Source organism: Streptomyces sp. NPDC002926 (assembly GCF_053591755.1).
In genome coordinates, this window is record NZ_JBSFUK010000039.1 from 1 (window position 1) to 43,062 (window position 43,062).

38 protein-coding genes and 1 pseudogene are annotated in these 43,062 nt (G+C 69.5%); 5 read left to right on the forward strand and 34 right to left on the reverse strand.

Annotated elements, in window-relative coordinates; translation table 11 throughout:
• Positions 1–315: 315 nt before the first annotated feature.
• The 12 genes from aroQ to rpsD form a co-directional block, all read right to left on the reverse strand.
• Positions 316–756: a type II 3-dehydroquinate dehydratase gene (gene aroQ / locus ACWDZ6_RS30620; RefSeq protein ID WP_451505426.1), complete on the reverse strand. Its 441-nt coding sequence runs from the start codon at positions 754–756 to the stop codon at positions 316–318.
• Positions 753–1,847, reverse strand: a complete 1,095-nt coding sequence (gene aroB / locus ACWDZ6_RS30625; protein WP_351456668.1) for a 3-dehydroquinate synthase — start codon at positions 1,845–1,847, stop codon at positions 753–755. The genes aroQ and aroB overlap by 4 nt, the downstream gene beginning before the upstream one ends.
• Entirely contained in the window at positions 1,844–2,326 is a 483-nt protein-coding gene (locus tag ACWDZ6_RS30630) for a shikimate kinase (protein WP_406733935.1), read from the reverse strand. Before ACWDZ6_RS30630 ends, aroB begins: the two co-directional genes overlap by 4 nt.
• Before the next feature lie 29 nt (positions 2,327–2,355).
• On the reverse strand, positions 2,356–3,540 hold the full coding sequence (aroC, locus tag ACWDZ6_RS30635) for a chorismate synthase (protein WP_451505427.1): 1,185 nt from the start codon (positions 3,538–3,540) through the stop codon (positions 2,356–2,358).
• Between the two features lie 112 nt (positions 3,541–3,652).
• Positions 3,653–3,796, reverse strand: coding sequence for a hypothetical protein (locus ACWDZ6_RS30640; RefSeq protein WP_451505428.1), 144 nt, complete (start codon positions 3,794–3,796; stop codon positions 3,653–3,655).
• On the reverse strand, positions 3,793–4,629 hold the full coding sequence (locus ACWDZ6_RS30645; RefSeq protein WP_451505429.1) for a shikimate dehydrogenase: 837 nt from the start codon (positions 4,627–4,629) through the stop codon (positions 3,793–3,795). The genes ACWDZ6_RS30640 and ACWDZ6_RS30645 overlap by 4 nt, the downstream gene beginning before the upstream one ends.
• Complete coding sequence (gene mltG, locus ACWDZ6_RS30650) at positions 4,626–6,344, reverse strand: endolytic transglycosylase MltG (RefSeq protein WP_451505430.1); 1,719 nt, start codon at positions 6,342–6,344, stop codon at positions 4,626–4,628. The genes ACWDZ6_RS30645 and mltG overlap by 4 nt, the downstream gene beginning before the upstream one ends.
• A gap of 104 nt (positions 6,345–6,448) precedes the next feature.
• On the reverse strand, positions 6,449–6,913 hold the full coding sequence (gene ruvX, locus ACWDZ6_RS30655; RefSeq protein ID WP_326648593.1) for a Holliday junction resolvase RuvX: 465 nt from the start codon (positions 6,911–6,913) through the stop codon (positions 6,449–6,451).
• 5 nt (positions 6,914–6,918) lie between these two features.
• A complete protein-coding gene (alaS, locus tag ACWDZ6_RS30660) occupies positions 6,919–9,588 on the reverse strand; it encodes an alanine--tRNA ligase (protein WP_451505431.1) in 2,670 nt (889 codons plus the stop codon).
• Positions 9,588–9,917: a DUF6167 family protein gene (locus ACWDZ6_RS30665; protein WP_451505432.1), complete on the reverse strand. Its 330-nt coding sequence runs from the start codon at positions 9,915–9,917 to the stop codon at positions 9,588–9,590. Before ACWDZ6_RS30665 ends, alaS begins: the two co-directional genes overlap by 1 nt.
• Positions 9,918–9,923: 6 nt before the next feature.
• Positions 9,924–10,358 carry a DUF948 domain-containing protein gene (locus ACWDZ6_RS30670; RefSeq protein ID WP_366732510.1) on the reverse strand — a complete coding sequence of 145 codons (435 nt, stop codon included), beginning with the start codon at positions 10,356–10,358 and terminating at the stop codon, positions 9,924–9,926.
• A gap of 348 nt (positions 10,359–10,706) precedes the next feature.
• The gene (gene rpsD, locus ACWDZ6_RS30675; protein WP_326648597.1) at positions 10,707–11,321 is read right to left on the reverse strand and encodes a 30S ribosomal protein S4; all 615 of its coding nucleotides are present in this window, start codon (positions 11,319–11,321) and stop codon (positions 10,707–10,709) included.
• A 188-nt stretch (positions 11,322–11,509) separates the two neighbouring features.
• On the opposite strand from rpsD, the gene ACWDZ6_RS30680 reads away from it, so the two are divergent.
• Positions 11,510–12,205 (forward strand): DUF2470 domain-containing protein, encoded by a 696-nt coding sequence (locus ACWDZ6_RS30680; protein ID WP_451505433.1) that lies wholly within the window; start codon positions 11,510–11,512, stop codon positions 12,203–12,205.
• Positions 12,206–12,226: 21 nt separating this feature from the next.
• On the opposite strand, the gene ACWDZ6_RS30685 is transcribed toward ACWDZ6_RS30680, so the two are convergent.
• The 4 genes from ACWDZ6_RS30685 to ACWDZ6_RS30700 all read right to left on the reverse strand — a co-directional run bounded on the left by ACWDZ6_RS30685 (position 12,227) and on the right by ACWDZ6_RS30700 (position 16,836).
• Complete coding sequence (locus ACWDZ6_RS30685; RefSeq protein ID WP_406732701.1) at positions 12,227–13,594, reverse strand: replication-associated recombination protein A; 1,368 nt, start codon at positions 13,592–13,594, stop codon at positions 12,227–12,229.
• 45 nt (positions 13,595–13,639) lie between these two features.
• A complete protein-coding gene (locus ACWDZ6_RS30690) occupies positions 13,640–14,275 on the reverse strand; it encodes a vitamin K epoxide reductase family protein (RefSeq protein WP_451505434.1) in 636 nt (211 codons plus the stop codon).
• Positions 14,276–14,854: 579 nt separating this feature from the next.
• The gene (gene hisS, locus ACWDZ6_RS30695; protein ID WP_451505435.1) at positions 14,855–16,117 is read right to left on the reverse strand and encodes a histidine--tRNA ligase; all 1,263 of its coding nucleotides are present in this window, start codon (positions 16,115–16,117) and stop codon (positions 14,855–14,857) included.
• 11 nt (positions 16,118–16,128) lie between these two features.
• A complete protein-coding gene (locus ACWDZ6_RS30700; RefSeq protein WP_326648603.1) occupies positions 16,129–16,836 on the reverse strand; it encodes an MBL fold metallo-hydrolase in 708 nt (235 codons plus the stop codon).
• 154 nt (positions 16,837–16,990) lie between these two features.
• Here ACWDZ6_RS30700 and ACWDZ6_RS30705 point away from each other — a divergent pair, with 154 nt between their 5' ends.
• Both ACWDZ6_RS30705 and ACWDZ6_RS30710 read left to right on the forward strand, forming a co-directional pair.
• Positions 16,991–17,779, forward strand: coding sequence for a peptidylprolyl isomerase (locus ACWDZ6_RS30705; RefSeq protein ID WP_451505436.1), 789 nt, complete (start codon positions 16,991–16,993; stop codon positions 17,777–17,779).
• A 153-nt stretch (positions 17,780–17,932) separates the two neighbouring features.
• Entirely contained in the window at positions 17,933–19,162 is a 1,230-nt protein-coding gene (locus ACWDZ6_RS30710) for a DUF349 domain-containing protein (protein WP_451505437.1), read from the forward strand.
• A 180-nt stretch (positions 19,163–19,342) separates the two neighbouring features.
• Here the strand turns inward: ACWDZ6_RS30710 and ACWDZ6_RS30715 are convergent, their stop codons facing one another.
• The 15 genes from ACWDZ6_RS30715 to pgsA form a co-directional block, all read right to left on the reverse strand.
• Positions 19,343–21,910: a RelA/SpoT family protein gene (locus ACWDZ6_RS30715; protein ID WP_451505438.1), complete on the reverse strand. Its 2,568-nt coding sequence runs from the start codon at positions 21,908–21,910 to the stop codon at positions 19,343–19,345.
• Between the two features lie 254 nt (positions 21,911–22,164).
• Complete coding sequence (locus tag ACWDZ6_RS30720; RefSeq protein WP_366732503.1) at positions 22,165–22,707, reverse strand: adenine phosphoribosyltransferase; 543 nt, start codon at positions 22,705–22,707, stop codon at positions 22,165–22,167.
• Positions 22,704–23,813, reverse strand: a complete 1,110-nt coding sequence (gene secF, locus ACWDZ6_RS30725; protein WP_451505439.1) for a protein translocase subunit SecF — start codon at positions 23,811–23,813, stop codon at positions 22,704–22,706. The genes ACWDZ6_RS30720 and secF overlap by 4 nt, the downstream gene beginning before the upstream one ends.
• Position 23,814: 1 nt before the next feature.
• Positions 23,815–25,584: a protein translocase subunit SecD gene (secD, locus tag ACWDZ6_RS30730; RefSeq protein WP_451505440.1), complete on the reverse strand. Its 1,770-nt coding sequence runs from the start codon at positions 25,582–25,584 to the stop codon at positions 23,815–23,817.
• 145 nt (positions 25,585–25,729) lie between these two features.
• Positions 25,730–26,251 carry a preprotein translocase subunit YajC gene (gene yajC / locus ACWDZ6_RS30735; RefSeq protein ID WP_451505441.1) on the reverse strand — a complete coding sequence of 174 codons (522 nt, stop codon included), beginning with the start codon at positions 26,249–26,251 and terminating at the stop codon, positions 25,730–25,732.
• A gap of 167 nt (positions 26,252–26,418) precedes the next feature.
• Complete coding sequence (gene ruvB / locus ACWDZ6_RS30740; protein ID WP_451505442.1) at positions 26,419–27,498, reverse strand: Holliday junction branch migration DNA helicase RuvB; 1,080 nt, start codon at positions 27,496–27,498, stop codon at positions 26,419–26,421.
• Between the two features lie 19 nt (positions 27,499–27,517).
• The gene (ruvA, locus tag ACWDZ6_RS30745) at positions 27,518–28,147 is read right to left on the reverse strand and encodes a Holliday junction branch migration protein RuvA (protein ID WP_451505443.1); all 630 of its coding nucleotides are present in this window, start codon (positions 28,145–28,147) and stop codon (positions 27,518–27,520) included.
• Entirely contained in the window at positions 28,144–28,674 is a 531-nt protein-coding gene (ruvC, locus tag ACWDZ6_RS30750; protein WP_451505444.1) for a crossover junction endodeoxyribonuclease RuvC, read from the reverse strand. The genes ruvA and ruvC overlap by 4 nt, the downstream gene beginning before the upstream one ends.
• A gap of 143 nt (positions 28,675–28,817) precedes the next feature.
• Positions 28,818–29,570, reverse strand: coding sequence for a YebC/PmpR family DNA-binding transcriptional regulator (locus ACWDZ6_RS30755; RefSeq protein ID WP_326648614.1), 753 nt, complete (start codon positions 29,568–29,570; stop codon positions 28,818–28,820).
• A gap of 108 nt (positions 29,571–29,678) precedes the next feature.
• Complete coding sequence (gene pdxT, locus ACWDZ6_RS30760; protein WP_326648615.1) at positions 29,679–30,272, reverse strand: pyridoxal 5'-phosphate synthase glutaminase subunit PdxT; 594 nt, start codon at positions 30,270–30,272, stop codon at positions 29,679–29,681.
• Positions 30,272–31,120, reverse strand: a complete 849-nt coding sequence (gene pdxS, locus ACWDZ6_RS30765; protein WP_246340122.1) for a pyridoxal 5'-phosphate synthase lyase subunit PdxS — start codon at positions 31,118–31,120, stop codon at positions 30,272–30,274. The genes pdxT and pdxS overlap by 1 nt, the downstream gene beginning before the upstream one ends.
• A gap of 203 nt (positions 31,121–31,323) precedes the next feature.
• Positions 31,324–31,869 carry a hypothetical protein gene (locus ACWDZ6_RS30770; protein ID WP_351456608.1) on the reverse strand — a complete coding sequence of 182 codons (546 nt, stop codon included), beginning with the start codon at positions 31,867–31,869 and terminating at the stop codon, positions 31,324–31,326.
• 755 nt (positions 31,870–32,624) lie between these two features.
• On the reverse strand, positions 32,625–33,788 hold the full coding sequence (locus ACWDZ6_RS30775; RefSeq protein WP_326648617.1) for a glycosyltransferase family 4 protein: 1,164 nt from the start codon (positions 33,786–33,788) through the stop codon (positions 32,625–32,627).
• Entirely contained in the window at positions 33,785–34,681 is an 897-nt protein-coding gene (locus ACWDZ6_RS30780; protein ID WP_451505445.1) for a phosphatidylinositol mannoside acyltransferase, read from the reverse strand. The genes ACWDZ6_RS30775 and ACWDZ6_RS30780 overlap by 4 nt, the downstream gene beginning before the upstream one ends.
• Positions 34,681–35,343 carry a phosphatidylinositol phosphate synthase gene (pgsA, locus tag ACWDZ6_RS30785; RefSeq protein ID WP_451505446.1) on the reverse strand — a complete coding sequence of 221 codons (663 nt, stop codon included), beginning with the start codon at positions 35,341–35,343 and terminating at the stop codon, positions 34,681–34,683. The genes ACWDZ6_RS30780 and pgsA overlap by 1 nt, the downstream gene beginning before the upstream one ends.
• A gap of 265 nt (positions 35,344–35,608) precedes the next feature.
• Here pgsA and ACWDZ6_RS30790 point away from each other — a divergent pair, with 265 nt between their 5' ends.
• Both ACWDZ6_RS30790 and ACWDZ6_RS30795 read left to right on the forward strand, forming a co-directional pair.
• On the forward strand, positions 35,609–37,816 hold the full coding sequence (locus tag ACWDZ6_RS30790; RefSeq protein WP_451505447.1) for an elongation factor G-like protein EF-G2: 2,208 nt from the start codon (positions 35,609–35,611) through the stop codon (positions 37,814–37,816).
• A gap of 166 nt (positions 37,817–37,982) precedes the next feature.
• A complete protein-coding gene (locus ACWDZ6_RS30795; RefSeq protein WP_366732571.1) occupies positions 37,983–39,638 on the forward strand; it encodes a hypothetical protein in 1,656 nt (551 codons plus the stop codon).
• Between the two features lie 51 nt (positions 39,639–39,689).
• Here ACWDZ6_RS30795 and ACWDZ6_RS30800 read toward each other — a convergent pair whose 3' ends face one another.
• The 3 genes and pseudogenes from ACWDZ6_RS30800 to ACWDZ6_RS30810 all read right to left on the reverse strand — a co-directional run.
• Positions 39,690–40,247 carry an HIT family protein gene (locus ACWDZ6_RS30800; protein WP_326648621.1) on the reverse strand — a complete coding sequence of 186 codons (558 nt, stop codon included), beginning with the start codon at positions 40,245–40,247 and terminating at the stop codon, positions 39,690–39,692.
• Positions 40,248–40,350: 103 nt separating this feature from the next.
• On the reverse strand, positions 40,351–42,327 hold the full coding sequence (gene thrS, locus ACWDZ6_RS30805) for a threonine--tRNA ligase (RefSeq protein WP_451505448.1): 1,977 nt from the start codon (positions 42,325–42,327) through the stop codon (positions 40,351–40,353).
• A 134-nt stretch (positions 42,328–42,461) separates the two neighbouring features.
• Positions 42,462–43,062 (reverse strand): annotated as a pseudogene (locus ACWDZ6_RS30810) (hypothetical protein); the annotation flags it as partial.

Here is a 43,062-nt window from a genome sequence, read left to right on the forward strand (position 1 = left end):
GGGACAGCCGCCGTGGGGCGGGCCCTGCGGCGGCGGAGGGCCCTGCGGCGGAGGGCCGGCGGGCGCGCCCCGCGGCGGTCCGGCGGGAGCCCCCTGCGCATGCCCCGGGTGCTGGGCACCGTGTGTCCATCCGGCAGGTCCGTGCCCCGGTCCGTGGGGCGGCGGCAGCGGAGCCCCCACTGCTTGCTGCATCCGGTGCCACTCCGTCTCGTACGACTGACGCTGGTCAGGCGGCAGCTGGGCCGCCTTGCTACCGAACGGTACCTCCCCCGGCCGCCACGATGGGAACGGCCGGGGCAGGCCCAAAGTGCCCTGTCAGCCGGTCAATTCTTCGGCCAGCGCGCGCAGCGCGAGGCGGTACGAGCCGATGCCGAAGCCGGCGATCGTGCCGCTGGCCACGGCCGCGACCACCGAGGTGTGCCGAAATACCTCGCGCGTATACGGGTTGGAGATGTGCACCTCGATGAGCGGGGCGGTCCGCTGAGCGGCCGCGTCGCGCATCCCGTACGAATAGTGGGTGAAGGCACCGGGGTTGAGAACGACCGGAATTGAGCCGTCCGCGGCCTCGTGCAGCCAGCGGATCAACTCGCCCTCGTCGTTCGTCTCGCGTACGTCGACGTCGAAGCCGAGCTCCTTGCCGAGCTCCTGGCAGGTCTCCACCAGACCCGCGTAGGAGGTCGCGCCGTAGACGTCGGGCTCGCGGGAGCCGAGCCGCCCGAGGTTGGGGCCGTTGAGTACCAGCACCTGACGGGTCACGCGGACACCTCTCCGTAGGCTGCGAGCAGTACCGCCGGATCCGGGCCTTCCAGCACGGTGGGCTTGGCGAGACCGTCGAGGACGATGAAGCGCAGCAGGTTGCCGCGGGACTTCTTGTCGACCTTCATGGTCTCCAGGAGTTTGGGCCACTGGTCGCCGCGGTACGTCAGCGGCAGTCCGACGGACTCCAGGACGGAGCGGTGCCGGTCGGCGGTCGCATCGTCAAGACGCCCGGCCAGCCGCCCCAGTTCGGCAGCGAAGACCATGCCGACCGAGACGGCAGCGCCGTGACGCCACTTGTAGCGCTCGTTCTTCTCGATCGCGTGCGCGAGAGTGTGGCCGTAATTGAGGATCTCGCGCAGTCCGGATTCCTTGAGGTCGTTGGAGACCACCTCGGCCTTGACCCGGATGGAACGCTCGATCAGCTCGGCGGTGTGCGGCCCCGCGGGCGTACGCGCGCCCTGCGGATCGGCCTCGACCAGGTCGAGGATGGCAGGGTCGGCGATGAAACCGGCCTTGATGATCTCCGCCATGCCGCTGACGTAGTCGTTGACCGGCAGCGAGTCCAGGGCAGCCAGATCGCACAGCACTCCGGCCGGCGGGTGGAAGGCCCCGACGAGATTCTTGCCCTCGGCGGTATTAATGCCGGTCTTTCCGCCGACCGCCGCGTCGACCATGCCGAGCACGGTCGTCGGGACGGCGATCCAGCGCACCCCGCGCAGCCAGGTCGCCGCGACAAAGCCGGCGACGTCGGTGGTGGCACCGCCGCCGACGCCGATGATGATGTCGCTGCGGGTGAAGCCGGTCCGGCCGAGCGCCTTCCAGCAGTACGCCGCGACTTCGACGGTCTTGGCCTCCTCGGCGTTCGGCAGCTGGATGGCGATGACTTCATAGCCCTGGGAAGCCAGATCCTCACGGATCGCGTCACCCGTGCCGGCGAGCGCCTCGGGGTGCAGCACGGCCACCCGCTGGGCGCGCGGGCCGATCAGCCCGGGCAGCTCGCCCAGCAGTTGCCGGCCGATCAGCACCTCGTACGGATCGGAGCCGTCCGTACCGCCGACCTGGATTCGGGTCACTGCCTGATCGGTCATACGTCTTTCAGCTCCAGTGCGTCGAGGACCGCCTGGGCGACCTCTTCGGGCGTGCGGTCGTCGGTGGCCACGACGACGCGTGCCACTTCGGTGTAGAGATGGCGGCGGGCATCCATCAGCTCCCGCCACTGACGGCGCGGATTGACGGCGAGCAGCGGGCGCGCCTGGTTGAGACCGACCCGCCGGACCGCCTCCTCCACGTCCATCGAGAGATAGGCGACGGGCAGGCCCGCCAGCAGCTCACGGGTCGAGTCGTCCAGGATCGCGCCGCCGCCGAGTGCGAGCACTCCGGAGTGCTCGGTCACGGCGGCCCGTACGGCCTCGCGCTCGAGATCACGGAAGTACGGCTCGCCCTCGTCGACGAAGATGTCCGCGATCTCCCGGCCCTGGGCAGCGACGATATCGGCGTCGGTGTCCCGGTAGGCCACGCCGAGCCGCTCGGCGAGCAGCTCACCCACGGTGGACTTGCCCGAGCCCATGGGCCCGACCAGGACGATCAGCGGGGCGTTCACCGGATGTGCAGGTTGTCGAGGTAGGACTGCACATTGCGGCGGGTCTCGGAGACGTTGTCGCCGCCGAACTTCTCGGCGACCGCGTCAGCGAGGACGAGCGCCACCATCGCCTCGGCCACGATCCCGGCGGCCGGTACGGCACAGACGTCGGAACGCTGGTGGTGGGCGGCCGCGACCTCGCCGGTCGCGACGTCGACGGTGGCCAGCGCACGCGGCACGGTCGCGATCGGCTTCATCGCGGCCCGTACACGCAGCAGTTCACCGGTGGACATGCCGCCTTCCGTACCGCCGGAGCGGCCGGACGTGCGGCGGAGGCCGTCCTCGGTCGGCACGATCTCGTCGTGGGCCTTCGACCCGGGTACGCGCGCCAGCTCGAAGCCGTCGCCGACCTCGACACCCTTGATGGCCTGGATGCCCATCAGCCCGGCCGCGAGACGGGCGTCGAGGCGCCGGTCCCAGTGCACATGCGAGCCGAGACCGACCGGCACGCCGTAGGCCAGCACCTCGACAACGCCGCCGAGGGTGTCGCCGTCCTTGTGGGCCTGGTCGATCTCCGCGACCATCGCCTTCGACGCATCGGCGTCCAGGCAGCGCACCGGGTCCGCGTCGAGCTTCGCCTCGTCGGCGGGGACGGGCACCACGCCGTACGGAGCCCTGGCGGCGGCCAGTTCGACGACGTGGGAGACGATCTCGATGCCCGCCGTCTCCTTGAGGTAGGAGCGGGCGACCGCGCCGAGCGCGACACGCGCCGCGGTCTCGCGGGCGCTGGCCCGCTCCAGGATCGGCCGGGCCTCCTCAAGCGCGTACTTCTGCATGCCGGCCAGGTCGGCATGGCCGGGACGCGGCCGGGTCAGAGGCGCGTTGCGGGCCAGCTTGGCGAGCTCATCGGGGTCGACCGGGTCGGCCGACATAACCTGCTCCCACTTCGGCCACTCGGTGTTGCCCACCATGACCGCCACCGGCGAGCCCATGGTCAGTCCGTGGCGCACGCCACCGAGGAAGGTGACCTCGTCGCGCTCGAACTTCATCCGCGCACCGCGTCCATAGCCGAGGCGCCGACGGGCAAGGTGGTCCGCCACCATCTCGGTGGTAATGGGCACGCCGGCGGGAAGACCCTCCAGCGTCGCCACCAGTGCGGGTCCGTGCGACTCCCCCGCCGTCAGCCAACGCAACCTGCTCAACGGTGCTCCTCCTGCTCGCGCCTGGAACTGCGACGGCGCGACCGGGTGCGCGGCCCTGGCCCGCCTCCTTCGATCCTCCCACGTCCCGGGCCGCGACCCGGTCTCCGGTCCATCAACCGGACGCGCGGGCCCGCCTCAGCTTCACCAGCAGCACGATCAGGGCGATACCGGCGGCCAGTCCTGCGTACACCTGGAGGGGCACCATGCGCAGGAGGATCCACATGATGGCCTCCGGGACGCGCCCCGCGAGATTCACGCGGTTCCGCCGCTGGTCAGCGCCTTCTCGCCGGCTGCACGCATGGCCCTGAGCGGCGCGGGGGTCCGCCCCGTCATCTGCTCGACCTGGAGCACCGCTTGGTGGACCAGGAGGTCCAGGCCGCCGACGACGTCCCCGCCCTGCCGCGACCAGGCGGCGGCGAGTGCGGTCGGCCAGGGGTCGTACAGCACGTCGAAGAGCGTTCCGGGGCGGTCCGGTACGGCATACGCCAGCTCGTCCGTGGCACCGGCCGGCGTGGTGGCGATGACCAGCGGCGCACGCAGCGCCGCGGCGGCCTCGGCCCAGTCGGCGATACGCACCTCGACGCCGAGCCGCCCGCCCCAGCCGCGCATCTCGTGCGCCCGGGCCGCACTTCGTACATACGCGGTGACCGGTCCCGTACAGATCCGCGAGAGCGCGGCGAGCGCGGACGACGCGGTCGCGCCGGCGCCCAGCACCGCGGCCGATCCGACCTTGTCGACGCCCCGCTCGCGCAGCGCGGCGATCATGCCGGGGATATCGGTGTTGTCGCCGAGACGGCGGCCGTCCTCGGTGAAGACCACCGTGTTCACGGCTTCCACGGAGGCCGCGGTGTCGCTGATGCCGTGGAGCAGCGGAATGATCGCGCGCTTGAGCGGCATGGTCAGCGACAGCCCGGCCCAGGAGGCATCGAGTCCCTCCACGAATTCCGGCAGCCCCGCCTCGTCCACCTCGAACCGGTCGTACGACCAGTCGGCAAGGCCGAGTTCCGCGTAGGCCGCCCGGTGCAGCACCGGGGAGAGTGAGTGGGCGATCGGTGATCCGAGGACCGCCGCGCGCTTCGGAGTGCTCACTGGCCGTTCTTCTTCTGCTGCTCTGCGTACTTCTTGCGGTTCCGCTCGTGTTCGGCGTTGGTGACCGCGAAGAGCGTCTCGTCCTCGGTGATCGACACGAAGTAGTACCAGGGGCCGGGCGTCGGCTTGAGCGCCGAACCGAAGGCATCCAGACCCGGGTTGCCGATCGGCCCCGGCGGCAGACCCTTGATGTCATACGTGTTGTACGGGTCCTTTATCTTCCGCAGGTCATCGACGGCACCGAGGTCGAGTTTGCTCCCGCTCTTTATGTAGTTGATCGTCGAGTCGAACTCGAGCCGCCCGACCGTCTCGGCGTTGTTCGGTTCGAGACGGTTGTAGACGACCCGCGAGACCTTGTCGAAGTCGTGTTTGTACTTGCCTTCGGCCTGGACGAGGCTCGCGACAGTGAGCACCTGGAGCGGCGATTTCAGGCCCAGCCTCGCGGCCTCGGCCTTGAGGTCCTTCTTGCCGAATGCCTCGTTCGCCTGGGCGACCATCTTCTGAAGGACGGCTTCCGGCTTCATGCCCTTGGCGACCGGGTACGTCGCGGGGTACAGGAAGCCCTCCAGCGGGTCCTTGATGTCCTTGTTGTCATCGGCCCACTCGGGCAGGCCCAGCGTCTTCGCCTTAGCCTTCGCGACGGCCTCGGTGGCTCCCGCCTTGATGCCGAGGCGCTTGTCGATCTGCTCGTAGACCCAGGAATTGCGCTTGCCCGGGGTGACGATCAGGTTGTTGCGGCTGGCAGGGTTGAGCATGGCTTCCACGGCGCTCTTGCCGGACATGCCCTTCGCAAGCGTGTAGACGCCGGCTTCGATGCTCTTTCCGTCTGCGGCGGAGACGAAGGCGCCCGCGCTCTTCACGACACCGGCCTTCTTGAGGATGGTGCCGATCTCCCCGAGGCCCGCGCCCTTGGGGATGTCGACCTCGGCCGAGCCGCTTCCGGCGCCGGTGTAGTCCTCGGCCGGACCGAAATGGCTCTGCCAGAATTGGTAGCCGAAGTAGCCGGCACCGCCGAGACCGCCCACGAGGATCAGCGACGCGACCAGGCAGGCGCAGCCGTTGCGGCTCTTCTTCTTGGTCTTGCCGCGGCGCTCACGGCCGCCGCCCCGGCGCGACTCGCCCGGGTCGTCGTCGTACTCGTCGTCGGCGTCCCGGCCGTCGTCGCCGGTGAAGAAGGGGTGGGTCTCCTCCTGCTGCGCCTCGGCATCCCAGTCGGAGGCGGGCTCCGGCTCGGCCTGGCGCCGGCCGGGTGGCTGCGGCGGCGGGTACGCCTCAGGAGTGGCGTAGTAGTCGGCCTCCTGCTGGCTGCCGTAGCCGGGCTGCGGGCCCCGGTAGGTGTCGCCGGGGCTCGCTCCGTAGGGCATGGCCGGGTGCTGGCCGGTGTCCCAGCCGCCGTTGTACTGCTGCTGTTCGTTGTACTGCTGCTGTTGCTGCTGGTTGTACTGCTGTTGCTGGTTGTACTGCTGTTGCTGCTGTTGCTGCTGCTGGTCGTACTGCTGCCGTTGCTGGTCGTACTCGTGCTGGTCGTACTGCGGCTGGTACGGGTCCTGCTGGTTGCCGTACTGCTGCGGCTGCTGCGGGTACTGCTGCTGCGGCTGGCCGCCGTACGGAGGCTGGCCGGCTGCAGCCTGCTGTCCTCCCCATCCCTGGTCCCCGTACAACGGGTCCTCGGGATGCCACGGTTCGGAGCCGGAGCTCCGGCCATACTCAGTCATCGATCCCCTAGGGCCGCGAGGCGGGCGTTGAGCCATCCCGACTCTTTACTGTGCGGCACCTGTTCGAACACCACCGCATCGCGCGGAACGTTACCGTATCGCGATCAGACAACCACTTCGACGCCCTCCCCAGGTGCCTCACCGGACGCCCTTTCGGACTCCAGAGCGTTCTGGAGGATCACCACAGCGGCAGCCTGGTCGATGACGGACCGGCCTTTTTTGGACTTCACGCCCGAAGCGCGCAGTCCCTGACTGGCCGTCACTGTGGTCATCCTCTCGTCGACCAGTCGGACCGGAATGGGCGCGATACCGCGCGCGAGCTCCTGTGCGAAGCCGCGGATCTTGACCGCGGCCGGGCCCTCGCCGCCGCTGAGCGAGCGGGGCAGGCCCACGATGACCTCGATCGGTTCGTACTCCTCGACGAGCTGCCGCAGCCGCCGGTGGGCGGCCGGGACATCGCGTCCCGGCACGGTCTCCACCGGCGTGGCGAGGACCCCGTCGGGGTCGCACGAGGCGACCCCGATCCGGGCGTCCCCGACGTCGAACGCGAGACGGCGTCCTCTGCGCATCAGCGTCAGGCCGTCTCGGCGACGAGGCGCTCGACGGCCGCCACGGCGTCGCCGATGGCAGCCGGGTTCTGGCCGCCGCCCTGGGCGACGTCCGGCTTGCCGCCACCGCCGCCGCCGAGGGTCTTGGCGGCGGCACGGACGAGGTCACCGGCCTTGAGGCCACGCTCGCGGCCGGCCTCGTTGGTGGCGATGACCGTGACCGGGCGGCCGTTGGCGACGGAGAACAGGGCCACGACCGCGGGGCGGTCGCCCGGGATGCGGCCGCGGACGTCGAGGACCAGCTTGCGCAGATCGTCGGCGCCGGTGCCGTCCGGCACCTGACCGGTGACCAGAGCCAGGCCCCGTACGTCCTTGGCACCCGAAGCGAGACCGGCGGCGGCCTGCAGCACCTTCTCGGCGCGGAACCTCTCGATCTCCTTCTCGGCGTCCTTGAGCTTGGCGAGCATGCCGGAGATCTTCTCGGGGAGCTCCTCGGAACGACCCTTGACCAGCTCCTGGAGCTGGGCAACGACCGTGTGCTCCTTGGCGAGGAAGTTGTAGGCGTCGACGCCCACGAGAGCCTCGATACGGCGCACTCCGGAGCCGATCGACGACTCGCCGAGCAGCTTCACCAGTCCCAGCTGGGAGGTGTTGTGCACATGCGTACCGCCGCAGAGCTCCTTGGAGAAGTCGCCGATGGTGACGACGCGCACGCGCTCGCCGTACTTCTCGCCGAACTCGGCGATGGCGCCCTGCTTCTTGGCCTCGTCGATGCTCATGACCTCGGCCTGGACGTCGAGTTCACGGGCGAGGACTTCGTTGATCTTCTGCTCGACATCGGTGAGGACCGTGCCGGGTACGGCGGCGGGCGAGCCGAAGTCGAAGCGGAAGCGGCCCGGCGAATTCTCCGAACCGGCCTGGGCGGCCGTCGGGCCGAGGGCGTCGCGCAGCGCCTGGTGCGTGAGGTGCGTGGCGCTGTGGGCGCGGGCGATGGCACGGCGGCGGTTGGTATCGATGGCGGCGTAGGCGGTGGAGCCGACCGTCACCTCGCCGACCTGCACCGAACCCTTGTGCACGCTGACACCCGGGACGGGCTGCTGCACATCGCGGATCTCGATGACGGCGCCCGTGTCGAGCTTGATACGGCCCTGGTCGGCGAGCTGGCCGCCGCCCTCGGCGTAGAAAGGCGTGCGGTCGAGCACGACCTCGACCTCGTCGCCCTCGGTGGCGGCGGGCGACGGGACACCGTCGACCAGCAGGCCGACGATCGTCGACTCGCCCTCGGTGGCGGAGTAGCCGGTGAACTCGGTGGAGCCGGAGCTGTCGGCGACCGAGCGGTAGGCGGACAGGTCGGCGTGACCGGTCTTCTTGGCCTTGGCGTCGGCCTTGGCCTTGTCCCGCTGCTCCTTCATCAGGCGCCGGAAGCCGTCCTCGTCCACGGACAGCCCCTGCTCGGCGGCCATCTCCAGGGTGAGGTCGATCGGGAAGCCCCAGGTGTCGTGGAGCAGGAACGCCTTTTCGCCGGCGAGGACCGTGCCGCCGCCGGCCTTGGTGTCGGTGATCGCGGTGTCGAGGATGTTGGTGCCGCCCTTGAGGGCCTTGAGGAAGGCGGCCTCCTCGGCGACGGCGACGGTCTCGATCCGCTTGCGGTCGGTGATCAGCTCCGGGTACTGCTCGCCCATGGTCGTGATGACCGTGCCGGCGAGTTCGGCGACGACCGGTCCGGTGGCGCCCAACAGCCGCATATTGCGGATGGCGCGGCGCATGATGCGGCGCAGCACATAGCCGCGGCCCTCGTTGCCGGGGGTGACGCCGTCGCCGATGAGCATCGCGGACGTGCGGATGTGGTCGGCGACCACGCGCAGCGAGACGTCCGAGCCGTGGTCGGCGCCGTAGCGGACGCCGGTCAGCTCGGTGGCCTTGTCCATGACGACGCGCAGGGTGTCGGTCTCGTACATGTTCTGTACGCCCTGCAGGATCATCGCGAGGCGTTCGAGGCCGAGGCCGGTGTCGATGTTCTTCGACGGCAGGTCACCGAGGATCGGGAAGTCTTCCTTGCTCTCGCCGGCGCCGCGCTCGTACTGCATGAAGACCAGGTTCCAGATCTCCACATAGCGCTCGTCGTTGACGGCCGGGCCGCCCTCTTCGCCGAACTCCGGGCCACGGTCGTAGTTGATCTCGGAGCAGGGGCCACAGGGTCCGGGGACGCCCATGGACCAGAAGTTGTCCTTCTTGCCGAGGCGCTGGATGCGCTCGGGCGGCACGCCGATCTTGTCCCGCCAGATCTGCTCGGCCTCGTCGTCGTCGAGGTAGACCGTGATCCAGAGCCGCTCGGGGTCCAGGCCGAAGCCACCGTCGGCCACAGAGCTGGTCAGCAGCTCCCAGGCGTAGGTGATGGCGCCTTCCTTGAAGTAGTCCCCGAAGGAGAAGTTGCCGCACATCTGGAAGAACGTGCCGTGGCGAGTGGTCTTGCCGACCTCTTCGATGTCCGGCGTGCGGACGCACTTCTGCACGCTGGTAGCGCGCGGGGCGGGCGGCTTGGCCTCACCGAGGAAGTACGGCTTGAACGGCACCATGCCCGCGGGGACCAGCAGCAGAGTCGGGTCGTCCGCGATGAGCGACGCCGAAGGCACGACGGTGTGCCCGCGCTCCTCGAAGAAGCTCAGCCAGCGGCGGCGGATTTCAGCCGACTCCATCAGTGGTCCTCATTCCGGTTGTGCGAGGGGTACGAGTTGTACGGGTGCTTCGGTCGGTCGATGGCAGCGAAGCGTCGCTGCGCGGGGAGTTCGGGCTCGGCGGAAGTCTCCAGGCCCAGCGCCTCGCCCAGTTCGGCCTCGCGCTGGACCATGCCGGCCCTGACGTCGAGGGCGAAGTCCTTGAGCTTGTGGCCCGCGTCGATCGCCTTGTTCGCGGCCTGCGCGGCGAGGCTCTCGGGGGTCAGCTGCCTGAGCTTGCGGTTGACCTTGGTGGTGGCCCAGACGCCGGCTGCGGCGCCCGCGGTGAACCAGAAGGTACGGCGGAACATCGAGCGTCAGCCTTTCCGCTTCTTGCGCCGGGCGGCCGGCACGGTGCGGCCGGCGATCACCGCACGACGGGACGGCGCCGCGGCCGGCGTGTCATCGCTCTTGCGGCTCATGGCCCGGCGTACGCCGTAGCCGAAGGCGGCGACCTTGACCAGCGGGCCGCCGAAGGTCGAGGCGACGGTCGTCGAGAGCGCCGAGGCGTTGGAGGTGACTTCCTGGACGTCCGTCGCGATGGCGTCGACCCGGTCGAGCTGGGTCTGCGCGTTGCGCACCGTCGCGGAGGCGTCGGCCAGCAGCGGCACCGCCTGCTCGGTCACTTCCGCCACGAGTTCGGTGGTCGCCCTGAGCGTCTGGGCCAGCCTCACCAGCACCACGGCGAGGAAGGAGACCAGAATCGCCCAGAAGACGGCCACCAGGATCCCGGCAACCTCTCCACCGGTCACTCTGCACCGCTCTCTGCTCGTCGATGGGTCCTCGAAAATCGTCCTCCGACCCTATCGCGCCCACGGTCGAGCCCCCTACCGGATTCCGGGTGGGCAGAAGGGAGGAGGGGGAGTTGCGCAAACCGATTGTACGGAGTGCTTGTACGTCGGTACGCCGCGTGTTCCGAGCGAGGCGGCCATCGCTCCTTTGTGGCCCTGCGTACGGGAAGGCCGCGCCCGCACAGACGGGCCGGCGGCGTGCGGCCCGTCCGCCGGCCCGGCCCTTGGAAACGCGAGAGCCCGCCGGCTCCTCCACCGGTAGGGGCGGGGAAGCGGCGGGCTGTAGCGCTGTGAGCTACTGCGCCTTGATCAGCGGGCGTAGTACTCGACGACCAGCTGCTCGTCGCAGATGACCGGAACTTCCTTGCGCTGCGGGTCACGGTCCAGGCGGAACGCCAGGGCCTTCAGGTTGACCTGCAGGTAGCGGGGGGTCTCGCCGTCGGGGGCGAAGCCACCCTCACGCGCGACCTGGAAGAGCGACTTCTCGCGGCTGCGCTCGCGGACCATCACCACGTCGTCGGGACGGACGCGGAACGACGGCTTGTCGACCTTGCCACCGTTGACCTCGATGTGGCCGTGCACGACCATCTGACGGGCCTGGTAGATGGTGCGGGCGATGCCCGAACGCAGGACCAGGGCGTCGAGGCGGCGCTCGAGCTCGATGACCAGCGCGTCGCCGGTCTTGCCCTCGGCCTTCTTGGCGCGGTCGTAGGCACGCGCCATCTGCCGCTCGCTGATGTCGTACTGGGCGCGCAGACGCTGCTTCTCGAGCAGACGCACCTTGTAGTCAGAGTTCTGCTTGCGGCCACGGCCGTGCTCGCCCGGCGGGTAGGGGCGGGCTTCGAAGTACTTGACAGCCTTCGGCGTCAGCGCGATACCGAGCGCGCGTGACTTCTTGACCTTGGGACGCGACTGGTTAGGCACGTTCTCCAGACCTCCATTGTAGGTTAGGTTAGGCTCACCTTACTCAAGGAGATCGCATGTCTCGCCCTGGGAACACCAAGCGCATCACGGACAGCACAAAGAACGTCGACGATTCACAGAGCGTCGAAGCGACGGAGGTCCGATCAGCTCATGGTCAGCCGCGTCCCAGCGGGCTTGAAATCACTCGGATGCCGTCAGCAGCCGAGCGCACACGAACTCTCGTACAGAGTACATGCTCCGCGGTAGTGCTCATCCCCGGGCTGGACGGAGCACGTCCTGACCAGCTCACACCTCGGGCGCGGGTCGTGGGGCAGGACGGCGAGGTGTTCCTGCTGTTTCCCGCGGACTCACCGGCTGTGCGGGCCGCCACGCACGCCCAGGACGATGAACTGTCCGCCGTGCTGGAGATCACCGACGTCGCCCCGGTGTCCGTGCCCCATCGTATCCGCGGCCGCGCCTGGGTCTCCGGCTGGCTCACCTGCGTACCCGGCCTGGCCGAGCCCGGCTCCATGATGCTGCGGCTCGAGGTGGGCGAGGCCTGCGTCGACGATCTGTGGGGCGCGGAGAGCGTCGAGCCGGAGGAGTTCGCGCAGGCGTCCGTCGATCCTCTCGTGACGCACGAGGCCGACCTGCTGCAGCATCTGCACTCCGCGCACGGCGAGCAGGTGCAGGAGCTGTGCGGGCTGCTCGGCGACCGGGCGGACAGGGCGGGCGGCGCGAACCGGCAGCGTGCGGTGCCCCTGGCACTGGACCGGTTCGGACTGCGGGTGCGGTTCGTGGGCGAGCCGTGCTTCGACGCGCGCTTCGAATTTCCCGATCCGGTACGCGATGTCACCGAGCTGCGCCGGGCGATGCACACGCTCTTCGGGGCCGCTTCGCACTGACCGGCGCAGGTGCGCCGGATGTCACCGCCCCTCGGCCTGGCCTTCCGGGCGCAGCCGCTCGCGCACCTTCTCGACCACATCGGCATAGCGCGCCTCCGCGCCGTACCGCGTGGGCTCGTAGTAGCGCTTGCCGTGCACCGCGTCCGGGGCGTACTGCTGGGCGGCGATCGCACCCGGCACATCGTGCGGATAGACATAGCCCTGGGCATGGCCGAGCTTGGCCGCCCCCTTGTAGTGGCCGTCGCGAAGATGCGGCGGGACCGCTCCGGCCAGTCCGTTCCGTACGTCCGCGAGCGCGGCGCCGATCGCGGTGGTGGCAGCGTTCGACTTGGGGGCCAGCGCCAGCGCGATGGTGGCGTGGCTGAGGGTGAGGGCCGCCTCGGGGAAACCGATCATGGCCACCGCCTGGGCGGCGGCGACCGCGGTCGGCAGAGCCGTCGGGTCCGCGAGGCCAATGTCTTCGCTCGCCGAGATCATCAGCCGGCGGGCGATGAACCGCGGGTCCTCCCCCGCCTCGATCATGCGCGCCAGATAGTGCAGCGCGGCGTCCACATCGGAGCCGCGGATGGATTTGATGAGAGCGCTCGCCACGTCGTAGTGCTGATCGCCGTCGCGGTCGTACTTCACCGCGGCGCGGTCGACGGTCTCCTCCAGCGTCTGGAGGCTGATCGCCTTCTCGCTCTTGTCCATGGCCGCGCCGGCCGCGGCCTCGAGCGCGGTCAGCGCCCGGCGGGCGTCGCCGCCCGCAATCCGCAGCAGATGCGCCTCGGAGTCCTCCGGGAGTGCGACCACGCCGCCCAGGCCGCGTTCGTCGGTGAGCGCCCGTCGCAGCAGTCCGGTCAGATCCTCGTCCGTGAGCGATTCCAGCGTGAGCAGCAGGGAGCGGGACAGCAGCGGGGAGATGATCGAGAAGTACGGATTCTCGGTGGTGGCGGCGATCAGCGTGACCCAGCGGTTCTCCACGGCGGGCAGCAGGGAGTCCTGCTGCGCCTTGGAGAAACGGTGGATCTCGTCGAGGAAGAGGACGGTCTCCTTGCCGAAGCCGCCGGCGGCGCGGCGGGCTCCCTCGATGACCGCCCGGACCTCCTTGACGCCCGCGGTGATCGCGGAGAGCTCCACAAAGCGCTTGTTGGTGGCCTTGGAGACGACATACGCGAGGGTCGTCTTGCCGATGCCGGGCGGGCCCCAGAGGATCACGGACGAGGGACCGGCGGGGCCGCCGCCGCCTTCGCCGACGAGCCGGCGCAGCGGCGATCCCGGCTTCAGCAGATGCTGCTGGCCGACGACTTCGTCGAGGGTGCGCGGACGCATCCGAACGGCCAGTGGGCTGCTGGACGGATCCTTCTCCTGGCGTTCTTCGGCTGCGGCGGTAAAGAGGTCGGGCTCCACGCTGTGAAGCCTATGTCAGGGCACTGACAGCGCCGTCCGGCCGGGTCAGCCGGTCCAGAAGTCCCACCAGCGGGTCAGGATCAGCATCCCGATGATCCCGATCCACAGCACCGGCGGCATCCAGTGGAACTCCAGCAGGCCCTTTCGCAGCCCCTCCGGGACCTTGATGACGTAATGCCGGATGTTGTGCAGGGTGACATAGCAGAACATCACGATCGTGGCGACCCAGGCCAGCGAGCACCACAGGCACAGCGAGTTGATGTTGTACAGCGACTGGTACTGCAGCCAGGTGCAGAACCCGACGCCGAAGAGACAGCCGGCGTTGAGACCGAGCCAGTACCAGCGGCGGTAGCGGGCCCCGGCCAGCAGTGCGACCCCGATGGCGATCACCATCGAGTACGCCACCAGACCCATCATCGGATTCGGGAACCCGAACGCCGCGGCCTGCTCGCTCTTCATGATGTTGCCGCAGGAAACGACCGGATTCAGACTGCAGCCGGGCGTGAACGACGGATCCTCCGCCAGCTTGATCTTGTCGATCGTGATCACCCATGAGGCCAGCAGCCCGGCCGCACCCGTGATCACCAGCAGCCATGCGAAGGCACGACTGCCACCGATCGTGCCCTTGGAGCCGTCGGCCTGCCGGCCGGAGGACACGTCGTCAACAGGTGCAGTCTTCATATCGCCGATCCATCGCTCAGTAGCCTGCTGGGGCAGGGTCATTCTGCCGCACCCGCCCCTGTGTCCACCGTTCGATGGACATAAGGATGTACGGACTGCCGACCCGGACTGCTCACCTCCGGGAGCAAGCTCGTCACCCTGACAGAACTCGCGGTGAACGTGCACGGACTTCGCGAGCGGTACGGCGAACCGTCCGCCGTGGACGGCCTGGACCAGGGCATCCGGGCAGGGTGAGGCCTTCGGCGTCCGCCGCCCGGACGGGGCGGGCAGGAGCGCGATGGTGGAGATCCTCGAGGGGCCTCGCGCGCGGTATGCGGGCGAGGTGACCGTCCGCGGGGCGCGGATCCCGCGACCGGGAACCGCCTCCGGCGCTCCCGTATCGGCCTCCTTTGGCAGGACGAATCCGCACCCGCGGAGTTGACGGCCCATGAGACGGTGTCGCATTTAGCCCGTTACGACCCGAAATCGCATAATCCCGAAGAGATCATCACGATGGTGGCCCTTGAGCAGAAGGCGTCGCGCTGCCCCGGACCCCCGTACGCCCTCCGGGGGGTCCGGGGCAGCGCCCCGGCAAAAACGTCAGACCAGGCGTTCGCGGATGACGGTCACCGCGTCCGCCAGAGCCACCGGCGACTGCTCGCCGCTCTCCATGTCCTTGAGCTGGACCACGCCCTCCGCGAGATCGCGCTCACCGGCCACGAGCGTGTAGCGCGCCCCCGAGCGGTTCGCGCTCTTCATGGCGCCCTTGAGGCCCTTCCCGCCGTACGAGAAGTCCGCCGCGACACCGGCCTTGCGCAGCTCCGTGACGAGAGCGAACAGCACGCGGCGCGCCTCCTCGCCGAGCGGGACCGCGAACACGCTCGTGGTGGACGGGAGTTCGAGCTCGATGCCCTCCGCCTCCAGCGCCAGGACCGTACGGTCCACGCCGAGCGCCCAGCCGACCGACGGCAGCGCCGGGCCGCCGATCATCTCGGAGAGGCCGTCGTAGCGGCCGCCGCCGCCCACCGCGGACTGCGAGCCGAGACCGTCGTGGACGAACTCGAAAGTCGTGCGCGTGTAGTAGTCGAGCCCGCGCACCAGCTTCTCGTCGTCCTCGTACGTGACGCCCGCCGCGGTCAGCAGCTCACGCACCTCCTCGTGGTACGCCTTGCACGCGTCGCACAGGTAGTCACGCAGCAGCGGCGCGCCCACCAGCTGCTTCTGGACCTCCGCGCGCTTGTCGTCCAGGACCCGCAGCGGGTTGATCTCGATCCGGCGCCGGGTGTCCTCGTCCAGCTCGAGCGCGCGCAGAAAGCCCTGAAGCGCGTCCCGGTAGACGGGGCGGCACTCCTTGTCGCCCAGCGAGTTCAGCAGGATGCGGAAATCACGCAGGCCGAGCGAGCGGTACGCCTGGTCGGCCAGGATGATCAGCTCGGCGTCCAACGCCGGGTCTTCCACGCCGATCGCTTCCGCGCCGACCTGCGAGAAGTGCCTGTAGCGGCCCTTCTGCGGGCGCTCGTAGCGGTAGTACGAGCCCGAGTACCAGAGCTTCACCGGCAGGTTGCCGGCCTTGTGGAGGTTGGCCTCCAGCGCCGCGCGCAGCACGGACGCGGTGCCTTCGGGACGCAGCGCCAGCTTGTCGCCGCCCTTGGTCTCGAAGGCGTACATCTCCTTGGAGACGATGTCGGTGGATTCGCCGACACCGCGCGAGAACAGCTCGACGTTCTCGAATCCGGGCGTCTCGATGTAGCCGTAGCCGGAGTTCTTCAGCGGTGCGGAGATCGCCTCACGCACCGCGAGGGTCACCGCGGACGTCGGCGGAATCAGGTCGTACGTGCCCTTGGGGGCCTGAAAGGTGCTCACGGAAACTCTCGTCACATTCCTCGTCGGGGAGCTGCTGCGCTCCCGAGGCCGGCGGCCACATCCCGCACATACGGATTGGTGGCACGCTCGCGGCCGATGGTCGTCTGGGGGCCGTGGCCGGACAGCACCACGGTCGAGTCGTCGAGCGGCAGGCACACACGCGCCAGCGACTCGAGCATCTCGGCGTGGTCGCCGCCGGGCAGGTCCGTGCGTCCGATGGAGCCGGCGAAGAGCAGATCGCCCGAGAAGAAGACCGACGGAATGTCATCGGTCTCGGGCATCCGGAACGTCACCGACCCCTTGGTATGGCCGGGCGCGTGCGCGACGGAGAAGTCGAGGCCGGCGAGGCGCAGCTCGACGCCGTCGGCCAGCTCCTTGACATCGTCCGGCTCTCCCACGGTCAGCTCGCCCATCAGCGGCATCCCGATCGACCGGCCCAGCGCCTTCTCCGGGTCGCTCATCATGTACCGGTCCGCGGGGTGGATCCACGCCGGTACGTCATGGGCGCCGCATACCGGGACGACAGAGGCGACATGGTCGATGTGGCCATGCGTGAGCACGACGGCGACAGGCTTGAGCCGATGCTTCGCAAGCGCTTCTTCGACTCCCTCGGCCGCCTGGTGGCCCGGGTCGATGATCACGCACTCCTCGCCTGCGGCCGGGGCGACCAGGTAACAGTTGGTCCCCCAGGCTCCTGCGGGGAACCCGGCAATAAGCACGATCGTCCTCGGTGTGGTCGTCGAGAGGGATAAAGCTGTATTGAATTGCAGCAGTTCAGAGCCTACCGGCGCCGCTCGTCCCACAGCCAACCCGTATACGGTACGGGGCACACTCGGCCGGTCGGCATCACGCGAGACACAAGGAGAAGACCCGGTGGTCAGCAGCGATCAGCGGCGGCGTCAGCTCGCCAGGGAGAAGTTCGAGCGCCAGCAGCAGCGTCGGCAGAAGTCCCGGAAGGCGAAGCAGCGGAACGCGATCATCGCGGCTGCGGTCGTCCTCGTCCTCGCCGGGGGCGCCGCCTACGCCTCTGTGGGGCTCTCCGACGGGGACACCGAGGCCAGTGACTCGGTGGAGGACAGCCAGTCCCCCAGCGCCACCCCGTCCAAGAGCGAGAGCACCACCCCCGAGCCCGCCATGGCGATCGACAAGGCGGCGAAGTACTCGATGTCGCTCAAGACGAACGAGGGCGACATCGAGATCGCGATGGACGCGGCGAAGACCCCGCACACCGTGAACTCCTTCAAGTCCCTCGCGGACAAGGGATACTTCAACAGTACGAAGTGTCATCGGCTGACCACACAGGGCATTTTCGTGCTGCAGTGCGGTGACCCGAAGGGCGACGGCATGGGCGGGCCCGGCTACACGATCCCCGACGAGAATCTGACCGCGCTGGGCAAGGCGGGCGCCGACGGCACGGTGACCTATCCGGCCGGAACGGTGGCGATGGCCAATACCGGCCAGCCGCACAGCGGAGGCAGTCAGTTCTTCCTCGTCTACAAGGAGACGAAACTGCCGCCCAGCTACACGCCGTTCGGAAAGATGGATGACGAGGGCCTGAAGGTCGTCCAGGAACTGGCGAAGGCCGGAGTCGCCGGCGGGGCACAGGACGGCGCCCCGAAGAAGGCCGTCACCATTGAGAAGGCGGCCGTCACGAAGGTGTGAGCCGGGGAATTTCGGCCGCGCTGAGTGCGGACAGCCGGGCGGCCGGTCGCCTAGATTGGCGTTGTGCAGGGCGGGCGGGCAGCCCGCCCCAGGAAACTGTGGACGATGCCCGGGGGCAAAACCCCTTTGCGGGCATCAGGTGGAGGAGGCGCTGTGAGCAGCGACCCGTGGGGCCGTGTCGATGAGACGGGCACCGTGTACGTGCGTACTGCCGATGGCGAGCAGGTCGTCGGATCGTGGCAGGCGGGCACTCCCGAGGAGGCGCTGGCCTATTTCGAGCGCAAGTACGAGGGCTTGGTGGTCGAGATCGGCCTCCTCGAGCGGCGGGTGAAGACCACCGATCTCTCGGCCAAGGACGCCCAGACCGCCATCGATCATCTGCGTCAGCAGGTGGACGAGCATCACGCCGTGGGTGACCTCGGCGCGCTGCGTGTCCGCCTCGACGCTCTCGTCGCGACGGTGGACAAGCGCCGCGAGGAGCGCAAGGTCCAGAAGGCGAAGCAGAACGACGAGGCACGGCACGCCAAGGAGGCGCTCGTCACCGAGGCCGAGGAGCTGGCGCAGAGCGAGCAGTGGCGCGCAGCGGGCGAGCGGCTGCGCGCGCTGGTGGACACCTGGAAGGGCCTTCCCCGGCTCGACCGGAAGTCCGACGACGAGCTGTGGCACCGTTTCTCGCACGCGCGCTCCGCGTTCTCCAAGCGCCGCAAGGCGCACTTCGCCTCGCTGGACGCGCAGCGCGAGGAGGCCCGTAAGGCCAAGGAGAAGCTGGTCACCGAGGCCGAGTCGCTCTCCGGTTCCACCGACTGGGCTGTGACGGCCGCCCGCTACCGCGAGCTGATGGCGGAGTGGAAGGCGGCAGGCCGCGCCCAGCGCGACGCCGAGGACGACCTGTGGAACCGTTTCCGCGGCGCCCAGGACGTCTTCTTCGCCGCGCGCAGCGGGGTCTTCGCCGAGCGGGACGCCGAGCAGGGCGAGAACCTCAAGCTCAAGGAGGAGCTCGCCGCCGAGGCCGAGAAGCTGGTGCCGGTGACGGACCTCAAGGCCGCGCGAGCCGCCTTCCGGTCCATCAACGAGCGCTGGGAAGCCATCGGCCATGTACCGCGTGACGCCCGGCCCAAGGTCGAGGGCCGGATGCACGCGGTGGAGCGGGCCCTGCAGGAGACCGAGGAGAACGAGTGGCGCCGGACGAACCCTGAGGCGCGTGCGCGTGCCGCGGGTCTGACGGGCCAGCTCCAGGCGGCCGTGGACAAGCTGCGCGGGCAGATCGACGCGGCGCGCGCGGCGGGCAACAACGCCAAGGCGGACAAGCTCGCCAAGGAGCTCGAGGGCCGGCAGGCGCTGCTCGACCAGGCGCTGAAGGGCCTGGAGGAGTTCGGCGGCTGAAGAGGGCCCCCGGCGGCCGAACCTCCCTGGGCCCCAGCGGGGCCGGAGGTGCCATCGGCCGCTCCCGCGGATGTGGTGGTCCGCCGCCGGGATTCCTCGGTCGACGACTGATGCGCCAGAAAGGCGGCCCCGGTACGCATCGCGTACCGGGGCCGCCTCATGCAGGGCTACGGCCCGCGCTCAGGCCCCGCTGCGGGCCGAGGTCACGCGGTACACGTCGTAGACGCCCTCCACGCCCCGCACCGCCTTCAGCACATGCCCGAGATGCTTCGGGTCGCCCATCTCGAAGGTGAAGCGCGAGGTGGCCACCCGGTCGCGGGAGGTCTGGACGGCCGCCGACAGGATGTTGACGTGCTGGTCGGACAGGACGCGGGTGACGTCCGAGAGGAGCCTGGACCGGTCGAGCGCCTCGACCTGGATGGCGACCAGGAAGACGGACGACTGGGTCGGGGCCCATTCGACCTCGAGGATGCGCTCCGGCTGCTGCGAGAGCGAGTCGACGTTGACGCAGTCCGCCCGGTGAACCGATACGCCGGATCCGCGGGTGACGAAGCCGATGATGGGGTCGCCGGGGACGGGCGTACAACAGCGGGCGAGCTTGACCCAGACGTCCTCGACGCCCTTGACGACCACGCCGGGATCAGCGTTGGCGCGGCGCTTGCTGCGGCCGCCGTGCGTGGGCGGTGTGCTCTCGGCGATGTCCTCGCTGGCGGCCTCCTCGCCGCCGAGGGCCTGCACCAGCTTCTGCACGACACCCTGCGCGGCCACATGGCCCTCGCCGATCGCCGCGTAGAGGGACGAGATGTCCGGGTAGCGCATCTCGTGCGCCAGTGTGACGAGCGAGTCGCCGGTGAGGATGCGCTGGATCGGCAGGTTCTGCTTGCGCATGGCCCGCGCGATGGCGTCCTTGCCGTGCTCGATGGCCTCCTCGCGGCGCTCCTTGGAGAACCACGCGCGGATCTTGTTGCGGGCCCGGGGCGACTTGACGAAGCCCAGCCAGTCGCGTGAAGGCCCGGCTCCTTCGGCCTTGGAGGTGAAGACCTCCACCAGGTCGCCGTTGTCGAGGGTCGATTCGAGCGGGACGAGCCGCCCGTTGACCCGCGCCCCTATGGTCCGGTGGCCGACCTCGGTGTGCACGGCGTACGCGAAGTCGACGGGAGTGGCGCCCGCCGGCAGCGCTATCACGTCGCCCTTCGGCGTGAAGACGAAGACCTCGTTGCGGGAGAGGTCGAAGCGCAGCGACTCCAGGAACTCGCTGGGGTCCTCCGTCTCCTTCTGCCAGTCGAGCAGTTGGCGCAGCCACGCCATGTCATTGATGTGGTCGTCCTTGCCGGCCCTCTTCGGTACGTCGGTACGCACCTTGGAGACACCGGCGGAGGGCTCCTGCTTGTACTTCCAGTGCGCCGCGATGCCGTACTCGGCACGGCGGTGCATGTCGAAGGTACGAATCTGCAGCTCGACGGGCTTGCCGTTGGGACCGATCACCGTGGTGTGCAGCGACTGGTACATGTTGAACTTGGGCATCGCGATGTAGTCCTTGAACCGGCCGGGGACCGGGTTCCATCGCGCGTGCACGGTGCCGAGCGCCGCGTAGCAGTCGCGGACACTGTCCACGAGAACGCGGATGCCGACCAGGTCGTAGATCTCCGCGAAGTCACGGCCGCGGACGATCATCTTCTGGTAGACGCTGTAGTAGTGCTTCGGCCTGCCGGTGACGGTGGCCTTGATGCGGGCGGCCCGCAGATCGGACTGGACCTCGTCGGTCACTATGGCGAGGTACTCGTCACGCTTGGGCGCGCGCTCGGCGACGAGCCGCACGATCTCGTCGTACATCTTGGGGTAGAGGATCGCGAAGGCGAGGTCCTCCAGCTCCCACTTGATGGTGTTCATGCCCAGGCGGTGGGCCAGGGGCGCGTAGATCTCGAGGGTCTCGCGGGCCTTCTTCTCCTGCTTCTCCCGCTTGAGATAGCGCATGGTGCGCATGTTGTGCAGCCGGTCGGCGAGTTTGATGACCAGGACGCGCGGGTCCTTGGCCATGGCGACGACCATCTTGCGCACGGTCTCGGCCTGCGCGGCCTCGCCGAACTTGACCCTGTCGAGCTTGGTGACGCCGTCGACGAGGAGGGCGACCTGGTCGCCGAAGTCGCGGCGCAGGGTGTCCAGGCCGTACTCGGTGTCCTCGACGGTGTCGTGCAGCAGCCCGGCCATCAGCGTCGCCGGGTCCATGCCCAGCTCGGCGAGGATGGTGGTGACGGCGAGCGGGTGGGTGATGTACGGGTCGCCGCTCTTGCGCTTCTGGCCGCGGTGCCAGCGCTCGGCCACCTGGTAGGCGCGCTCGATCTGGCGGAGCGTGGAAGTCTCGATCTTGGGGTCATTGCTGCGCACTATCCGCAGCAGCGGTTCCAGGACGGGGTTGTACGGCGAGGAGCGCTGCACGCCGAGGCGGGCGAGGCGGGCGCGTACGCGGTTCGAGGAGCCGCCGGTCCGGGACACGGGCGCGGGCTTGCCGGGGGGCGCGGGTGCGGGCGTGGACTTGGCGGGGGGCGCGGGTGCGGGCCTGGCCGCCGACGTGGACTTGGCGGCAGGCGTCGACTTCGCGGCGGAGACCGGGGCCGCACCGTTCGCACGCTCGGGCAGTGTCGGCTTCGGCTTCTCCGCCGGCTTCCTCTCGGGCGTGACAGGGCCTGCCGCGGCCTTTTCGGCCTGCTGGTCGGGCTGCGCGGCGGCGGGCTGGGCCTCGTCTGGCAAGAGCGCTCCTCATGCGGTTCCGGGTCCCCCGGTCAGGCCCGGAGAAGCCATGGTATCGACCCACGAGTCCCAGTGCTCACGAGGCCGCGGGTCCGCACTGGACAGAGAGGGCATCCGGATCCCAGCGTGTGCCCTCTCGTCACTTCCTGTCCCCGCGCGGTTGCAGTGAGGAGCGGCGCACGCCGGCCGGCGGACAGAACAGTGGGCGCCCCGGGAAGATCCCGGGGCGCCCACTGCCGAAGTGAAGCGCGGCGTCAGATCGTGATCAGGGTCTCCAGCGGAGCCCCGCGCAGTGCCGGCTGAAGACGGGCCCGGCCGCCGAGGAACCCGAGCTCCATCAGGACCGCGACGCCGGCGATGTCGGCGCCGGCCCGGCGTATCAGCTCCAGCGAGGCCTCAGCCGTGCCGCCGGTGGCCAGGACATCGTCGATGACCATGATCCGGTCGCCCGGCTGGAGGTCCTCGGCGTGCACCTCGATCTCGGCGGTGCCGTACTCCAGCTCGTACGCCTGGGAGAGCGTCGCCCCGGGGAGCTTGCCCGCCTTGCGGACGGGAATGAACCCGAGCCCGGCGCGGACCGCGACCGGCGCGGCCAGGATGAAACCGCGCGCCTCCAGACCGACGATCTTCGTCGCCCCGTGGCCCGCGCAGAAACCGGCGAGCGCGTCGGTCATGGCGGTGAAGGCCTCGGGATCCGCGAGCAGGGGCGTGATGTCCTTGAACATCACCCCCGGCTTCGGATAGTCGGGGACATCGCGGATACGGCTGAGCAGGAACTCCTGCGTACCGACGGTCATCGGCGCTTGCCCGAAGGACGGCCACGGCCCCGGTTGCGCGGACCCACCACGGCACCGGCCGCGGCGGCGCCGCCGAACACCTCGTCGTGGGGCTCGCCCGACTCGTCGGCGGAGTCCTCCGCCGACTCGCCTCTGGCCGCAGCGGACGCGCGCTTGGCGAGCACCCGCTGCTTCAGCGCCTTCATCTGCGGCTCGCGCTCCTTGAGGTCGGCGACGAGCGGCGTGGCGATGAAGATCGAGGAGTACGCACCGGCCGCGAGGCCGACGAACAGCGACAGCGAGATGTCGTTGAGCATGCCCGCGCCGAGGACGCCGCCGCCGATGAACAGCAGGCCGGCGACCGGCAGCAGCGCGACGATGGTGGTGTTGATGGAACGCACCAGCGTGCCGTTGAGGCTGCGGTTGGCGATCTCGCTGTAGGTGTACCGGGTCTGCTTGGTGATGTCCTTCGAGCCCTCCTTGAGACCGTCGAAGACGACGACGGTGTCGTAGAGGGAGTAACCGAGGATGGTCAGCAGACCGATCACGGTGCCGGGTGTGACCTCGAAGCCGACGAGCGCGTACACACCGATGGTGATCGTGAGGTCGTGGATCAGCGCGATCAGGGCGGCGATGGCCATCCGCCACTCGAAGGCGATCGCGAGATAGATCACCACCAGGAGCATGAAGACCGCGAGACCGGTCCATGCCTTGTTGGCGATCTGCTCACCCCAGCTGGGGCCGACGATCTCGGCGTTGATCTTGTCCTTCGGGATGTGCAGCTTGTCGGAGAGCGTCTCGTTGACCTTGTTTGCCTGGGTCTGGTCGAGCTCGCTGACCTGGATCCGCAGCCCGCCGTTGCCGAGCTTCTGGACGATCGCCTCATGACCCGAGGCGTCTATGGCGTACGACCGTGCCTGGCTGACGGAGACGCTGGTCTTCGGGGTGGTGAATACGGCGCCGCCCTTGAACTCGATACCGAGGTTCAGACCCCGCACCGCCAGGCCGACGATCGCCGTGATGGTGATCAGGATCGAGATCCCGTACCAGATCTTCCGTTTGGCGACGAAGTCATAGCCGACCTCGCCGCGGTAGAGCCGGGCGCCCAGGCTGCCGAGTCGCGACATCTCACGCCTCCTTCGGGTCGGTGGGGACGGAGCCGCGGCGGGAGCGGCGCAGCGGAGGCTTGGCGCCGAGCCGCTTCGGGTCCAGTCCGGACCACGGGTGTCCGCTCGCGAAGAACTTCCTGCGGGCGAGGAGCGTCATGACGGGCTTGGTGAAGAGGAACACCACGACCACGTCGAGCACGGTGGTCAGACCCAGTGTGAAGGCGAAGCCCTGGACCTTGCCGACGGTGACGATGAAGAGCACCGCGGCGGCGAGGAAGGACACGAAGTCGGAGACCAGGATGGTGCGCCGGGCACGCGGCCAGGCACGCTCGACGGCCGGGCGGAGCGTACGGCCCTCGCGGATCTCGTCCCGGATACGTTCGAAGTACACGATGAACGAGTCCGCGGTGATACCGATCGCAACGATCGCACCACACACCGCGGGGAGATTCAGGGCGAAGCCGATGCCGGGGCCGAGCAGAGCCATGATCGTGTACGTCAGGATCGCCGAGACAATGAGGCTGAGAATCGCGATCAGCGCCAGGCCGCGGTAGTACGCCACCAGGTAGATGATGACCAGCGCGAGGCCGATCGCACCGGCGATGAGGCCGGCCTGCAGTTGCTCGCCGCCGAGCGCCGCGGTGACGGTCTGGACGCTCTGCTCATGGAAGGAGAGCGGGAGCGCACCGTAGGACAGGATGTTGCCCAGGTCCTGTGCGGACTGCTGGGTGAAGCTGCCGGAGATCTCGGCGTTGGCGCTCAGTGTCTGCCGCACCGAGGGCGCCGAGACGACCTCGCCGTCCAGGACGATGGCGAACTGGTTCATCGGGGGCTGCTGCTGCGACAGCCGGCTCGTGATCTTCTGGAACTTCTTGGAGCCGGCGTCGGTGAAGTCCATCTGCACGATCCACTGACCGGACTGCTGGTCGATCGTGGCCTTGGCGTCGTCGACGTCCTTGCCGTTGACCTCGGCCGGGCCCAGCAGGTACTTCTCCCACACGCCTTCGGAGTTCTTGCCACAGCCGACAGTCGGGTCGGTCGGCTTGACGTTCTCGCCGGCCGCGACGCGGGCCGTCTTCTTCGTGCAGTCGAGAGCCAGGAACTGCTTCTGCAACTTCTCCGTGCCCGCCGCGTCACCGGAGGGGTTCGGCTTCGGCGCCTCGGGAGGCTTGGGCTTGCCGGAGGCCGAGGGGTTCGGCGTCGGAGTCGCGGCCTTCAGGGCGTCGGTCACCGCGCGGCCCTGCGTGGTCGCGGTGGCCGAGGGCTTGGCGGAGGACGGCGGGTTGACCGTCTCCTTGTTGCCCGTGGCCTTGTCCTTGCCGTCCTTCGCCTTGCCGGACGGCGAGGCGCTCGGGGTGGGCTGCGGAGCGGTGGGGGTCCCGGCGGCGACGGTCAGCACAGGCCGGAAGTAGAGCTGGGCGGTGGTGCCGACCTGCTCACGGGCCTGCTGAGAGTTCGTCCCCTTGGGGATGTTGACGATGATGTTCTTCGCGCCCTGCGTCTGAACCTCGGCCTCGGAGACGCCCAGACCATTGACACGGCGCTCGATGATGCCGACCGCGGTGTTCATGTTGGTCTCGTTGATGGCGTTCTTGTTGCCGACGGTGTTCTTCGCCTCGAGCGTGATGGTCGTACCGCCCGCCAGGTCGATACCCAGGCGCGGGGTGAGCTGACCCGCCCAGAACATTCCGCCTGTGAGCGCGACCATGGCGATCAGAATGAAAGCCAGGGCACGCCCCGGCTTGCTCTGAGCCCCCGCGGGCCTTCGGCCCCTATTCGGTGCTGCCACCTTCTCGTTTCTCCCTGTCCAACCGTCCCGTGCCGGGTGTGCGCCGGGGCGGCCACGAAGTGTAGTGGGGACCTGCCCGCGCAGAAGTCAGCACGGCCGGGGGACCGCCGGACGCCGGTGGCGCCGCCGCGGTCCCCGATCGTGACTACTTAGCGTCGGTCTCGCCCTCGGCCTTGCCGTCCTTCGGCGTGGCGTCGCCCTTCGGCGCGGTGTCGTCCTTGGGCTCGGCCTCGTCCTTCGCCTCGGTCTCGTCCACCTCGGGCTTCTTGCCGAGGTCGATCTTGGCGTCGTCCGGGGAGCCGGAGTCCGTGGCGTCGGAGTCCGCGGTCCCGGTCAGCGAGGAGGCGTCGTCCGGCACGATCGGGCCGTCGACCTTGAGGTCGCCGTCGCCGTGCACGATGCGGTTGTACTCCTCGTCGTCGAGGACCGCGCCGATGGCGTTCTTGGCGTAGAAGGCGTGGACGCCGGGGGCCACCTCGAGGAGGACCGTGTCGTCGTGAAGTTCCTTGACGGTGGCGTACATGCCCCCGATCGTCCGGACACCGGTGCCGGGCTGCATTTCGTTGCGCATCTGCGCAGCCGCCTGCTGCTTCTTCTTGGCGGACCGGGTCATCAGGAACATTGCCCCGATGAGCACAATGAAGGGGAGGAGGGTCACGAGACTCACGGGACGGAACTTCCTTCGCACGACCGCGCTGGTGAGGCGGCCTTATCTACGGGGGTGGGCACGCCGGCCCTGGAAGGGCGGCATCGGCGGAGTCTAAGCGAGTCCGCATCAATGGAACAACGCCCAGCATCCCACCGTGGTTCCTGACCGTGCGAGTATCCGCGCCGTCACGTCCCGAACAGCCCCGGTTGTCCGCTTGCGCCCGGCGCCTGCTGCGGTGGTACGAGGCCGAGATGCGCCCATGCCGCAGGGGTGGCCACCCGGCCGCGGGGGGTCCTGGCCAGGAGTCCCTCCCGTACCAGGAAGGGCTCCGCCACCTCCTCGACCGTCTCGCGCTCCTCCCCCACGGCCACCGCGAGCGTCGACAGACCCACCGGGCCGCCGCCGAAGAGCCCCAGCAGCGCCTGGAGCACGGCGCGGTCGAGGCGGTCGAGTCCGCGGGCGTCCACCTCGTACACCCGCAGGGCGGCGGCGGCCACCTCCCGGGTGATCCGGCCGTCCACCTTGACCTGGGCGTAGTCACGGACGCGGCGCAGCAGACGGTTGGCGATACGGGGCGTGCCGCGCGAGCGGCCCGCGATCTCGGCGGCGCCGTCGGCCTCTATCTCGACATCGAGCAGCTGGGCGGAGCGGTGGATGACCCGCTCCAGCTCGGGGGGGTCGTAGAACTCCATATGGGCGGTGAAGCCGAAGCGGTCGCGCAGCGGGGGCGGCAGCAGCCCGGCCCGGGTGGTGGCGCCGACCAGGGTGAAGGGCGGGAGCTCGATCGGGATGGCAGTGGCTCCCGGGCCCTTTCCGACGATCACGTCGACCCGGAAGTCCTCCATGGCCATGTAGAGCAGCTCCTCGGCCGGCCGCGACATCCGGTGGATCTCGTCGAGGAAGAGAACCTCGCCCTCCTGGAGGGAGGAGAGGATCGCGGCAAGATCGCCGGCGTGCTGGATGGCGGGGCCCGAGGTGATCCGGATCGGGGCGTTCATCTCGGCCGCGATGATCATGGAGAGGGTGGTCTTGCCCAGGCCGGGAGCGCCGGAGAGCAGGACATGATCGGCCGTGGCGCCGCGTGCGAGGGCCGCTTTCAGGACAAGGTCCAGCTGCTCGCGGACGCGCTCCTGGCCGACGAACTCGCCTAGCGACTTCGGCCGCAGCGCCGCCTCCACGGCCTGGTCCTCGCCGTCGGCGGACGCGCCGACGAGCCGCTCGGTGGCGGGGTCGTCGGTCGGCGGTGCGGTGTCGTCCCAGTTCACAGTGGTAGGCCTCGTGGGGTCAGCGGGTGCGGTTCAGGGTCTGCAGGGCGGCCTTCAGCAGCTGGCCGACCTGGGGTGTGCCGCCCGCGGCGACGGCGGCCTCGGCCTGCGGCGTGACCGCGGCGACCGCCTCATCGGCATCCCGGGTCGCGTATCCGAGGCCGATCAGCGCGCCGTGCAACTGGTCGCGCCAGGCCGTCGGGGCTGCTGCGGCGGTGGCGCCCTGCCTGCCGATATGCGCGCCGACCGGCTCGCCGAGGCGGTCCTTCAGCTCGAGCAGCAGTTTCTGGGCACCCTTCTTGCCGATGCCCGGGACGGCGATGAGCGCCTTCTCGTCGCCGGTCGCGACGGCGATGCGCAGGGCGTCGGGACTGTGCACGGCGAGCATCGCCTGGGCCAGTCGTGGGCCGACACCGCTCGCGGTCTGCAGCAGCTCGAAGATCTGGCGCTCGTCGTCGTCGACGAAGCCGTAGAGCGTGAGCGAGTCCTCGCGTACGACGAGGGAGGTGGCGAGCTTCGCCGCCGTGCCGATGCGCAGCTCGGAAAGTGTGTTCGGGGTGCACTGGACTGCCATGCCGATGCCGCCGACCTCGATGACCGCGGTGGTGGGGGCGAGGGCGGCGACCGGGCCGCTCACAAAGGCGATCATGCGGTACGGCCTTTCGATGCGTGCAGAGCGACGGCTTGCTGGAGGCGATTCTGCGCGGGTCCGCGCCAGATGTGGCAGATGGCGAGGGCGAGAGCGTCGGCGGCGTCGGCGGGCCTGGGCGGGGCGTCGAGCCGCAGCAGCCGCGTCACCATCGCTCCGACCTGCGCCTTGTCGGCCCGGCCGCTGCCGGTGACGGCCGCCTTGACCTCACTGGGCGTGTGCAGGGCGACGGGGATGCCTCGGCGGGCGGCACAGAGCATGGCGATCGCGCTTGCCTGTGCGGTGCCCATGACCGTACGGACGTTGTGCTGGCTGAACACCCGCTCGACGGCCACGAATTCGGGCCGGTGCTCGTCCAGCCACTGCTCGATGCCCTGCTCGATGGCGACCAGTCGGCTGCCGAGCTCCGCGTCCGCGGGCGTACGCACAACCCCGACACCGAGCATCGTCAGGGGGCGGCCCGCGACGCCTTCGACCACACCGATGCCGCACCGGGTCAGTCCCGGGTCCACGCCCAGTACGCGCACGCCGCCCCTCCCGTTGTTTTCGACCATGTGTTCCTGCGTTGTTGCAGGCTATCCGCTCGTACTGACAACGGGCCGACGACGCGGACGGGCCGACAGGGGCGTGTCCCCGTCGGCCCGTCCGCGTATGCCCAGTTGAGCGTCCGTCAGGCGTCGACCTTCTCCATGACCTCGTCCGAGACATCGAAGTTGGCGAAGACGTTCTGCACGTCGTCGCTGTCCTCGAGCGCGTCGATCAGCTTGAAGATCTTCCGTGCGCCCTCTTCGTCGAGCTCGACCTGCATGGTCGGCAGGAAGTTGGCCTCGGCGGAGTCGTAGTCGATGCCCGCCGCCTGGAGCGCGGTGCGGACCGCGACCATGTCGGTGGCCTCGCTGACGACCTCGTACGACTCACCGAGGTCGTTGACCTCCTCGGCGCCGGCGTCCAGGACCGCGCCCAGGACGTCGTCCTCGCTCAGCTCGCCCTTGGGGACGATCACAACGCCCTTGCGGTTGAAGAGGTACGAGACGGAGCCCGGGTCGGCCATCGAGCCGCCGTTGCGCGTCATCGCGACACGTACGTCGGAGGCGGCGCGGTTGCGGTTGTCGGTGAGGCACTCGATGAGCACCGCGACGCCGTTCGGGCCGTAACCCTCGTACATGATCGTCTGGTAGTCGACGCCGCCCGCCTCGAGACCGCCGCCGCGCTTGACGGCGGAGTCGATGTTCTTGTTGGGGACGGAACTCTTCTTCGCCTTCTGAATGGCGTCGACGAGCGTCGGGTTGCCCTCGGGGTCGACGCCGCCGGTGCGGGCAGCGACCTCGATGTTCTTGATCAGCTTCGCGAAGAGCTTGCCGCGCTTGGCGTCAATCACGGCCTTCTTGTGCTTCGTCGTAGCCCATTTAGAGTGGCCGGACATCTGCCTGTCTCCTTCGCGTAACCAATTTCTGAACGAACCCCAGAGATCCTACCGGGATCGGCCCGTCCGTCTCCCGACCACCACCAGCCGGAGCGCTGAAGCGGGGACCTACCGGATTGCCGCGCGCACCATGTCGACGAACAGGGCGTGCACCCGGTGGTCGCCCGTCAGTTCGGGGTGGAAGGAGGTGGCCAGGACATTGCCCTGCCGTACGGCGACGATGTGTCCGCCGTGCTCGGCGAGCACCTCGACCTCGGCCCCGACCGACTCGACCCACGGGGCGCGGATGAAGACTCCCTCGACCGGGCCGTCGTCCACGCCGGCGACCTCGACGGCCGCCTCGAAGGACTCGTTCTGGCGCCCGAAGGCATTGCGGCGGACGATCATGTCGATGCCGCCGAGCGTCTCCTGGCCCGAACGCGGGTCGAGGATCTTGTCGGCAACCATGATCAGGCCGGCGCAGGTGCCGTAGACGGGCAGCCCCGCTGCGATCCGCTCACGCAGCGGCTCGAGCATGCCGAACAGCACCGCGAGTTTGGACATCGTGGTTGATTCGCCGCCGGGGACGACAAGGCCGTCGACCTCGGCGAGCTCCTCGGGGCGCCGGACCGGCCTGGCCACGGCATCCGCCGCGGCCAGGGCGATCAGGTGCTCCCGTACGTCACCCTGGAGAGCCAGGACACCGATCACGGGAGTGGTCATTACCAGCCCCGGTTCGCGTAGCGCTCGGTCTCGGGGAGGGTGTCGCAGTTGATACCGACCATGGCCTCGCCGAGGTTGCGGGAGGCGTCCGCGATGATCTTGGGGTCGTCGTAGAAGGTGGTGGCCTTCACGATGGCGGCGGCGCGCTTGGCGGGGTCGCCCGACTTGAAGATGCCGGAGCCGACGAAGACACCCTCGGCACCGAGCTGGCGCATCAGCGCGGCGTCGGCGGGGGTGGCCACACCACCGGCGGAGAAGAGGACCACCGGCAGCTTGCCCAGCTCGGAGACCTCCTTGACCAGCTCGTACGGGGCGCGCAGCTCCTTGGCCGCGGCGTACAGCTCGTTGTTGTCGTAGCCGCGCAGCCGGGCGATCTCGTTCTTGATCTGGCGCAGGTGACGGACGGCCTCGACGACATTGCCGGTACCGGCCTCGCCCTTGGAGCGGATCATGGCCGCGCCCTCGGCGATCCGGCGCAGGGCCTCACCCAGGTTGGTGGCGCCGCAGACGAACGGGGTGGTGAAGGCGAACTTGTCGGAGTGGTTGACCTCGTCGGCCGGGGTCAGCACCTCGGACTCGTCGATGTAGTCCACGCCGAGGGACTGCAGCACCTGGGCCTCGACGAAGTGACCGATCCGGGACTTGGCCATGACCGGGATCGAGACCGCGTCGATGATCTCTTCGATCATGTTCGGGTCGGACATCCGGGCCACGCCGCCGTCCTTGCGGATGTCGGCAGGAACCCGCTCCAGGGCCATGACGGCGACCGCGCCCGCGTCCTCGGCTATCTTCGCCTGCTCGGCGTTGACCACGTCCATGATCACGCCGCCCTTGAGCTGCTCGGCCATACCGCGCTTCACGCGCGCGGTGCCGGTCTCGGGGGCCTGCGGGGTGGTGGGGAGGGTGCTGGACACGGAGGGACCTCACTCGGTGAAAGAAGGCTGATGCCCCACAGATGCAACCCCCAAGGGCCAGTCCACAGCAAGGGCCAATGCACAGCCGGTGGATCGTTTTGGAATCGAAGGTGCCGCTGGAATCGAAGGTGCCGCGGTCAGCTGCCCGGGCGATCGGCAAGCGCGACAGGCGGCTCGTCATCCATCTCGAAGGCCAGCGGAAACGGCGCGTGTCCGGCCAGCCGGAACCAGCGGACCTTGCGGTGGCGGCGCAGCGCCCGTGCCGCGCGCACCGCGTCGTTGTGGAACCGCCGCGCCATCGGGACCCGGCGTACGGCTTGCGCGAGCTCGCCCGCCGCTTCCTCACCGCCGGGCACTTCGCGCACCGCTTCGACCTGCGCCACCTCCCCGAAGACGGCCCGCAGCGCCGCGCTGAGCTCGCTCTCCGCGACCTCGCGCTGCTCCTCCTCAGCCTGCCGGGCCGCGTGTGCGGCCTCGTACAGAACGATCGAGGCGGCCGGATCGAGCACGCCGGAGGTGGCCAGTTCCTGGGTGACCGAGGCCCGGCGCAGGAGTTGGGCGTCGAGCGCGGCGCGGGCGGCGTCGATACGGGTGTGCAGCCGGTCGAGCCGCCCGGCGGTCCAGCTCAGATACAGGCCGATCGCGACAAGGGCGACGACGATCCAGATGAGGGTTTCGGTCACGGGCGGCAAGGCTACCGGTGGTGGCTGGGGAGGTTTTGGTCCCCCACCCCGCCCCTTCCCGAAACCGGTGGCTGACGCCCCCGGACCCCCGGGGTACGCGGGGGCTGACGCCCCCACAACCCCCGGAGCGGCAGCTTCGCCCCGCAGACCGGACGAGCGGCACGGACCCCGTTCCGGACGCGCCGCCCCGCCCCTGGGACCACCGGCTGCGCCCCGCAAACCAGACGCCCCCACGCCCGTCCCCGAACCGGCAGCCTCGGCCCGCACACCACGCCCGCCCCCCGGCAGGGGACGCGCAGGGGTCGTGTTCTGGACGTAAAGCGTCGCAACTCGCGCGAAGCGCGGTGAGGAAAGCAGTCCAGGACACGAGCCCCGAAGCGGCCCACACCCGCGCCCGGTCGGACCGGGCCGCCCCCAGCGACCAAAGACCCGCACCCCGCAAGGGAACCGCGCCGGCCCACGCGACCAAAGCCGCACCCCGGACCGCCCGGCTGCACCCCGCGGCCAAAGACCCGCACCCGTCCCCGCGGGAACACGCACGGACCCCGTTCCGGACGCGCGGCCCGCCCCCGAACCGGCGGCCTCGGCCCGCGTACCACCCCCGCCACGACCACTCCCCGGCAGGACGCGCCCCGAAGCGGCCCACACCCGCGCCCGGTCGGACCGGGCCGCCCCCGGCGACCAAAGACCCGCACCCCGCAAGGGAACCGCGCCGGCCCACGCGACCAAAGCCGCAGCCCGAAAAAGGGACCCCCTCAGTCCCGCGCCAGCCCGAACCGCGACCGCAGGCCCGGCGTGCGCTCGTCCGCCGCCACCGACGCCGCGCCGTCCGTCACCGTCTCGTACACCGCCAGGATGTCCGCCCCGACCGTCGACCAGTCGAAACGCCGCACATGCGCACTGCCCCGCTCCCGCAGCTCCGCCCGCCGCTCCGGGTCCCGCAGCAGCCGTACCGCCGCGTCCGCCAGCGCCTGTGCGTCCTCGTTCGCGAAGAGCTCGCCCGCCGCACCCTGGTCCAGAACCTGCGCGAACGCGTCCAGGTCGCTCGCCAGCACCGGCGCGCCCGCCGACATCGCCTCGACCAGGATGATGCCGAAGCTCTCGCCGCCCGTGTTGGGCGCGACATACACGTCGACGCTGTGCAACAGCCGCGCCTTGTCCTCGTCGCTGACCATGCCGAGGAACTCGACGCGCGAGCGCATTTCCTTCGGGAGTGCCGCGACCGCCTCCTCCTCGTCGCCCCGGCCCGCCACCAGCAATCGGGTCTCCGGGCATTCCGCGAGGATCTTCGGCAGCGCCTTCATCAGCACCGGCAGTCCCTTTCGGGGCTCGTCGATGCGCCCTATGAAGCCGATCGTGCCGCCCTGCCACTCCGCCTTCGGCTCGGCCTTGTCGAAGAAGCCGACATCGACGCCGTTCGGGATGACGACCGCGTCCCCGCCCAGATGCTCGACCAGCGTCCGGCGGGCGTACTCGCTGACCGCGATCCGGGCGCTGATCTTCTCGAGCGCCGGCTGGAGGATCGGGTAGGCCGCGATCATGGCGCGCGAGCGCGGATTGGAGGTGTGGAACGTCGCGACGATTGGTCCCTGCGCCGCCCAGCAGCTCAGCAGCCCCAGCGACGGCGAGGCGGGCTCATGGATGTGGATGACGTCGAAGGTGCCGTCGTGCAGCCAGCGCCGTACCCGGGCGGCCGACAGGAAGCCGAAGTTCAGGCGGGCCACCGAGCCGTTGTACGGGACGGGTACGGCCCGGCCCGCCGAGACTACGTACGGCGGCAGCGGCGTCTCGTCGTCCGCCGGCGCCAGTACCGACACCTCGTGGCCGAGCCGGATCAGATGCTCTGCCAGATCCCTGATATGGAATTGGACGCCGCCCGGTACGTCCCAGGAGTACGGGCAGACGATGCCGATCTTCACAGCCGCCGCTCCTCGAGGTCGGCGAGCCAGAGTCGCTGCAGCATGTGCCAGTCCTCCGGGTGTTCGGTGATTCCCGTGGCGTAGGCATCGGCCAGCGCCTGTGTCATGGAGGACGTCTTCTCGGCCTTGGTACCTGTCTCCGGCACCTCGACAGGTGAATGGATCCGGCCCTTCATCATCGAAGCGTCCTCGTACCAGAGGTTGACCGGCAACAGCAGCGCGCCGGTCTGCTGGGCCAGCATCGCGGGCCCGGCCGGCATCCGCGCCGTCTCGCCGAAGTACTCCACCTCGACGCCGGAGGCCGAGAGATCGCGGTCGGCGACGAGACACACAAGGCCGCCTGCGCGCAGCCGCCGCGCCAGCGTCCCGAAGGCCGAGCCGCCGGTGTGCGGCAGGACCTCCATGCCCAGGCTCTCCCGGTACGCCACGAACCGGTCGTACAGGGTCTCGGGCCTGAGGCGCTCGGCGACGGTCGTGAAGGGGATGCCCAGGGCCCTGGTGACCCAGACACCCGCGAGGTCCCAGTTCGCCAGGTGCGGCAGGGCGAGTATGACGCCGCTTCCCGACGCGAGTCCGTCCTTCAGATAGTGAATGTCCTTGATCTCCACGCTGTTCGCGACGCGCTCGGCGCTCCAGGTGGGAAGCCGGAAGGACTCCATCCAGTAGCGCATGTACGAGCGCATGCCGGCCTTGGACAGCTCGGCGAGGCGCTCGGGGCTCGCGTCGGGCACCACCCTGGCGAGGTTGGACTCGAGCCGCAGCACGCTCTTGCCGCGCCGCTTCCACGCGATGTCCGCGATGGTGCGGCCCAGCGCTGCGGCCGCCGGCTCGGGCAGCTTCTTGACGGTGCTCCAGCCGAGTCCGTACAGCCCGTCGGTCAGACGCTCCCGCATCACGTCGCCCCAGCCTCGTTCCCATGTGCCGCGGCGTCGGCCTCCGCGGCTTCCCGCCGTACGGTCACCACCCGCTGCCCCAGCGTGACCAGGCTGCCGACGGCGACGATCCAGAGCGCGATCGGCAGCAGCACGTCGATTCCTGGCACCCCGAAGGCGTGCAGTCCGGCGAGGCCGGCCGCGACCAGCGAGATGACCAGCCGCTCGGCCCGCTCGATCAGACCGTTGACGGCCACCGGCAGGCCAATCGATTCGCCACGTGCCTTGGTGTACGAGACGACCTGGCCGCTGGCCAGGCAGAAGATGGCGACGGCACACAGCACATTGTCGTCTCCCTTGCCCGCGTACCAGAGGGCGAAGCCGGCGAAGATCGCTCCGTCGGCGACCCGGTCGAGCGTCGAGTCCAGGAATGCGCCCCAGCGGCTCGAAACGCCCGCCTGACGCGCCATATTGCCGTCGACGAGGTCGGAGAAGACGAACAGCGTGATGACGATCGTGCCCCAGAAGAACTCTCCCCGGGGGAAGAAGACCAGCGCACCCGCCATCACTCCGGCCGTGCCGATCAGGGTGACCGCGTCCGGGCTCACCCCACGTCGGAGCAGAAATGCGGCGAACGGTGTGAGGACACGCGTGAAGAATGCACGCGCGTACTTGTTCAGCATGGCCTTCCCGATGATCGGTGGGCCGCATGGCCCCATCGGCCACCGGCTGGCCCATCGTAGCCAGGACCGACGCGCTCCACCGCCGGGCACCCGCCTCCCGCGGTCGCGTACGACGTATGGACGCACCGTGACCTGAGTGGAAAGCTCGAAAGACCACCGCGGGCATCGCCGGAGCTGCCCCCGGACGCCTCCGGGACCTCCCTCATGGCTCCCCGCGCCCCGCGGCCCCTCTCCTCACCGGGCAATCGATCGGGAGGCAAGAATCATGGGCGACAAGGCGAATGCACACCCCGGAGCCGCCGGCAGGGCGGCTACGGCCGACCGGCCCTCATCCGTACGGAACGTGGTGCTGGTCGGCCACAGCGGATCGGGAAAGACGACGTTGATCGAGGCCCTCGCGCTGACCGCGGGAGCGGTCAACCGGGCGGGCCGCGTCGAGGACGGCGGCACGGTCTCCGACTACGACGAGATCGAACACCGGCAGCAACGTTCCGTACAGCTGTCACTCGTCCCCCTCGAATGGGGCGGGTACAAGATCAATCTGTTGGACACTCCCGGATACGCCGACTTCGTCGGGGAGCTGAGGGCCGGTCTGCGAGCAGCGGACGCGGCCCTTTTCGTTGTGTCGGCGGCGCAGGAGGCCGACGCGATCGCGGGCGCGACCCGCGCGGTGTGGGAGGAGTGCGCGGCGGTCGGAATGCCGCGCGCGATCGTCGTCACGCATCTGGAGACCGCGCGCACCGATTTCGAGGAGCTGACCCGCGTCTGCGGGCGGATCTTCGGCGGGGACGACCCCGATGCGGTACTGCCGCTGTATCTGCCCCAGTACGGGGCTCAGACTCCCGACGGCCACGCCCCGGTCACCGGCCTCGTCGGACTGCTCTCCCAGAAGATCTTCGACTACTCCTCCGGCGAGCGTAAGGAGACCTCACCGGATCCGGAGCAGACCTCGCTGCTCGAGGAGGCCCGCAACCGGCTGATCGAAGGGATCATCGCCGAGAGCGAGGACGAGACGCTCATGGACCGCTATCTCGGCGGCACGGAGATCGATCTCACGACGCTGGTCGAGGATCTCGAGAAGGCCGTCGCGCGTGGCATCTTCCATCCGGTGCTCGCGGCCGCCCCGGCGTCCGATGGCGCCAAGCAGGGGCTCGGCACGGTCGAGCTGCTCGAACTGATCACGGGCGGCTTCCCGACCCCGCTGGAGCCTGCGGCTCCCTCCGTCACCACCCCGCAGGGCGCGGCGCGCCCGCAGATCAGCTGCGATCCGCAGGGGCCGCTGGTGGCCGAGGTGGTCAAGACCGCGTCCGACCCGTATGTCGGCCGTATCTCTCTCGTACGCGTCTTCTCCGGCACCCTGCGTCCGGACGAGACGGTGCATGTGTCGGGGCACGGGCTCGCCGACCGCGGCCACGAGGACCATGACGTCGACGAGCGGGTAGGCGCGCTCTCCGCGCCCTTCGGCAAGCAGCAGCGCCCGCTCTCGCAGGTCATCGCCGGAGACCTCGCCTGTGTGGCGAAGCTGGCCCGGGCGGAGACCGGGGACACGCTCTCCTCGAAGGACGACCCGCTGCTGATGGAACCCTGGACGATGCCCGATCCGCTGCTGCCGCTGGCCATCCAGGCGCACAGCAAGGCGGACGAGGACAAGCTCTCCCAGGGGCTTTCGCGGCTGGTCGCCGAGGATCCGACGATGCGGCTCGAGCAGAACCAGGCCACTCATCAGGTGGTGCTGTGGTGCCTCGGCGAGGCACATGCGGATGTCGCGCTGGAGCGGCTGCGCAGCCGGTACGGCGTCCAGGTCGACGTGGTGCCGCACAAGGTGTCGCTGCGGGAGACCTTCGGCGAGAAGTCGGCGGGCCGGGGACGGCATGTGAAGCAGTCCGGCGGGCACGGCCAGTACGCGATCTGCGAGATCGACGTGGATCCGCTGCCGCCGGGGTCCGGGATCGAGTTCGTCGACAAGGTCGTGGGCGGCGCGGTGCCTCGGCAGTTCATCCCGTCCGTCGAGAAGGGCGTACGTGCCCAGGCGGCGCGCGGCGTGGCGGCCGGGTATCCGCTGGTGGACGTACGGATCACGCTGCTGGACGGCAAGGCGCACTCGGTGGACTCCTCCGACGCGGCGTTCCAGACGGCGGGCGCGCTGGCGCTGCGCGAGGCGGCCGCGGAGGCCCCCATCCATCTGCTGGAGCCGGTCGCCGAGGTGCGGGTGCTGGTCTCGGACGAGTATGTGGGTCCGGTGATGAGCGATCTGTCGGGGCGGCGCGGCCGGGTGGTCGGTACCGAGCAGGCCGCCGGGTCGCGCACGCTCGTACGGGCCGAGGTGCCGGAGATCGAGATCGGGCGGTACGCGGTGGATCTGCGGTCGATCTCGCACGGGACCGGGCAGTTCAGCCGCTCGTACGCGCGTCATGAGGCGATGCCGCCACAGTTGGCCGAGAAACTCCGCGAACAGGCCAAAAATGGCTCGTAGTTGATGGTGCCGCCCGTTGTGCGCCCTTGCGGCGGGCGGCATTTCAATGTCCTCTGACGTAGACGGCGCACCACCGATACGCTGTGGTGCCCAGCTCAGAAGGTGTGCGGGGCACGGTAGTTGGGAACAGGCCGCAGTGCGGATGCTTGCGGCGATGGGGGCGGTAGTGGCGAACGACGGTTTCGATTTCACTCCCGGGGCTCAGGTCCCGCTCCTCGGCTCGGCCGGGCAGACGGCGGCGACACATGCGCTCGCCTCGGCCGCGTACCGCGACGGTCCCGTCGCGGACCTTCTCAAGGCGAACGGCGAGTGGCACAAGTCCGAGGTGAAGAAGGGCAAGTTCTCGCTCTTCGAGCCGAATCTGGGCGAGGCGTTCTCACGGGCCGTGCAGATCCGGATGCTGGGCGGTGCCCGAAAGGCACTGATCCAGTCCTTCGGCACCGAGCCGCAGGCGGTGGTCGAGCACTGTCTGGCCGCCACCCGTATCCGCAAGGAGCGGGACACCAGGCTCACCGGTGTGATGGCGGTCTTCGGGCTGCTCTTCCTGCCTGGACTGCTGCTCTGGCTGGCGGTCTTCCAGCTCCGCCGGACGATTGCGGGCGCGCAGAACAAGCGTGCCGGGGCGCTGGGCACCGCGCTGCTCGCCGCCTTCGGCATTCTCGCCGTGGTCTTCCTGGTGCGGCTGCCCTTCGGCGGCCTTCTGGGCTACTACATCCGCGGCATGATCGTCGCGCCGGTCGTCGGCTGGCTGCTGGCGAAGCGGATCTGCGAGTCCACGGCGAAGGACATGCGCGCCCGCTGGGACACTCTCCTCTCCGGCGGTGGCATCGGGGCCAAGGTGCCCGAGGCCGTGCCCGGCCACCCGAACGAGACCGCGCGCGAACAGCTGCGTCAGGGGCTGGAGAAGCTCACCGCCGAGCAGCAGTCCAATGCGGTCTTCTACGCGGGCCCCAAGGGAATACTGGGGATGGGCACCCGCTGGGGCAGCTGGCAGCTCGCCGAGGAGCTGGTCTCCAAGGAGCCGGGCAAGGACATCAACCAGTTCCGCAGCTGGGACGTCATCCGCGCGATCCATGACCGGCTGAAGATGCTGGAGCGGGGTCCGCTGAACTCCGGCGGTTTCCCCACCCCCTCGGTCAAGCACTGGATCGTGGCTCCGGTCGGCGAGAACGCCGCGGAGGTGGCCCGGCCGGAGGGCCAGGACGTGGAGACCTTCCAGGTCAAGGGCCACGAGATACAGCGGATCTGCAACCACCAGCAGTTCGGCGGCGGCAACCGCCACTATCTGGGCGTCCAGTTCACCCTCTGGGACGGCCAGTTGGTGATCACCATGATGATTACCGTCACCGTGCTTCACGAGACGCTGCGCATCGAGGTGACCGGGCACGCGCTCGGCCCGGTGCACTCCCTGTTCACCACCAAGCCCGCGCCCAAGACCGTCACCGTCGCCAAGACGGTCCGCTTCTGGGAGACCACCGACCGCCAGCTTCCGCTGGTGGAGACGCCCGAGGTGGTACGCCTCGCGGTGCGCGCGCCCTTCACCTGGTACCCGCCGCTGCTGGACTTCCTCGGCGGCAAACTGGTCCTTCCCGAGCCCTTCGGGCTGCGCCACGCCTGGGCGGACAAGCCCTGGCGGCACCGGTTCATGGCGGACGACGCGATGCGCGCCGCCACGCCCGTACTCCGCGTCACACACACCGCGGCGATGAAGGTGCTCGAGGAGAACGGCGTGGACACCGAGCGCTTCGGCAACCGCTCCATGATCGTGAGCGGCCTGGTCCAGGACCCGTCGCCGCGCAAGGCCGACCTGTACGACGCGTAGTAGCGGCCCGGGCCCGGCGTAGCGGCCCGGGCCCGGTCAGCCGGCCGCCGGTCAGACGGGCCAGGCCTCCGCCAGCATCTTGCGCGTATCGGCGAGGAGCTGGGGCAGCACCTTGGTGTGCCCGACGACCGGCATGAAGTTGGTGTCGCCGCCCCAGCGCGGAACGACGTGCTGGTGCAGATGTGCGGCGATACCGGCGCCGGCGACCGCGCCCTGGTTCAGCCCGATGTTGAAGCCGTGCGCCCCCGACGCCGTACGCAGCGCGGTCATCGCGTGCTTGGTGAACACCGCGAGCTCGGCGGTCTCCGCCTCGTCCAGCTCCGTGTAGTCGGCGACATGGCGGAACGGCACCACCATGAGATGCCCGCCGTTGTACGGGTAGAGGTTGAGCACCGCGTAGACCCGCGAGCCCCGGGCGATGACGAGCCCGTCCTCGTCCGACTTGGCCGGGATGGAGCAGAAGGGACAGCCGTCGTCGGCGCCTGGCCCGGTCGGCTTGTTCTCGCCCTGGATGTACGCCATCCGGTGCGGCGTCCACAGGCGCTGAAACGCGTCCTGGGTCCCGACTCCGATCTGCTCTTCCGGCTCACTCGTCATGTTGTGCAGCATATGACTTCACCCGGCCGCGCAGCCCGGAGACCCCTGCAGTGGAGACCGCACTGCAGGGGTCCCGTACGCCTTGCCGGGCCTCGCGGGCCCGGTGTGCCCCGGGTCAGAGCTGGACGCGGTCCTCGACGACCTTCGCGATCTTCGCGATGGCCTCGTCGACCGGGATGCCGTTCTCCTGCGAGCCGTCGCGGAAGCGGAAGGAGACCGCGCCGGCGGCCATGTCCTCGTCGCCCGCGATGACCATGAAGGGCACCTTCTGCTTCTGGGCGTTGCGGATCTTCTTCTGCATACGGTCCGAGGAGGCGTCCACCTCGACCCGCAGCCCCTTGGCCTTCGCCTTGGCGGCGAACTCCTGGAGGTACGGGATGTGCGCGTCGCCGATCGGGATGCCGAGCGCCTGCACCGGCGCCAGCCAGGCCGGGAAAGCGCCCGCGTAGTGCTCGAGCAGCACCGCGAAGAAGCGCTCGATCGAACCGAACAGCGCACGGTGGATCATGACAGGGCGCTGCTTGGTGCCGTCGGGACCGGTGTACTCCAGGTCGAAGCGCTCCGGCAGGTTGAAGTCCAGCTGGACGGTGGACATCTGCCAGGTGCGGCCGATGGCGTCCTTCGCCTGGACGGAGATCTTCGGGCCGTAGAAGGCGGCGCCGCCCGGATCCGGGACCAGCGGGAGGCCCTGCTTCTCGGCGACCCTGCGCAGCGTCTCGGTCGCCTCCTCCCAGACCTCGTCGGAGCCGACGAACTTCTCCGGGTCCTTGGTGGACAGCTCCAGGTAGAAGTCCGTGAGGCCGTAGTCGCGCAGCAGGTTCAGCACGAAGGTCAGCGTCGAGTCGAGCTCGTCCGCCATCTGCTCCTTGGTGCAGTAGATGTGCGCGTCGTCCTGGGTGAAGCCGCGGGCCCGGGTCAGACCGTGCACGACGCCCGACTTCTCGTACCGGTACACAGTCCCGAACTCGAAGAGACGCAGCGGCAGTTCACGGTAGGACCGGCCGCGCGCGTCGAAGATCAGGTTGTGCATCGGGCAGTTCATGGGCTTGAGGTAGTAGTCCGTGCCCTCGTCGAGCTGCATGGGCGGGTACATGCCGTCGGCGTACCAGTCCAGGTGGCCCGAGGTCTCGAAGAGCTTCCCCTTGGTGGCGTGCGGGGTGTAGACGAACTCGTACCCCTCCTCCTCGTGCCGCTTGCGGGAGTAGTCCTCCATGACCCGGCGGACGACGCCGCCCTTGGGGTGGAAGACCGCGAGGCCGGAGCCGATCTGGTCCGGGATGGAGAACAGGTCCAGCTCGCTGCCGAGCTTGCGGTGGTCGCGCTTCTCGGCCTCGGCGAGGAACTCCAGGTGAGCCTTGAGCTCGTCCTTGGAGGGCCAGGCGGTGCCGTAGATGCGCTGCAGCATCGGGTTCTTCTCGCTGCCGCGCCAGTACGCCGCGGCGTTGCGCATCAGCTTGAACGCCGGGATGTTGCGGGTGGTGGGCAGGTGCGGACCGCGGCAGAGGTCCTTCCAGCACAGCTCGCCGGTCTTGGCGTCGAGGTTGTCGTAGATCGTCAGCTCGCCCGCGCCGACCTCGACGTCCGCGCCGTCGTCGGAGGACGCCGAGCCCTTGATCCCGATCAGCTCGAGCTTGTACGGCTCGTCGGCGAGCTCCGCGCGGGCGGCCTCGTCGGTGACGACGCGCCGCGAGAAGCGCTGGCCGCGCTTCTGGATCTCCTGCATCTTCTTCTCGATGGCCTTGAGGTCATCCGGGTGGAAGGGCTTCTCGACGTCGAAGTCGTAGTAGAAGCCGTCCTTGACCGGCGGACCGATGCCGAGCTTGGCCTCGGGGAAGAGCTCCTGCACTGCCTGTGCCATGACGTGCGCGGTGGAGTGGCGCAGGATGCCCAGTCCGTCCTCGGAGGAGATCTCGACGGGCTCGACCTCCTCGCCGTCCTTGATCTCGTACGCCAGGTCCTTCAGCTCACCGGCGATGCGCGCGGCGACGATGGTGCGCTCGCCGGCGAAGAGCTCGGCCGCCGTAGTGCCCGTCGTCACCACGCGCTCTTCCCGCTCGGAATCGCGATGGATGATCACACGGACGTCTGACACCGGTCTCTCCTGACTGAAGGGGTGCGCCGCATTCGTATGGCGTGCGCGCTACGAATCGTACCGAGCCGACGGGGTGGGCCGCGAAACGGTTGTTCCCGGCGCCTCAGGCGACCCGCAGCCCGGATCCGATCCGCTCACTCCCCCTGACACGCCTCCCCGAAGAAGTCGAGATTCTCGTGGAGCGATTTCATCAGGCGGTCCCGCTCGGCCTCGTCCACCTGGACGGGGACCACGTTCGAGGCGTCCGTCAGGCGCCGGAAGCCGCCGCGGCTCTCCAGCCGGCCCACGACCCGGATCGGCAGCCCGACCAGATGCGCGTGGCCCGCCGTCCGGTACGACTCCTCGTCGAGCGCCACCCGTACGTGCGGTACCTCCGCCCCCGCCAGCACCCGAAGCCGTACGGTGCCTGCGCCGCGCGGCCCCGTGCGCCGCAACCGGACCACCGTGCCCGTGATCCGTACCGGCACGGACGGTTCGTCCTGGAGATAGCGCGCGCCCGCCTCGCGCAGCGCGGGCAGGTCGCCGGGCGAGAACTCCACGGGGTCGTTCCGCGCCGCGCACCCCTGCGGCACTCCCGCCGCCGGCGACCACTCCAGCGCGATCCGCGCCCCCTCGGAGCCGCGCACCAGCGCGATGACGGCCTCCGTCAGCTCGCGGCTCACGCCCGCCCGCACCGCCGCGTCGAAGACCTCCATTCCTCCGGTCGCCCGCCGGTAGTCGGCGGCCTCCCGGGCT

Coding starts and splice junctions, on each gene's coding strand:
- aroB (WP_351456668.1), bottom strand. CDS start 1,847: ATGACCGATCAGGCAGTGACCCGAATCCAGGTCGGCGGTACGGACGGC.
- ACWDZ6_RS30630 (WP_406733935.1), bottom strand. CDS start 2,326: ATGGGCTCGGGCAAGTCCACCGTGGGTGAGCTGCTCGCCGAGCGGCTC.
- mltG (WP_451505430.1), bottom strand. CDS start 6,344: ATGACTGAGTATGGCCGGAGCTCCGGCTCCGAACCGTGGCATCCCGAG.
- ruvX (WP_326648593.1), bottom strand. CDS start 6,913: ATGCGCAGAGGACGCCGTCTCGCGTTCGACGTCGGGGACGCCCGGATC.
- alaS (WP_451505431.1), bottom strand. CDS start 9,588: ATGGAGTCGGCTGAAATCCGCCGCCGCTGGCTGAGCTTCTTCGAGGAG.
- ACWDZ6_RS30665 (WP_451505432.1), bottom strand. CDS start 9,917: ATGTTCCGCCGTACCTTCTGGTTCACCGCGGGCGCCGCAGCCGGCGTC.
- ACWDZ6_RS30680 (WP_451505433.1), top strand. CDS start 11,510: ATGCCGTCAGCAGCCGAGCGCACACGAACTCTCGTACAGAGTACATGC.
- ACWDZ6_RS30690 (WP_451505434.1), bottom strand. CDS start 14,275: ATGAAGACTGCACCTGTTGACGACGTGTCCTCCGGCCGGCAGGCCGAC.
- ACWDZ6_RS30720 (WP_366732503.1), bottom strand. CDS start 22,707: ATGACCGTCGGTACGCAGGAGTTCCTGCTCAGCCGTATCCGCGATGTC.
- secF (WP_451505439.1), bottom strand. CDS start 23,813: ATGTCGCGACTCGGCAGCCTGGGCGCCCGGCTCTACCGCGGCGAGGTC.
- ruvA (WP_451505443.1), bottom strand. CDS start 28,147: ATGATCGCCTTTGTGAGCGGCCCGGTCGCCGCCCTCGCCCCCACCACC.
- ACWDZ6_RS30755 (WP_326648614.1), bottom strand. CDS start 29,570: ATGTCCGGCCACTCTAAATGGGCTACGACGAAGCACAAGAAGGCCGTG.
- pdxT (WP_326648615.1), bottom strand. CDS start 30,272: ATGACCACTCCCGTGATCGGTGTCCTGGCTCTCCAGGGTGACGTACGG.
- pdxS (WP_246340122.1), bottom strand. CDS start 31,120: ATGGCCGAGCAGCTCAAGGGCGGCGTGATCATGGACGTGGTCAACGCC.
- ACWDZ6_RS30780 (WP_451505445.1), bottom strand. CDS start 34,681: ATGCGGGAGCGTCTGACCGACGGGCTGTACGGACTCGGCTGGAGCACC.
- pgsA (WP_451505446.1), bottom strand. CDS start 35,343: ATGCTGAACAAGTACGCGCGTGCATTCTTCACGCGTGTCCTCACACCG.
- ACWDZ6_RS30790 (WP_451505447.1), top strand. CDS start 35,609: ATGGGCGACAAGGCGAATGCACACCCCGGAGCCGCCGGCAGGGCGGCT.
- ACWDZ6_RS30800 (WP_326648621.1), bottom strand. CDS start 40,247: ATGCTGCACAACATGACGAGTGAGCCGGAAGAGCAGATCGGAGTCGGG.